Raw genomic sequence first — 49574 nt, 5'->3', positions numbered from 1 at the left:
TAAACCGGTATGCTTAAGGACAAGAAGAGACGATCGTATTGCGAGTGGCTCAAGGCCATTGACACCTTAGTCTCTTCTTCCTGCCCTTAAGTATACACTATTATCCCTATCTCCTTTATATGACAATTGTTACATTGCTTCATCACTCAAGTTATAGTTCGAGTGAGGACAGAAGTCCGAATCGAGAACCGCTTCGAAAGAACTTCTCGACTCTCCCGAGTACTCGGGATCGCTCGAAGAATAATGCGCTTTTGTTTAAGTCCAGATTAATTTTAATTCACCGTGTAATCAAAATCCCTCTAGCTCCCTTTTTTAAAGGGAGAACTTATATTTCGCTTTAATACCCATAACTCGTCCCTCCTTTATCAAAGCCTGTCCGCCGAAGGAGGAGAGGCTAGGTGGATTTGAATACATCCGTCTGTAATTTTATGTTCTGGATATTGTGTTTTGTTTGCGATTTGTCCAATGTAATTTGTGTTTTTCTCTGTGGTAAAACAAAAAACCTGCAAGGTGCAGGAATATGATTCTATAGTATTAAGCGTATCTATAACAACACACCTCTTAATCTCCTCTCAAGAGGAGACTTTTTGGATCATTAAAAAAACCTGCGGATGCAGGAGTTATCAATGTGTATCGACGAGTCAAAGTGTGGGATTCTATCGCCTGCCGGCTCCAGAATGACAAGCACGTGAGTGCTGCGCACAGTCCTTTTTCGCATAAAGCTTCGAAGGGCACTCTTTCGCAACCTGTTTGCATGAGTGCTGCGCACTGCGAATCCGCCAGTGGGCGGAGAAAGAGTGGGCCATCCTGGACTCGAACCAGGGACATCGACCTTATAAGGATCGCGCTCTAACCAGCTGAGCTAATGGCCCAAGACAACAAAAAACTGATAACTAATAACTTAAAACAGAAAGGTGTCGGTTTTAGTTATTTTTGAGGCAAACACAAAACAATAATATTCTACTCAAGAAATACTATTTGGTCAAGATTGGAAATTTATTCCCATCTTGTTTTCGTTCTGCTCCTTCACTTTTGCCGGTTTTATCACATCAAAAGCGAAAGCGATGGAAAGGATAATATGCCCGATGGAAGTGAAAACATCGGGGAATTCCGTCCAGTTCCGGCCATACATGATAGGCAGGTGGACGAAAAGGAAAGCGATAAAAACAAGATATCCGAAGACATGTTTTTTTCCGCAATATATATAGCCCATGCCCCAGAAAAAGAAGTTCAGGAGCGAAGCGGTGAAAGGATTCTTGTTCTGCATATATTGAATAAATTGATTGTTGAGCTGATCTGTTGTCACGTTCCCTATTTGAAGTTGCCTTTTCAGCGATAAAGCGAAATAATTTTTAATTTCAAATTTTGAATTTTAATTGAATGATCAAATGATTCAATTTTAAAACTGAATTAAAATTTCACAAACCATCGTTCCTGTGTATCACTTGTCGCAAACAACGAACCATTTGCCTCCCATCGGATCGAGATAGCCCCAGACTGCGAACAAGAAATCCACGATAAGCCAGGCAAGGAACACAATGACGAATCCCACGAGGACCCATTTCAGCCTGTTCTTTGCATCCTTCCTTTTTTGCGGATCGCCGGCCGAGGTTATGAAAAGATATCCCACAATGATCAGAGCTAAAACTGAAATTATGCCGACGAATGACATCAGATAGTTCATCACAAGATTGGCAAGATAGATGATGTGGCAAAGGTCGCAGGGGGCATCTTCTCTGATCGGAGTTTTCGGATCATCCCATTTTCTTCCGCAGGAAACGAGTCCTCCCGTGGTGACGGGATCCTCGGATCCATAGATGACCTGAAGGTTGCTCAATGTATATTCTCCGGATTGCATGGAGAAGATCTTCAGAGATATGTCGCATGTGTTCATGTAGTTCGGAATGCAAGTTGAGAGTATGGCCGACACGGGCGCGCATGGCCCCGGGTCCGTGCAGGTCCCTGTTCCATCGGTGCAGATGTCGAAAGTTCCGGTATCGGAAAGCGGGACCTTGAAACCTGCTAAACTGATCGATTTTGGCACGGTCCGAAGACCGGTCATGTCGGAATAGTTGTAGAGCAGATTGGGCGGATAAGGCCCAGGGCCTAGAAATAAGCTTGGTGCTGCCGGGGTTACTGTGCAAGGCGAACTGCCGCCATGAGTTAATTTCAACACATTGCCGTCATAGGGCACCGCCCAGACATTGTTATCGAAGTCGATAGCAACTCCCACTGTGTCATGTCCTGCGTTATAGAACGAACAATATGGGCCGCTTCCGTCAGATTTGAAAGAATAGATCGTTCCAAGTCCGGGACCATTATCGCTTCCGACCCAAATAGCTCCATTCAGATCTGCGGCTATTCCGCGGCCTCTTGTGGAAACTCCTCCTGCAAGAGCCGGGCTTGCTTTAATTGTTCCCGGGGATCCGCTTCCATATCCATTGATGATGTAGGCTCGGTCAGGAGTACCGCAGCAGCTCGCGACCAAAATGTCCCCATCATTGTTCATGCCAATGCCATATGGACCGGGAATCGCTGTGGATTGCGTTATAAGTCCTGTATTTATATTGACTGCCTGAACACTGCTGGTGCCCCTGTTCGAGACCCAGACATATCCGAACGGATCGGCGATGAGGCCGTAAGGATTACCGCCAACGTTGACAGTCTGATCAATGGCATATAAAGTTTTTGGCGGGTTAGTTGGTTTTAATTTAACAATATTGCCATCCGTATAATTGCCAACCCACACATCGCCATTCGTATCTCCTGTCACGCCTCTCGGGCCGCCGCCGGTTGCATAACTTCCCACGACCTGATAAAGCCGGCAGTCGATTGTTCCCAGAGGTCCGCATTTGAGGCCGGTGCAATCGGTTTTGCATGAATATAAAGTTTCATCCGTGCCGCAACTTCCATCTCCGCAGGTTCCGTTCGCAGTAGCATCCGGACCATTTCCGGTCAGCGGGGACAGTTTTGTGACATCGTTGCTATCCCTGTTCGCGACCCAGGTGTCTCCTCCCGGGATGACGAATGTCCTGGATGGATTTGTCCCGACAGCGTATCTTTGTACCTCGGTGGCAGTTTTCGTATCTATCTGTGCAATTTCATTGCTTCCGCTCATAGGCACCCAGATATATGGTGTGCCGATCTCAAGAGCGGGATCCGTGAGAGCCATGTCCACTTTGATCGAATACACAGTGCCTTTGACCGGGAGGCTTATTTTCGGGCAGCTCGCAATGTTGTCGCAAGTTGTTCCGCCTCCGGGAGGGAATTTGATCTGGAATGACGTTGATCCGGTGGAAAACCTGTTCAGTGGCGGCTGACAGGCGCTTCTTGTCGAAAAAGCGCAGGCAAGATCAGGATGCGAATATATATAGGAGGCCAAAAAAAACAAAGGAATTGCGGCTAGCAATAATATTTTCTTTTTCATGTTGTCGGCTTATTGTTTAACGCTGACCCGGTCGATCTTCCACTTGCCGTCTATTTTCGATAATACAAGTTCGATCGTTTTTTGTTCTTTGAAATATATAAGGTCAAACTCATTTCCTTTGAATTCTTTTCCGGAAGTGTCCACCCAGACCATCGTGTCTCTTTGCACCAGCGCCCCGGCATAATATGACGTTTCAAGTTTAACATCCACAGTCGCCTTTTCTTTGTCATATGAAACGATCTCGGAGCTGAGTGCGGCGCTTCTCTGCGTCTGATATTGGACAGGCTGGTTTTTGATCCCGTTTTTCAGCGATTCAACTTTTGACCGTTCTTTTTCCCTGAGCGGATCGGTCATTTCGCCATAGAGCGATTCTATGTTTGAGAATTTTCCCCAGGAAAAGGAATAATAGATCCACGAAAATTGCTCCGCCTGCTTTTGGAGGTTTTCTTTCTCGATCTTTTCGAGATCCGGTTTCACAACAACGGGATCTTCGATCACAGGAACATCCGGGGGCGTGCTGTCTTTCGGTTTTTCCTTTCTGAAAAAAGTGAAACCGATCAACACAAAAACCAGCATTGCAATAATTGCTATTTTCCTGAGATTTTTTGCGTCCATATGCGGATACTAGATATTACGTAGAGCATTCGATGGAGTACCACTTTCCGCCCACAGGATCGATATATCCTGCCGTTGTGAGTATACTGTCAACAATGGCCCAGGCGATGAAAACGATGACGAATCCCAGCAGCGTATATTTTATCATCGACTTGGCTTTTTCGATCGAAGATGAATTTCCTGCGGCAAATACATATAGGAAACCTCCGATGGCGATCGCAATGACTGCCGCCGCGCCGGACATTTTCACCATGAATTCAATAAGAAGCTGTCCCATCAGGAACAGTGAGCAGAGATTGCATGTCTTGGTCTCGATCCATGCCGTGTCGGGATCGTCGCAGCTTTTTCCGCAGGGAATAAGCCCTCCGGAGCCGGCGATGCTGCAGGTTGAAGGGTCGCAATCGGGATCAAGGCCAAATGGTGGTGGTCCTCCGCATACTGCAATAGCCACACATCCGTCCCCTCCTGCGCAGGTCGGAGGAGGGCCAAAGGCCGCATGGGTGTTTGTGGCATCAAAAAATGAATATGCCAATGAAAGCATTAAAACAATGCATAAAACAAATATGTTTTTCTTTGATATATTCATCATTATTATTATACTATGAATTATTCAGTATTCAATGGAGCTCCGTCATAAACCCTTTACATGTTGAGAATCTTCAGAATGACCTGCAGGAATCCATAGGCAAGAAGGGCAATGGCGACGCCTATGATGGCGCCTGTCAGCATCTTTTTTGATGATGCGATCCTTTCCTCGTTGCCGGCAGAGGTCATATACATCATTCCTGCAATTACGATGAAAAGGAGTGCGATCGATCCGATCAGTCCCAGGACATAGCCGATCAATTTTTGTCCGCCCTGAACTACGTCTGAAACTGTTCCTCTGAGCGGATTGCAATAGAAGCCGGTTTTTGGATCACAAGCGGAAGTGCAGATGCCTCCAACCCAGTTCAGGCCTGCGCAGCATAGGCTTGCGCTGGCAGACGGAGCACCGTCTTCTGTGCAGGGAATGCATGTTCCGGCATTGCAGACTTCGCCGGATGAACAATCGCTATTAATAACACATTCGACGCAGGATCCGCCGTTACAAAAGTTTGATCCTCCACAACTTGTTCCATTGGGACAAGAAGGGTCAGCGCAATCTGCGCCATTCGCGCAATCTTCATCTCCCGGAGTGGCGCAATTTTCCGGACCGGAAGGAACGCAGCCTGGGCAATCTGGATCGGGCGGGTTAGTACATCCGCCGGGACAACTGCCGTCGGCAGGTCCGCAAACTGCGGCTGGTCCGCACGTGCATCCGCAAGACAGCTGCGGACTATCAGTGACGGTTGTACAGCTTGCAAAGGTGTTGTCATATGTCGGATCGTCGCAATTACCGGAACAATTCCAGACATTGGGTCCTCCGCAAGGATCTCCATCAAAGCTTGAGCAGGTTCCTCCAGAGGCAAATGTATTGCAGTCAATTGTGTCACCTGAAGAGCAATTCCATTCTCCGCAGTCGCCATCAGTTGCTATTGTACATCCGGGCGGACAAATGCCATCCAGTGGGGCGAGCAGACAAGCGCTGCATCCGCTGGTGTCAAAAGTACAGGTTCCCGTGCAAGCCAGAACTCCTCCTCCGGGAAAGCCCTGCGTGATACATGTTTCACCGGCGAGATCGCCCCCGTCGCAAGCTTCCGTAGCCTCTTTTACGCCGTCATTATCGCATATTGGCGCAACGCACTGTCCGTTGGCATCGCAGGTTCCCCCGACTGGAGGATTGCAGGCGGCGCCTTCAATTTTATCGTCACAAACTGAAGCAACTCCCGCATCGCATGCGGTATCGAATGAATTATCGCTGGCATTGCAGTTTCCTGTTACATTGCTGAGCTTTATGGACGATCCATCAGCGCAAACTGTCGATTCTTTTTTGCCTGAGCATTCTATACACTTTCCCTGGCTCAAGTCCCATTTCCCGTTTTTTGTGCTTGAAGCAAGGCATATGAAAATCGGAACTTGCTGAGATTTTCCCATTGTAACGACGCAATTTGCGCCATTAGCTCCGACGAGGCCGCCACAATTGCTTTCCTTGCATTTCATGTTGGCGTCATTGCACGAGGCATTATAAATGGTAATAGGGTTGCAGAGCCTGAGGCCTGTTCCGGCGATCGAGCAGGCGCCGTCATCCGAAGGTCCCGGGTCGGCATGACTTGCATCGCTATAAAAACATCCGGAATTTCCTCCGCAGTTCAGTATGCCGGCAGCATCCCACCAGGCAACGTCATTGCAAGAAGTCCTGCAGGTGGCGGCTTGCGATGCCGGAACATTTTGCGAGAATAAATAAAGTGAAAATATTACGGATATCGCTACGAATAAAACATTTTTTATTTTCATATTTTTGTCTATTTTGTTATATATTTGTCTCTGTCTCGTATAATATTATTATAATACATTTCGAAAATAATAAAAAGAGATTGACAGTTTGATCCTGTTCCGCATGGCCTTCGGCATGAGCATATAGCGCGGTTACGGCTGATCAAGTTTAGGCCGGTATCTGGTCGCATAAATAAAAAAAATAGCCTAGTGAGAGACTCCTTTCCTGTTTTTGGGAGTTATCACAGAAGCTATTGTGTTCATGACATATTCGATCTTAAATCCTGCGAAAACTATGACCGTGTAAGCAGAAACCGTTAAAATCCAAACACTGAATTCATATTCGCTTATCTTTGCCATGACTGTGGGGATCGTTAAGCCCACAAAGACTATTATTGACATTTGCAGCAAGAGTTTCTTTATTTTGATGTCGCTGGCCATATTATTCCTCCTGATTAATTTATAATCCAAGTGGCATCAAATGTCAACCGATGCAAGCGATATGTTTTCAACATTTCTCAGGAAAGCAGACAGGTGTCAGGCAGACAACTCTCCTGGCTATGAATTCAATATTCCCTGTATGATATCCAGAATGCCGTATGCAAGAAGGGCGATGACCAGTCCAAGCGCTGCGGAAGAAAACGCTTCTTTGGCGGAAGTGGCTTTCTGTTCGTTTCCGGCGGAGGTCGTATATTTCATCCCCGCAATGACAATAAATATGAGGCAGACAATGCCTATTATGGAGAACAGATATTTGATGATGATCAATATGGCGTCTCTCAGGCTCGGGGTTGTTGTGGGATTGCAATATATTCCAAGTGCGGTTCCGCAGGTCGCTGCGGCCTCGGCAAGCTGGGTTTGAAAAAAGATAGAGATCGCCAGAGATAACATGAAAAGAATCGAATTTCTTTTTGCGGGAAATGTTTGTTTCATTGTTAATGTTGAATAATTAAAACATTTGAACACTAAAACTTATTCTCAAAAATTATTTTCAACCCAAAACCAGTCCACTCCTGGCGGAGAAATTATATATTGGAAATAGCTTTAGCGCAGCGATGAAGGTGATCTGGCAATGGAATAATAGAACAATGTTTATTCTATTTCATCATTTCTTCGAATTCTTCTTTTTCGATGGTTTCAACTTCGATCAATCGGTTGGCGATCTTGTCCAATTTTACTTTGTTCTCCTCGAGAACCTTTTTTGCCGTTTTCAGAGCGTTTTCGATGAAAAGTGCAACTTCATGGTCGATCTCGGCAGCTTTCTCCTCGCTGTAGTTCCTCTGATCGTGTATCTCACGGCCGAGGAAAACCATGTCGCTTTGCTGTCCGAATGCGATGGGGCCGAGTTTGTCGCTCATGCCATATTTTGTCACGAGCTCGCGCGCAAGAGTGCTTGCTTTCATCAGGTCGTTCGAAGCGCCGGTCGTGATATCCTTGAATGTTATTTTTTCAGCTGCGAATCCTCCGAGAAGCATTGCAAGATTATCGACAAATTCGGATTTGGCGTGAAGATGCTTGTCTTCCGTCGGAAGGTTCAATGTATATCCCGCGGCTCTTCCTCTTGAGATTATGGAGATCTTGTGGATCGGATCGGTGTTCGGCAGTATGTGCCCGATCAGGGCATGTCCCGCTTCGTGATAGGCTGCGATCTTCTTTTCCCTGTCGAGAAGGATATTGCTTTTTCTTTCCGGGCCAAGAATGACCTTTTCGATCGATTCCAGGACTTCCGTGTTTTCGATCACTTTTTTGTTCCTTCTTGCGGCCAGGATGGCGGCTTCATTCAGGAGATTGAAAAGTTCCGCTCCCGAAAAGCCGGGTGTTCTCTGTGCTATTTTCTGGAGATCAACGTCTTTTGAAAGAGGTTTTCCGACAGAGTGGACCTTGAGTATTTCTATCCTGTCTTTGATGTCGGGAAGATCAAGGACGACGCGCCTGTCGAATCTTCCGGGCCTGAGGAGTGCCGGGTCGAGGACGTCCGGCCTGTTGGTTGCGGCCATGACGATCACGTTTGTGCCGGTGTCGAAACCGTCCATTTCGACTAGGATCTGGTTCAGAGTCTGTTCTCTTTCATCGTGTCCCCCGCCGAGCCCCGCTCCGCGGTGGCGGCCAACTGCGTCTATTTCATCTATAAAAAGGATGCTCGGAGCATTTTTCTTTGCGGTCTTGAAAAGGTCGCGCACTCTTGAAGCGCCGACTCCGACGAACATTTCAACGAATTCAGAGCCTGAAATATTGAAAAAAGGCACTTCCGCTTCTCCTGCGACCGCTTTTGCCAGCAGCGTCTTTCCTGTTCCGGGAGCTCCGAGAAGGAGCACGCCCCTCGGGATCCTCGCGCCGAGGTCAAGGAATTTTTTCGGATTTTTGAGGAATTCTACGATCTCAAGAAGCTCTTCTTTCGCCTCTTTCACGCCAGCTACGTCTTTGAATGTGGTTCTTTTCTTCTTTTCTCCGGGCTTCTGGAACCGGGCGGTCGATCTTCCGAACGACATCGCCTGCACATTGGATTTTTGCGCTTGTCCCAGCATAAACCAAAGCAGCGCTCCGATAATGATTATGGGAAGAAGCGATGGGATCAGAGCTTTCGCCCAAAATTCGGTTCCTGACTCGCCCTTTGTGGATATGCCCGCTTTTTGCGCTTTCTCTTTTGTTACTCCATAGAAAGAAAGCTGTTCTTCGAGTGACGAATTGGCGTCCTTCAACGCTGTTTCTTTGGAGTTGTCGGTCAGAACGATCTCAAGATTATTCTCTTTTATGACAATGCTCTTGACTTTGTCATCATTTATCTGTGAAGCCAGTTCGGGAACGGAAACTTCCCTGGGTTTTTTCTCGGAAATGTCAGTCAGCGCGAAGATGCTGGTGAACATAATAAAGATCAGGATTATGGTGAGAAGATTTTTTGTGAAACTGCTGCTTTCGTTGAAAGGATTCTTCGGTGTTTTACTGTTTTTCATGTATATGTCAGATGATAAAAATTAGTTGTTGAATTATATCATGCAAAAAACGTTTTGCATAGACAGTAATACAAACGGTATGGAAATATATTTCCGCGGGCTATACGGCAATGATAGCAGATTTTCAGATAATAATAAATGTTTCTGATGCAATTCTCCCTTTGTTGTATTGCCCTATCGCTGATTTTTTTCGTTCTGATTCATAATAGGCCTGCTTAAGAAGCAGGTCCTGCGATATGATGATTATATTCCGTTCAGCGCGCCGACATAGGAGTTCAGAAACATCGGTATGACGATGATGAGCCCCAAAAGAGGCAGGACGAACATCAGGATGGTGATTATGAGGGAATAAAGGAAATATTTCCGGGTTTTTTCGACGGAAATATAGACTTGTTCCATCACTGCCTGGTTATGCTTAAGCATTTCCAGGATCTGTTCTTCATTGGACATAGTAATAAATTAAAAATTTAAAAATAAAAATGAAAAATGACGGATTAAAATATCAAATTTTGAATAAATGAATTAATGATTTTTTCAATCAATTTTAAATATAAAGATTTGGAATAAAAATTGAATAATTGAAAATTAATTGATAATTGGCTATTGAAAATTGAAAATTCAAGATACCGAATTTTGTAACGCCTGTATTTATTTTGTGATCGCCTTATCCCACGCTGCTCTTTTGCCTGTATTGCAGGGCTTCGGCGACATGTGGCATTTCGATGGCGCTCTTTCCTTCAAGGTCGGCGATGGTGCGGGCAAGCTTCAGGATCTTGAAATACGATCTGGCGCTCAGCTGGAATTTGTTGACCGCAGTTTTCAGGAGCTCGATCGTTTCCGGACTGACGTCGCAGAATTCTTTTACGGCTACTGAGTTCATTTCCGAGTTGCAGACCGTCTTTCTTCCCTTGAACCTCTCCCGCTGGATCTTTCTCGCGCTTTCAACCCTCTCTCTGATGGACTTTGATGATTCGGAAAGGGTTTCGCTCGCAAGCTTTTCGAACTTTATTCTGGGAACTTCGATGTTCAGATCGATCCTGTCCAGGAGTGGTCCGGAGATCTTTTTCTGGTATTTTATGATCTGAGAAGGCGAGCAGACGCAATCCCGCTCAGGGTCGTTATAGTATCCGCAAGGACATGGGTTCATGCTGGCAACGAGCGAGAACTTTGCCGGGAATGTGAGTGTTCCTTGCGCGCGGCTGATCGTGACAACGCCGTCTTCAAGAGGCTGGCGCAGGTTTTCGAGCGTGGACCTTGGGAACTCAGGAAGTTCGTCGAGGAAGAGCACTCCCCTGTGAGCAAGACTGATCTCGCCAGGCTTGGGAAATTGGCCTCCGCCGACAAGAGCGATCGCGCTTGCGCTGTGGTGCGGGGAGCGGAACGGTCTTGATACGATCAGGGGCTTGTTGCTCGGAAGAAGTCCCGCGATGCTGTATATTTTTGTGACCTCCAAAGCTTCTTCTTTGCTCATTTGCGGGAGGATCGTCGGGATCGCTCTGGCAAGAAGGGTCTTTCCGGTTCCGGGAGGCCCGCTCATGAGGATGTTGTGTCCCCCGCTTGCAGCGATCTCTATCGCCCGCTTGATATGCTCCTGTCCTTTGATATAGGCAAAATCTATCGAGAAATCATTGTCGCATTCTTCAAATTTTATTCCATGGACCTTGGCCGGTTCGATCGGTTTTTCGCCCATCAGGTGCTCTGCCAGTTGAAGCAGGTTTTCGACCGGCATGATATCTATCCCTTCCACAAGCGTGGCTTCATATTCATTGACCTTCGGAACATAGAGTTTCGAGAATCCTTTTTGTCTGGCATAGATCGCGATCGGGAGAATGCCGTTGGTGTGGCGGAGCTTTCCGTCAAGCGCAAGTTCTCCGACAAAAATACTGTCAGTGAGATCGGCGTTCAGCTGTTTTGAAGCGATCAGCATTCCGACAGCGATCGGTAGGTCATAGGCCGGACCCTCTTTTTTTATGTCCGCCGGCGCGAGGTTGATGGTGATGCGCGTCGTCGGATATTTGAATCCGGAGTTCTTTATCGCGGAACGGACGCGTTCCTTGGATTCCTGCACGGCAGTGTCGGGGAGCCCCACAACAGTTATGCCGGCAAGCCCTGCGCTTATATCGAGTTCAACCTCGACTGGCTCGCAGTCAAGTCCGATGACCGCGCAGGAGTTTATTTTGGAGATCATAAAATAGACTTAAGAATAAGAAATCAAGATTTGTAAATAACGATTTTAATATAAATATAATTGGAATTTCAGACAGTCCGAGAATGTTGAAAACTTAGATTTTGTCATGCTTGGCTTGTCGAAGCATCCCGTCAAATAGGCTATATCTTTCTTTCGCGGGACTCTTGTGCCACCGCTGAAGTTTTAGGTGGCACTCGGTCGACGGGCTCAGGGTGACATTCTCAAACAGTCTGCTGCGCATTGCAGGATCTCATCTGACAAAAGCAAAACTTTCCGTTATTTTCTTGTATATGTCGAAATATTTCCAATCGTCTTTCGGGATATTTATGCCATTTGCGCCAAGCTCCAGATAGTGAAACCGGATGAATTCTTTTTTTTCTTTTCCCGCGAGGTTGATCATATGTGAGAATGTCGTTTCATAGGCATAGACCGTTCCGTCGCCGGCGGTATCATAGTTCATGTATTTGACGGTGTTGACCTCATCTTCGCTCAGCGCTTCGATCCTGATCTCGCCTGAGGTTTCGGATGCATAGGTTTTGTTTGTCGCGGTAAGGATAAAACTTTTCGAAAAAAGATCTTTGGTTATCCTCCAGTCCTCCGGATGCCGGAATGAGAATCCATAGTTGTCGTTCGCATAGGTTGTCCATTTGGCTTCGGCAGGAATTTCCGGACTCTTTGGTTCAGTACCGGCCTCAGTGCTTTCAACGGCAGCCTTGGCATCATATTCCGGATAGTTTATGGCCGAAAAATATCGGGACGAAAGAAAACTTACCGCTCCAAAGAGAGTTCCGATAAGCGTCAGCATGATCACTGCAAAAATCGACAGCGGTCCGAACGAGGAAGTGTTTTTGTTTTTATCCGACATAAATTGTGTTTTATGGAATTACTATGTTTGAAGCTGTCCAGCTTTCGGGATTATGGTCATAGCACTCATCGATATGGGCGTTCAGCAGGGCATATTTGCAATTTTTTTGAGTTTGGAATGTTTCTGTGATGGAGGACCCGGCTTTGATCTTTCCCGAGTCTTTCTCATCCTTGACCTTCCTTTTGTCTTCGCATTTATCGAGATAGATCCGGACGTTTTCTATATTTTCAGTTCCGGTATTTTTGATCTCGACCGAAAGAAGACCTTTATCGTCATATTGGGCTTTTGATATTTCGATCTTTTTATTCTTGCATGACGAATCCTCGCTTATTCTGATGTTCCTTGCGTCGGAAAACGCTTTTGGTCCTGTGTAGTTTTCGGCTTGCGAAACTTTGCAGCTCGCTATAACGGAATAGTCATCGGGAATGGCGGGAGCGGGGATTTTTCCGTTTTCGCACGAGAGCTGGTTCCATTCGACGGACTTTGCCCTTGAACCGTCCATGTCGAAAATAAACCCGGATCTGTATTCTTTGCATTCATCTGAACTTTCATCAAGAACATATTTCTCTTCGAGTCCGGCTGTTACGATCTCCTTGCCGTCCCTGCTCTGGGTTCTTTTTATGGTGATCTCGCAATAGGCAAAAGGCGGGATGTTCTTCGAGCCAGGAGCAAGAACGGAAATTTTCACGTTTTCTCCGTATTCATAGGATGTTTTGTCCGTCGCGACCGAAAGCGGAGGCATTGCGGATGGCGGAACGAATGTCGGTTTTATATCTTGGGGATTTGAAGTGTCGGAGGGTCTATTCGTATTTGCAAGAATCACAAAATAGAGGATCGCGCCTGCCAGGACCAGAACAAGTATCGAAAGGATTATTTTCTTTTTTTTCATTTATGCATATAATAATTAGCCGTATATGTGCAGTTAATCGATTTGTATTTTTGTTGTGGCAACTCAGAATGTATTCCCCTCTTGAGATGTGTCGGGGGTCTTGCTGTAAGCAACTCAGAATGTATTCCCCTCTTGAGATGTGTCGGGGGTCTTGCTGTAAGCAACTCAGAATGTATTCCCCTCTTGAGATGTGTCGGGGGTCTTGCTGTAAGCAACTCAGAATGTATTCCCCTCTTGAGAGGGGTTAGGGGTGTGTTTTAAATCATGCCCCTCGATCCATTTCTCAATTTCCAATAATACCCCTCCAATATTTCTTTTTACATCAAGGTCATTGAATCTAATAAATCTGATTCCTAGACCTTCTAATTGTTTTTGTCTCTTTGTGTCTTCACTGATCTTTTCATCATGGCTTGTGCCGTCAATTTCGATTGCAAGCGCCAAATCGCTGCAGAAAAAGTCAACGATATAATTGCCAAGAGGTTTTTGCCTGTGAAAATCATATCCTTTCATTTTTTTGCTTTTCAAATGCTGCCACAATAATACTTCAGACATGGTGCTATTATTTCTCAGATTCTTTGCTATCTGTTTAAGTTTCGGGTCATATGGTATTATTTTACGCATATTTTATTTTAACACACCCCTTCGTCCCCTCTCAAGAGGGGAATTAATTAAATCGTTCCATGGTAACTGATAGGATCGTTATTAAAAACAATTCAGGAGGATCGGGGATTTTGTTAAAAAAATTTGTAAAGCATTGTTTCCGGAGATGAGCTGGGGGGCGTGTATCAAGTGTCATTTTCCGCTTATCTTTATATCGATAATATTCATCTGGAGTTCGCGGTTGCCGTTCCATTGATTGATCTCAAGCTGGAAAGCCACATCCACAATGTCGCCCCAGCGGATGCCGGGAAGATCGCCGGGCATCGAGTCCATGAATTTACCGAGTCTGAATCCGATCGCGCTGAAATATTTCACGCTTCCGTCTTTCAGGATCGTCTTGAGGGAGAGTTTCAGGTGGTTGTTTCCGCTGCCGACCGACCTCACTTCGTGCACTTCGAGTTTTTTTGCGACAAAGACCGGTTTCTTGTTCGCCTGCCCGAAAGGCTTGAACTTTTCCACTTCATCCACCAACTGCCAATTTATTTCATCAGTCATGATTTCGCAGTCGATGTCTATGGATGGGACAAGATCCTCTTCTTTTAATATTTTGTCGGCGATGGAATTCAGCTTCTCTTTCAGTTTTTTCACGTTTGAGTTCTTTATTTTCAATCCTGCCGCCTGCGAATGGCCGCCATATCCCAAAAGGAAATCTTTACATGTCTCGATGGATTCGATAAGATTGAATTCCGGTATGCTCCGTCCGGATCCCGCGCAATCTTTTTCTCCCTTGCATAAAATGAGGAACGGTCTTGAAAATTCATCAACAAGTTTTCCCGCCACGAGCCCTACGATCCCGATCTTCCATTCTTTGCCGGTTTCCACGATCACTTTCGGCATTGATCTGTATTTCCCGATCTTCGCTTTGATCTCTTCTATCATTTTTTCGGTCAGCCTCTGTCTCGATTGGTTGTTCTTTTCAAGCTTTTCTGAATATTGCTTCGCTTCTTTTTCGTCATCTGTAATGAGCAGCCCATAGGATGTATTTGCGTGGTCCATTCTTCCTGCGGCATTCAGGCGGGGAGCAAGCATAAAGCTTATCGAAATGGAGTCGATGGATTTTTTCTGGATGACATTTCCGTTTTCCCGGACGATAGCGCCTGCGGAGCTGATGAGCTGTTTCAATCCTGTGCGCCGGGTTTTGTTGATGACGAGAAGTCCATAGGATGTGAGCGTTCTGTTTTCGCCGACAAGTTCAACGCAGTCCGCAACCGTTCCGAGTGCCACGAGATCAAGAAGCCATTTTTCGAAACCTTTCTGCAGTTCCCGTCCGGTCTTTCTCGCTTCGAACTCTTTGATGAGGCCCTGTGCAAGCTTGAACGCGACACCGGCTCCGGCAAGTTCTTTGAAAGGATATTTGCAGTCTTTTTGTTTGGGATTGATTATCGCATAGGCCTTGGGGATCTTTTCGGGGACATGATGATGGTCGGTTATGATTATGTCCATTTCCAGTTCATTCACAAGGTTCACGTTGTCGAAACTCGAAACTCCGCAATCGACAGTGACGATCAGGTCCGTTTTTCTTTTCTTTATCTCATTGATCGCTTTTTCGTTGAGGCCGTATCCTTCGAGCTCCCTGTCCGGAATATATATGCCGATGAATTTTTCCGCTTCTTTTTTGTCGATTTTCTTCAGGGCCGATTTCAGCTCGACGAGTGTGCTGACCATGATGACGGAAGAAGTCACCCCGTCCACGTCATAGTCGCCATAGACCGTTATGATTTGTTCGCTCTCCAGCGCTTCGAATATTCTTGCGACCGCCCGATCCATGTCCTTCAGAAGTTTCGGGTCGTGAATATCCGCCGCATAATCAGGATTGAAAAATTCATCTATGAGGTTTTGATTGCAGATCTTTCTGTCCCAAAGGAGCTGCAGGACGATCCCGGAAAGTTCCGGAAATTCTTTTGCAAAACTTTCGGGAGGCCTGTCATTTATCAGCCAGCGCTTTTGCATATTAAAATAGAGTGATTTAACATCAGTTTTATTATATCAATTATTTCGAAATGCCGAAAGCGGATCTGTTTATGTGAATTAATCGGCAATAGTCTGTATAAAAAAGATCCGGCGAATTTTGCCAGATCAGAGCAGGTCTTTATGGGATATTTCCTTTCCTTCCAGGATGGTCAGCAGAAGTTTCTCCTTGTTTCCCATAAGCGGGGATTTGAACGGGTGTGCCATCATTCCGGATATTTGAGTGTTCCCATTCAGCAGCGGAATGTTTTTTTCCAGCAGTTTCCGGTCATTATCCCGGCTAAATTCGGACGAAAATACTTTTTTTTCAAAGTCTCTTATTCGGGCGTACAGTTCGCCTGAGACATCGCCCTTCACTGCTTCCTCGTCGGCTTTTTCCTTCAGGATTTCGACGGTTTGCTTCAATAGCTCGATCCGGATATTATAAAGCTTGATGTTCTCCATGAGTTCCATGCACAGGGCATATCCATAGAGTTTAGCTTTCAATTCATCGGGCAACAGTTCCAGATCCGTCTTTTTTCCGTTTGGATCTTTACCGGCTATGGGAGAGAAAAGGATATCCCATCTTCTTGATCTGAGCTTATAGCCCATATTTTCGGGAGTCCATTCCCCTTTTTCTGTGCGGATCTTCTGGCCCGTAATTACACAGGCTCCCTTCGTTACAGTGACTTCAAGTGTTATGGTGTTCTTGTTTTTTATTTCAAAACCCATATTTTCCAGCGCGGCGATAAGTCCTTCCTGATTTGTTTTGATCTCATCCGCCATTTTCTCAGCTCCTCTTTTTGAATTCCGAAATCTTTTCGGTTAGCTTTTTCACGTTTTCCTCAGCTGTTTTGATCCGTCCGGGGTCGTTCGGGCCTTCTTTCCAGAAATTAAGCGAAACTTTTTCCCAGGCAAGGGCAAGTTCGAGCTGTTCAAGAGGGCTTTCGGAATTTTCGGACCCGGACATTTTTTCATTTATCTCAGAAAGTCTGTGATATGCGGCCGCAAGGTCGCCCGCGGCTTGCGCTCTGGTGTATCTTGGAATAACTTCGTCGTAAAGTTCATTCTTTGCTTCAATCAGTCTTCCCATGGGAATATAGACCAGGGTAGCAAGATTGTAGCCGTTCTTGCCTCTTTGATGCGATGCTCTTGCCGCTAATTCAGGATCGCTTGAGGTTTCAAGAATTTCGTTCAGCTTCGCGATCCTCCGGAGAAGTTTTTCGGCTCTTTCCAATTCGCTCAGTTTTGCCAGGCTGATGGCGCAGGCATTCAGGTTCATTATGTGGCTCATTCCGGCGCTTTCGGGAGTCAATTCTTCTGATAGTCTTGCGTGATGCAAAGATTCCCGTTTTTTGCCCAGCTCGGCAAAATATATCCCGAGCCCTGCATGAGCGCCGGCTCTGGTTATGTCATCAGCCCCGGCAGCCAATGCGGCTTCCCACATTGTGAGTGCCATGGCTTTATCAGACATTTTCCAGAAGTTCCATCCAAGATGCATCAGGATCTCTCTTCTATCCTTTATACTAATCTTTGTTTTCAGAAGCGGTTTCAAAAGGTCCACCGCATCATGCCACTTTCCCTTATCATAGAGGGCCGTGGCCGCTTTGATTATTTTTCTTGTTCCATTTGCTGTCACTTTTTATCACCTTTTGTAGATCTTTTTAAAGTACATTTCGCTTATCTCGATAAGCGGAATCGCCCATTTATGGAATGCATAAAATACGTAGTTTTGCATTTCTTATGGACATTATAATGTAGCACGTATGCTTGATGTGTCAATATGAGATATTGACAAAACATTTTAACTATGCTATAATATGTTCATGGAAACTTACTCAATCGAGTTTGTAGAAATGAATGAAAGACAAAAGTTGGAGGTTTGAAAATGGTAAAAAAAGGAAAGAACATTAAATTTAGCGGAAATGAACTGGTCAATATTTTTGCGTTCATGCTTTGCGTTGTGCTGGCAGTAACATTTGTATTGTATCCATATTTTGATGTATCAATATCGATGTTATATCTGATAATATGCATGCTGATTGGTATGCATAGACACTCCAGTTCTCAAAATAAGATTGAACGGCGACTCGCTATTCCGTTATTAGCGGCTGCTGCCATATATGGTCTGATCGTGCTGATTTTTGGCATTTTCACTCCACGGGCTGTACTGCTGGTGATCGTGTTGATGGCGCTGTTGCTGACAAATGAAGCGACAATCCGTTTTAAGGGAGATCTGAAGCTAACAAGCTGATCTCTTCTTTTTTTATATTGACTATCTTTTGAAGCCATGATAAAGTGCGTTGTCTTGTGGCTCGCAGATCATTGATTTTTTCGCAGCTCAAGGCAAACCGGAGGAATATACTTGAACGATGAACAGGATCTACAAAAAAAGGAAGACTTAAAGTTCTTTGAAAGGTCTTTGGACATGATAAGGAAGAAAGTTTTGGAAAAAGAAGGTAATTTTGAGAACAAGGCCAGGTTCATGGCGCTAGTCGGAGCATCAAGCAAGAGGATCAGCGATTTTGACCTGATCTATGAAGTGCTGAACGGTTCCTGCAGGATCGAAACAAGAAGGCTGGCGTGCAGAAAATTTGCAGAGGCGGACTTTCTTGAGCAGGCGCGAGCTGTTTCGTATGGCATACCTCGCGCAGAGGAATCTTTTGATATTCTGTTGAACATCGCTTCGATCAGCAAAGACGAAAAAGATTTTCTCAGGGTTTCGGAAAAGATCGAGGATCTTAACCGTGAAATTCCGATTCTCAACGAGAACGACAGGAGAAGAGAACATCAGGTTCGCAAGGCAAAAGAGTATTTCGTAGAAGCGCTGGCAGAAGCGGGAAAGCTTGAATGGGCGCTTCGCGAGATCGAAAGATCCGATGAAAAAGGACGTCTTTTCGGGAGAGTTTCGAGTATTATAATAGAAAAAGCCTATGCGAAAAAAGAAGTTCCGGGATATGTCGTCAATGACACCAAAGACATTCCTTTCGCGTTCCGGTGCTCAATAAAGTCAGGCAATAAAGAGAATGCCATAATTGCAGTTATACTGCTCCTTGGTGAAAACAAGATCGAATCGGCGAGGGAGCTTGTCGAAAGCATAGATGACGGCGTTTTTCTTGCAAATTATATCAAGGCCAGATGCTATATCAACATTGCTATAACGTCAAAAAGCGCCGGTGATATCGAAAAAGCTTTCGAGTATGCCATCAGATCCAAAAGCACGGATCCAAAAGGCGAAAGTTCCAGAATACTCATAGAAACGGGAATATTGCTGAGAAGCTTGTATTATTTGGGACTTGCCTTGGACATGGCGCTCCAGAGCGGAAACGAACAATATGAAATTGAATATACGCTGAGCCAGATTTCAAGGCTCAAGCATTGAGTTGAATTAAGATAATTCAACTTTTTTATTTATGCTTCAGATCGGAATCGGCCGATCGGGGATGAACGGGAGATGGGCGGCATATTGTCATATAAAAAAAGAAAAGTATATTACTTCTCTTCTGCGTTGTTGGTTTTCCATTCTGGAATTTTTGTTGTGATTCGATCTTTTATATGAAGGCCGCTCTCTAGCAGTGTCGTTATGCCATATCCTATGCCAATGGCAGAAGTCAGCATAAGTATGAATACGAATATGGCCATATAAGCATCGTTCATGCGATTACCTCCTCGTCTTTCTGTTATATCGGATCCGATTTGGATCACACAATATCTTACATTCTTTCATGATAATGTCAATAGCGTGTATTGAAAAGGATCATGTTTCGGGCAAGTTTCGTCCCCATTGCTGTATGGTGAATATATCGGCTTTTCGTGGAAGTTGATGACTTTACACATTACATCCTTAGTGCTGTCTGATTGCCGGAGGATGTAAACTTTGACATAGTTCTTGAACCTTATATATAATGGTAGGGTTCGAGAAAAAATAGCCATGATCATGATGATGGCTTGAAAGCTCGTTAAAAACAAGACAAATACAGAAGGTGAAACAATGAACATTGGAATAGTCTCCTATGGAGCATATATACCGCAATATAGGATAAAAACTGAAGAGATCGCCAAAGTATGGGGCGCAAACGCAAAAAGCATAATCGATGGACTGATGGTTTTTGAAAAATCCGTTCCGGATATGGACGAAGATACGATAACCATTTCCGTCGAGGCTGCCCGAAGTGCCATATCACGTGCGAAGATCGATCCCAAGGATATCGGGGCCATATACGTCGGATCCGAAAGCCATCCCTATGCGGTGAAGCCTTCGGGAACGATCGTAGGCGAAGCGATTGGCGCAGGTCCCGAAAATCTTACGGTCGCAGATTTTGAATTTGCCTGTAAGGCCGGAACCGCCGCGATTCAAGCGTGCATGGGCCTGGTGAGATCGGGAATGATCAAGCTCGGAGTTGCGATCGGTTCGGACGTATCTCAGGGTGCGCCCGGAGACGCGCTGGAATACACGGCGGCCGCGGGCGGAGTCGCTTATGTGATCGGAAGCAAGGACCTTGCGGCCGAGATCGAAGATACTTACTCCTATACGACAGACACTCCGGATTTCTGGAGGCGTGAAGGAATGCCCTATCCGGAGCATGGAGGAAGGTTTACCGGAGAACCGGGATATTTCAAGCATATCACATCTGCGGCCAACGGTCTGATGCAAAAGCTTGGAACGAAGCCGGAGGATTATGACTATGCGATTTTCCATCAGCCCAACGGGAAGTTTCCCACCAAAGTTGCGAAAACCCTCGGATTCACTCCCTTGCAGATCAAACCGGGGCTTGTGGTTCCGCGTCTAGGAAACACTTATTCGGGTTCGTGCATGATGGGACTTGCCGCAACGCTTGATATTGCAAAGCCGGGTGATCGGATCTTTATGACGGCTTTCGGTTCGGGAGCCGGGTCTGATGCGTTCAGCATAACCGTAAAAGACGGGATCGATGAGATCCGTTGTGGCGCGCCAAGCGTGGAAGAGCTGCTTGCTGATCCTATATATGTGGATTATGCCACATATGCAAGACATAAGAACAAGATAAAACTGTAAGGTGATCGATCATGAGAAAAGTTGCTATTGTAGGCGTCGGATGCACGGAATTCGGCGAATTGTGGGACAAGTCCTTCAGGGACCTGTTCGTCAAAGCCGGAGCCGATGCTGTTTTCGATGCCGGTATTCAAGCGAAAGAAATTGAAGCAATGTACATAGGAAACATGAGCGGAGGAAGGTTTATCGGCCAGGAGCACATTGGAGCTCTGGTTGCCGATTATTCAGGTCTTGCGAACCGCCACATTCCCTCAACGCATGTCGAAGCGGCGTGCGCATCGGGAGGTCTGGCTCTCCGGCAGGCGATCATTGCGGTCGGTTCCGGATGCCACGATATCGTGATAGCGGGCGGCGTGGAGAAAATGACCGATGTAAGCGTAGATGAGACGACAGATGTCCTTGCGGCGGCGGCGGACAGGGAAGGCGAAGGCATAATGGGTGCCACTTTTCCGGGTCTTTACGCTTTGATAGCGCAAAGGCATATGTTCGAGTTCGGAACAACGCGGGAACAATTGGCGTCTGTGGCGGTCAAGAACCATCACAATGCGACGATGAATCCCAAGGCCCAGTTCAGGAGCGAGATAACTGTGGATATGGTTCTCAAATCCGTCATGGTTGCAGACCCTCTGCATATCCTGGATTGTTCTCCGATCACTGACGGGGCCGCGGCGGTTGTCGTTGTTCCTGCGGATCAGGCGAAAAAATATACGGATACTCCGGTCTATGTGAAAGCTTTGTCTCAGGCAAGCGGTTCGCTTGCTCTTCATGACAGGCCGAGCGTAACGACGATCGACGCAACGGTTGCTGCCGCGAAGGGAGCATATAAGATGGCCGGCCTCGGTCCCAAGGATATAAGTTTCGCAGAAGTGCATGATTGTTTCACGATTGCGGAAATATGCGCGATCGAGGATCTCGGATTCACTCCGAAAGGCATAGGAGGAAAATTCACGGAAGAGGGATGTACTGCGATCGGAGGAAAAATTCCGATCAATACGTCGGGCGGACTGAAAGCCAAGGGCCATCCTGTCGGAGCGACCGGCATTGCGCAGGCCATTGAGGCGGTTCTTCAGTTCCGGGGCGAAGCGGGAAAAAGGCAGCTCGATGATCCCAAATATGCGCTGACGCAGAATGTCGGAGGCTCGGGCGCGACTGTCGCCGTCCATATCTTCGGGAGGGATAAATAATGTCCGTCCCAAGGTTTTGGCGCAGGCTGAAGAACATCTATAATCTCATCGGCACGCAGTGCACGAGATGTAAGAGCTTTTACTATCCGCCGAGGAGCCTTTGCCCCGAATGCAGAAGGGAGAGCAAGATCGTTCCGTTCAGATTCAGCGGAAGCGGAGAGGTCTTCAGCTACACCATAGTGCATACCGGAGCAAAAGACTTCGAAAAACTTACGCCATACGTATTGGCACTGATAAGGCTGGACGAAGGGCCGATGATGACCTCGCAAGTGATATGTCCTTCCGAAAAAGTTCATATAGGGATGAAAGTGAGGATGGTCTTCAGGAAGCTTGGAGAAGAGAGCGAGAAAGGTATGATCTATTATGGAACGAAATTCGTTCCGGAAAGGATCAAAAAGAGCGCAGGAGGCGAAAAAATAATAAATGGATGATAGAACAACTATCTCCTTTTTTTATTCCGGTAGAACGTCCTAAATCTAAGTTTTAGGATACAATGCTCCAATAAAAAAGCGGGCTATGAATTTCATAACTCGCAGGTTTATCACATGCCGAAATTCCGATTGCATTCCAGCATGCAGTGCGAACAGCAATCTCTCCCAAGCTGGGATGAAAAGCAGAAAAAGGTTTCGTTCGGTGGAAACTGACTCTCGTTTTTTATTCTGTAATGAGAACAGTCGCCATCGGAAAAATCCGGAGCGTCCGTGAGGTCGATTTCAATGAATGTCGGGAAGTTCTTTTGTTTTTTTTCCTTGTCTTTCAAAATATCATCCTCCTGTCTTTAATTTATATGTTTATGGAAAGTTGTCAAATCAAAAGGAGCTAAGCTCCTTATTATGCGGGAAGACCGGTCTATTGCACACCCTTGAAAAGCGGCAGGCCATTGTCTGGGTTTGTCGGGACATAGATCGTTCCCTGCCTGTCTTTCAATTCTTTGATGTAGAGATAATTTATATATTCGGGAGTAAGGCTCTCGCTGATGGTTTTTTGCGCATCTCTTATGCCTTCTGCCTCAATCCTCTTTCTGTCCGCTTCTTTCTTTTCCTTGTCCAGTACGAAGTTATATCTCTGGCTTTCCTGTTCGGCTTGGAGCTTTTCCTGGATGCTCTGGTCGAGTTTGACGGGGAGGATCACATTTCGGAGAAGTATCTGCTCGACTATGATGCCCCTCGGGTCTATGTTGCTTGCAAGCTTATCTTTGATGGAGGTTATCATTTCATCTCTTTTGTCGGAATATATCGATTTGGAATCATAGTTCGCGACGACCTCGCGGATGGCGCTTCTGATTTCGGGGCGGATTATTTTTTCTTCATAATCTGCGCCAAGGTCCTTGAAAACATCTGAGGCCCGACTTTCCAGCAGGTGATAGAAAACCGTAATATCCAGTTTAACGGTGAGCCCTTCATTCGTGAGAGCGTCGATAGAGTCGTCGCCCGTGTTCTGTCCTTCTTCGCGAGCGATGCTCATTGTGTATTGTTCGGTCCGGACGGTCATTTTTGTCACGTTGGCGAGAGGATTCACGAAGTGGAGGCCGGATGAAAGTTCATTCTCGCTTACTTTTCCGAAGAGATGATAAACGCCCGTTTCTCCAGCCGGGATTATCACGATCATTTTTGGAATGATGATTATCGCAAGGAGTACGAGTAAGATCATAACCCCGCTATTTTTGTTTATATTCGGCATTGTTTTGCAGTTAATATTTTTAAATATATTCAAAGGGTCGTTTGGCGTGAAATATTGCTTTCCGTCTTTGAATCCGGAAAACTTCAAATTGAGATTATTTCTTTTGTATGAAGCATATATGATAAGGACGATCGGAAGGAGGAAAAGAAGAAATATGATCAGGTCTATGAGAAATGACGGCTTAAGGAAGATAATAAGGATTATTATCCAAGTTATCCATTTTGTGATCTGTTCAGTGTTTTTCATTTTGAATATATGAAAGTTAAATCACAAATTACAAGAGACAAATCACAAACAAATAGCAATTTTCAAAACACAAACTGTTTGAAAGCTGTGCTTTTGCGTTTTGTCTGTCTTTCGTAATTTGTATTTTATGCTTTCTGCTTGTTTATGCTTATCCGAATGTCTTTAGGACTTCTATCCATTCTGAGGTTGCGCAGCAGGTGTGATCTCCTTGCAATCCTCCGCTCTTTTCTTGATGCGAGCAAACTCCTTGTCGACATGCTCCTGGATCTCGCCAACAAGTTTTTCATTCGCTTGAGAGAGAAGGTGCTTGAATCTTTTCTGAGATTTCAGCCACTCGATAACGGGCTTCCGGTCTTTCGGGTCTATGTTCAATATGAACTTGCCATGATCAACTTCGTAAAGAGGCCAGATGTTCGACTGCACGGCAAGATCGCAGATCCGAACGGTGAGAGACGGGTCATGACCCCAGCTTCTTTGGCACGGACTGATGACATTGATGAACGACGGACCTTCAACTTCGACTGCGCGTTGCACTTTTCTTGTGAGGTCTGCAAAATGCGAGATCGAGGCTTGGGCGACATAATTTATGTGATGTCCCTCAATGATGGCAGTCAGGTCTTTCTTGAATTCCTTTTTTCCCTGCTGGGCCTTTCCAACGGGAGACGTGGTCGTACTGGACCCTCTCGGCGTCGCTCCCGATCTCTGGTTCCCGGTATTCATATATGCTTCGTTGTCATAGCAGACATAAAGGAATTGGTGGCCACGCTCGAGCGCTCCGGAAAGACTTTGAAGCCCGATGTCATATGTTCCTCCGTCTCCTCCGACCACGACGAATTTTATATCCGCCGGAATATCTTTCGCCCAATCCGGCCGGTCTTCGGGTTTTTTCTTCAGGATCGCATGATATGCTTCGATAACTCCGCTTGCGGTTGCCGATGCATTCTCAAAAGCATTGTGTATCCATGGGATGTTCCACGCGGTATAAGGATAGATGGTCGTTGCAACTTCAAGGCAGCTTGTGGCGTTGATCACGACGACCGGATATTTGATGGATGCCAGAACAAGTTTCATATTGATCGGTTCGGCGCACCCCGCACAAAGCCTGTGGCCGGAAGTTAACCGTTCTTCTTTTTGGGATAATTCGATTAGATTCATATGAATAAATTACATTTATGGATATATTATAGCATATTTAATGTGAAATAAATATATGCGAAATACATGCAATAAATATGACCAGAAGTCGGATCAAGATCTGTGCGAAAAATCGTCTGCAAGTCCGTTCGTATTCTATATGCAATATATGACAAGAGCATAATTATCTAGTAATATATATTCAAGCTTAATAAATTGATCAATTATTATGAAAATCGCGATAATTTATAACAAAAAAAAGAAAAGAGAAGTGGTAAAGCCGGTCAGCCAGGTTTTTGACTGGCTGAGGTCTAAAGAGCACACTGTATATGTCAATCCTGAAGAAAATATCCTGAAAAAGCGCATGGACTTTGCCATTGCCTTCGGGGGCGACGGATCGTTCCTTTTCGCCGCTGACAGGATCGCTGAATATCAGATACCTCTGGTCGGGGTCAACTTCGGGAACAGGGGCTATCTTTGCGAGATCCGGAAAGAGAATATGTTCGCCGAAATCGAGAAGATCATTGCCGGCAGATATAAAATACAGGAAAGGACAAGGATCCAGGCGGAGATCTTCCACGACGGTAAGAATATCGGCGCGATAAGCGGCCTTAATGAGATCTATATCGGAGGTATAAACAGAACAGTGTCGATTCTCATCGAAACGATCGGCAAAGACAAGTCTTTCAGGGCAAGCGTGACGGGCGACGGAGCGATCTTTTCAACGAAAACGGGTTCGACGGCATATAATATGAACGCGGGCGGGCCGGTGCTTATTGTTGACGGATTCAGCGTGGTGGCGAACAATGCCCTGTTTGAATCGGATATTCTGCTTCCGAACGCAAAATCTTTTGTGACATCGTCGGGAGCGGCATTCAGAGTTACGCTTCTGAATGACAAAAAACAAAATTTACCCTATCTTGTCGCGGACGGCCAGAGGAACTATAGGTTCAGGCCGGGAGATCATGTCATAATCAAGAGAGCGCCCAAGAGCAGCTATTTTGTGAAACTGCAGGCGGCTGTACAATAAAAAAAACCGGCATGTTGCCAGTTCTATCTTTGGTTTAATCTCATTTTTGCCAGGAATTCATCGATTTTATCCTGATCCGGTATTTTGTTGTTGTCTTTTGCGTCTAGTGTGAAGACGCGCGGAGAAAACTTTTCAAGAATATCTTTTGCCTGCAGATGTTTCTTGAATAATATTTTTGCTTCAAATTTCTTTTTATAGAATGAAATGATCAGGCTCGCGTTCCTGCGGGTCATCAGGATCTCATCAGAGAAATCGAAGCTTCTGTGGCCCTTCTCCATAAATAGAGTTTTTTCCGTAAGCATGAAATGCTTCTTGAATCTTTTCCTGGTAAAATATAGGTCTATTTTACCGCTTGAGACAAGCTTTAGAATTTCGATGCTATTCAGGTCTATTTCCGGTCCACAGAGGATCTTTATGTGTTTTGCTTTTGTATTGGTGATCGCCTTCACGATCTGGCTGCTGTTCCAGATGTTTGAACTCAGTTCTCCGCTGATGACATAAACGAAATCTTCAGCTTCCATGATCTCCTTGGCCAGCGCGCTTATATATACGCTGCGGAATGTCGTAACTGTCGAAGTTTTCATTTCAAGGATCAGAAAGTTCATTTTATCCATAAAGCTATGATACATCTTATTCAGATATATCTTCGATTTATCACATCGCCGGAACGTCGCGACATATTGTTCTTTATTTTCCATTGTTTTCACCTTCATCATGTCAATGAGCTTTTTATTTTTCACTAGTATTAATTTTATACTTGCGGTTGATTATGTCAAATGGAATAGATGAAAATGATGAGATCTGAGCCTTTTGTGGGAATTTCATGCCTATTTTGATTTCCGTTACGCAGTCTGTTCGCTGCATATATTCTTTTGTAAGCCATGGGGTATGTTGACATGAGATGTGTGATATGATACAATGCTATGTTTGTTTAGCACATCCTCAATGTCAAAGTGAAGGTTGGCGGGCTGGGCAAATATATAGAATTTATATGAACGAAGCGTCGGGAGGCAGACGAAAATGAATTCTAAAGAGCAAATTGAAAAAGATGAGAAAGCCGTTGCGCGGTATATGTATGCCAAAGGCGCAATGTCGATCGCATGCATTATAACGGGCATGTGTATGGTGATAATATCGCTCTTCGCGATGATCAGCGGCATGTATTTTCTTGTGAAGATGAACCTTGTTCTGGCCTTATTCCTTGTTGTTGAAATTCTGATACAGGGTCAGATGGAGCGCAAGATAATGAAGATCATGAAACCATACATGGAAAAATACAAAGACCAGCTTCCGCCGGAGCTGAGAATATAATCAACATTGGGAATTCTTGTTCTGGATAACGGACAAAGGTCCCTCTTTTTTTGTTTGTGAAGATGGACTATTGACAGAAAAATGATCGTATGATAGTATGTGTAAACATAACACTAAGTAGAGAAATAAGGATTGAATGCAATTTGAATCCGGACGAGAGAGAAGCCAATCCGTTTCTTTCCCACCCGAGCTCAAAAGCTTCGGACAGTTCGTTAAAAACCGGTGAAATAAGGTGACAAACATGGGAATATAGATGAGAATGATCAGGAATGAAAAGGAATAAATCGTAATTGTATCGGAAAAAGAAAAGATGATTTACTTGGGATGAAATGAGAAATGGAGGAAAATAAAATGAGTATGAGAGATTTAGCGGCGGACGTCACAAGATCGGAAGAAGCTATCAAACAGGCGAACAGCGCGAGAGAATTGTCGCTGTCGAGGCTTGAAGGCCAGTTAAGTGAATCAATAGAAGCATTCAACGGAAACAAAAGAAATGAATTTATCATAACCGATTGGAATGCGAAAGTAATATATGGCACTTCGAATGTCGTTATAAACATAGAATGCTTGAAAAACAGAAAAAATAACGAATTTCTGAACGAGGAAAGCTACTCCGATGAAGATTTCGAATCAATGAACCGGAAGCTGAAGAGGATCATAAAGGAAAAGACAGGGCAAAGCGTTGAGATCATCGTAAGTCCGTCATATTATGGAAAGTAGGTTAGCCTATTCGGCTGACTTTTTTTTGGCCAAGATCCGGATAATTGACAAAATCCGGTGTTTCGATTAAGATATGACGTTGCGATGTTAATTTTATGCAGAATGCCATGGTGCCGGGAATAATGGCGGCTCTTCTGTATTATGAGGAGAGGCGTCATTTGACCGATACTGTAAATCAAAGAGGAGGAAGATAAAATGGCAAGAAATAGCCGAATAAGTGGAGAAGAATTATATCGCGAATGCGTCGGAAAGATCGATGAACTCTGGGTCAGGGTTGGAAAATTCAATATGTGGGAGGATCGGAGCCTTTTGAACGATAAATTGATCGCTTCACTGGATGTGAGCCGTGGAATGGACCGTGTCGAGACGATCCCCGGCGAGATTAGAAAATGCCTCATGGCCATAATGATCCTTCGTCTCAAGAAAATAGCGGATGAAAAAGGCATACCTTCAGTCATATTCAGAGATGTGGGCAAATACGCTGATTTATTGGAAGCGCAAAGATGCAATTTGCGGACAATTGCCTATGACAACAAGAATCCGCAGGTTTCAATCGCCGGAATGTTTTTGATCGCATCGGGCTTTGGAGAGGTTGGTGGTATTCCGAAAAAGGAGAAGAACAAAATACAGATCGCATTGCTTTTCGAGATATTCGATATCATCGATGCCCAGTGGGCAAAAGAAAGAGAAGCAATGAAGAACGAACTTATTTCGGGACTTGATGAATGCCTGATCCCCGCAAAATATAAGGGAAGCTCAGAGGAAGTCTATGATGCTATATTGACCGAAAAAGGATTCGATACTCCAGAGAAAAGGGTGAACCTGATCCTTGAGGCTATTGCGTAATAGGCGATCTATAAGATCCGAAACCTATACCCATAGAAATACTATGAGGTATTTTTTTATGAATTTTGCGATGTTCCTCGTGTGTTTTGGCGATATGTGATTTAGATTGTAGCCAATGAAAGACTTGACAAAAAGTATAAAAGTGATATAATGTGTAGTCAAGATGCGCTTAAATAAGCGATCTTGCGGAAATATAATACGTTATATTGGAGGAAGTATGTCGAATGAAATGAGTTTAAGGTTCAGCGGTCCTTTACCGGCTGGCAAGTTTGAATATGTATGCCCGTGCGGAAAGATGCATTTTGAAAAGATAGAGAAAGGAACGAAAGAAAAAGAATTCAAGTGTGACCAGTGCGGTAGGACAGTTATGGTAAAGGATCAGATGGATCATTATCATGTATTCATAACATTGGTTCAGTAAAAACTGTTCGTTGAAATTGATTTTACTGAGCACACGGAGGCTACATGCAAAAAGCAGAATATAACATAAGGTTTGGTTCACCCAACTGGATCGAGGACATTCTAAGCAATTTAAAGCATAAGATGTTTATTGTTTTTGGAACGACCTTCTTCAGCGTTGAGGGACCGATGCAGGCTGTGAAATTTGATCCGATGGATGCGAGAAGATTGGTTGGTCTTGGACTTTCGGGCATAGCTGCCAAAAGAATAGGAAAAGACGCCGAAAAGCTGTATGTCTGGCTTCTCGACGGAAAGCGGTATGATTATCGCTCGCCTGAGCATATGGCTTTCACTGAGATCCTGATAAGAGAAAAGATCTACCAGAATGATGATGTATTTTTCGCTCTGCTAATGACCGGAGATATGGACATTATTCATGATCTTGGACATTCCGACAGTCCGACAACATCTCTTCGCAGGGAGGAATTTGTCGGGATCCTGACTGGTGTACGAGGGGAGCTAAAGGAGATTCGAAAAGAATATCTTGCAATCATTCAAAATGATTATAGCGATAATGTTCAGTCGACTTCCCTGAAGCTTGAAAAAATCAGAATTGCTCAAGCTGAAAAAGCCAGAAAGAAATATATATTAAAAGTAGGTTAGTCCATTGCGGCTAACCCTATTTTTTATTCAAGATATTTGACCCTATTGACATTATTTTTCGGTGTGATACTATGTGTATATAAGACACTAAGTATGCATATATGAATAATCCGGTGAACATCGAATCCCCTTTTGTGGCAGTTGATGCCGTGATCTTCACTGTTATCAGGCATGAATTGAACGTTCTTCTCATCAAGATCAAATATGGTCCATTTGCGGGATCATGGGGCGTGCCGGGAGGTAGGGTCAGGATGGATGAATCTTTGGATGAAGCGGCAAAGCGGGAGCTCTTTGAAAAGACCGGACTCAAGAATGTCTATCTTGAACAGCTATATTCTTTCGGGAGAACAGATCGCGATCCAAGGGCGAGGATCATAAGCGTTGCATATTTCGCTCTTGTGGACAGCGGGAAAGTGAAACTGAAAGCGACCGGGAAATATGAAGATATAAAGTGGTCGCCATTGAAGGAAGTCGGAAAACTTGCTTATGACCACAATGAGATAGCTGATTATGCCTTGTCCAGGCTCAAGAACAAGATGAAGTATACGAACGTGATCTATAGTCTGCTCCCGGATAAATTCACGCTGAGCGAACTTCAGAAAATGTATGAGATCGCGCTTGCGAATAAAATGGACAAAAGGAATTTCAGAAAGAAGATGCTTTCGAGCGGGCTCATCAAGGAAGCGGGAGTGAAGATCGGAATGCCCCATAGGCCGTCAAAGATGTATTCATTCAGAAGCAAAAAGCCGGTTTTTATAGAGATGTTTTAATTGTTTATGTTTATTTTTTTGTCGACACTTAGTGTATAAAGTACAATAAAGATTTAGGCGAAAAATGTTGCGGGATTTACAATGTTCATTTCTCAATTGAAAATTCAGAAATTGATTATTGATTGAAAATTGTAAATTGATAATTGAAAATTTGAAACTCACTTTGAATTATGAAATGTCATCCTGAGCAAAGCGATAGGATCCCGTAGTCAAAATCGATGAGTTAAAATCCGGGATTCTATCGCCTGCTGGCTCCAGAATGACAGATATGTTTACATTTCGTAATTCAAAGGAGTTTAGTTAAATTAATATATAACCATATGAATAAGAAAGAAATATTTAAATACGATGTTTTGGTCATAGGCGCGGGGATCGCGGGATGCACCGCTGCGCTGAAGCTATCCCGCGATAAGACTATCCGGATATTGCTTGTGACAAAAGATACGGATGTGAAAAAATCATCCACTTCCTTGGCGCAGGGTGGAATAATAGAAAAGGGCGTGCGCGATACGAAAGAAAAGCTCGTTCGTGACATTTTGATCGCCGGGGACGGACTGTGTAACAGGGCGGCCGTTGAAACGCTTGCGAACGATGGTCCGCGTCTCGTGAGGGAATTTCTGGCCGGAGAGGTCGGCGTAGAGTTCACGATAAAGGATGGGAAATATGACTACACAAAAGAGGCGGCTCACAGTGTAAACAGGATATTATACAAGAACGATCACACGGGAAGGGAGATCGAGGATAAGTTGACCTTGCAGCTGAAGAACAGAAAGAATATCAAAATTCTTTTGGACCACACTCTGATCGATCTTATCACTATCCCCCATCACAGCACGGATGCCGGTTCTATATATGAGGACAAAAAATGCGTCGGAGGATATTTCCTTGATAATAAAAGAAAAGAGGTTATCGCGGTCCTTTCGAAGAAAGTCATCCTTGCGACGGGAGGTGTCGGACAGGTCTATCAGAGAACGACAAATCCGGACGTTGCGACGGGAGACGGGCTGGCTGCAGCTTCGAGAGCCGGTGTGGAAATAATAAATGCTGAATACGTGCAGTTCCATCCGACCTCCCTGTTCCACCGCGATCTCGACAATTTTCTCATTTCCGAATCCGTGCGCGGCGAGGGCGGAAGGCTGAAAAACCATAAAGGAGAATCGTTCATGGAAAAATACGACAGGCGCGGGAGCCTTGCTCCACGCGACATAGTCGCAAGAGGAATATATGAAGAGATGGCGGCGGGCAAGCGCGATTTCGTATATCTGGACCTCGCATCGCACATGGAGCCCCGGCATATCATTGAAAGATTCCCTCTCATATACAGGACTTGCCTCGATCTTGATCTGGACATCACAAAAAAAATGATACCGGTCGCTCCGACCGCGCATTATTTCTGCGGAGGGATCAAAGTTGATATAAACGGACAAAGTTCATTGGAAAATCTTTATGCGATCGGAGAAGTGTCATGCACCGGAGTCCATGGCGCGAACCGGCTGGCCAGCACTTCCCTTCTTGAGGGGCTGGTGTGGGGTGCGAGGTGCGCGAAGAAGATCGGTGAAAAGATCCGGAATGCGGAATTGATAAAAGAAAACAAGATAAAAAAGTGGGTGTATCTCGGAAAGGAAAGAGCGGATGCCGCGCTCGTGAGGCAGGATTGGAACTCGATCAAATCGATCATGTGGAACTATGTCGGCATTGTGCGGACGCCGGAAGGAATGGACCGTGCGGTGCTCGACCTTGCATATCTGAAGCAGAGGATCGAGAAATTCTACCGGGACGTTGAATTGACGAGAGACATTCTGGAGCTCCGGAGCGGAGTCCAGGCGGCGCTTGTCATTGCGGAATCGGCGCGAAAGAACAAGGTTAGCCGAGGGTGCCACTATGTAAAAAACCAAATACCAAAAACCAAATATCAAAAGCATAAAGTATAATAATCTAACGATAAATTTATGAATAATTTACAGGAAAAGATAACGGCACTGAAAAAGAAAAGAAATGCCGTGATATTGGCGCACAATTATCAGCTGCCGGAAGTCCAGGACGTTGCGGACTTCGTAGGTGATTCTTTGGAACTCGCGCAGATGGCGGCAAAGACCGATGCGGAAGTGATCGTTCTTTGCGGAGTATATTTCATGGCGGAGACGGCGGCAATTGTGAATCCGGATAAAAAAGTCCTGATACCGGATATTTCAGCGGGATGTCCGATGGCGGATATGATAGACGCAAAAAAGGTCAGGGAGCTCAAGGCGAAACATCCGGATGCTGCGGTGGTGTGCTATATAAACACGACGGCGGCGGTGAAAGCTGAAAGCGACATATGCTGCACATCGAGCAATGCTGAGAAGATCGTAAGATCGCTTGCGGACCGCAAGAAGATCATTTTTGTTCCCGATAAATATCTCGGAAGCTTTCTGTCGCTCACATCGGACAAAGAGTTTATATTGGCGGACGGATATTGCCCGACGCATGCGAAGATATCCCCGAAATTGATTAACGAACTGAAAGAGAAATATAAAGATGCAAAAGTGATCGTTCATGGCGAATGCGCGCCAATGGTGAAAGAAACGGCCCATAAGATCTTGAGCACTGGAAAGATGTGCAGCTATGTGAAGAATTCAGACGCAAAGACCTTCATAGTGGGAACCGAGAGGGAGATCATGCACAGGATGAAAAAAGAAAATCCCGATAAGGAATTCATTCATGCGAGCGCCCTTGCAGTCTGCCCGAACATGAAAAAAAACGATCTGGAAAAAATATATTATGTTCTGGAAAATATGGTGAATGTCGTGGATGTCGATCCGGACATAAGGCGAAGGGCCGCGGTGTGCATTGAAAGGATGCTCCAGGTGAGATAGGCATGCTGCGCACTTCGGATCAGGAGGTCATAATTTAGAATTATATATAATATATGTCAAAGAATAAGCAAAAATTGGGTTTGGTGGTCGGAAGATTCCAGCCTCTCCATTCGGGCCACAAGTTCCTCATCGAAAAAGCTATTGCCGAGAATGATATCATTGTGATCTGCATCGGTTCGGCGAGAAAAAGCGATCCCTTGACTCTGGAAGAAAGGAAGAAGAGATTAGGCGAATTCCTTAAAAGGGCCGATATCGGCAGCAAGACGGTCAAAATCGTCCATGTGGAAGATGTCGAATCCGATGAAACGTGGGTTATGGATCTTGTCGCGAAGAGCGGCATGATGTGCGGAACTGCGAATAAATTCTATTCTGCCGATAAAAAGATCCCAAAAACATACCTCGATGCGCTGAAAAAACACGGGATCGGGGGAAAGATCGTCAAAAGGATAAGCTTTGATTATCAGACTCCGGACGGAAAAAGCCATAAAGTGAATTCGGCTACCCAGATCAGAAGGCTGCATGACGATCTAGACATTCCATTGTGATCGATAGTGCAATATTTACGCTAACTTAAGGTAAAAAAGGGGAAATTGTAAACTTGACAATTGATATGGTTTGTGTATAATGTAAGGTCCATATTGTGCCTGTAAATGGCTTAAACAAGCCAAAATAGTACATAATATGTGAAGAAAATCAAGAAAGGAGTCTCAAAACGGCACGCGAAAGGATTGAAAAGGCATTGAACGATGCGAAAAAAGGAGCCAATCCCGAAGGTATTAAATCTTTTACTATCAGTGTGGGAGATTTGACCTTAAGCTATGAGTCGAAGGAGCTGATAAGAGAGGAATATACCAAAATCGGTTGGACAAGCGTGGAGTTTCCATATGAATTTGATCGTGGTGAAAGCGATGAATGGATCGTTTTGAAATAACATCGCAAAAGCTTCAGGCTGACTGAAAACAGCCAGCCTGAAAAAACTTTTTAAACTCGGATTTTAGTTCTTCCAAGATGGATTAGAACTCGGGCTTAATGTTAAGTCCGCAGATACATTACAGCAATGTATAGAACTGTTCTTTATAACAGAAGAAGAATCCATAAAGCGCTTTATCGTTGCTTTATGAAGTGCAAACAGTAAAAAGCGGAGACAATGATCAATGAACGAATTTGTTTCATAAAGAGAGGTGAATTATATGGGAAATACAGAAGATCTTAGGATCGCGGTGTGCCAGATGAAAGTTGTTCCTGGCCGGCCGGACCTAAACACTGAATACATGATCGGCGAGATAATTTCTGCCGGAAACAGGGGAATGGATATTATCGTGTTCCCCGAGATGTGCGTACCCGGGTATCTCATCGCAGATATGTGGGAGGACGACTGTTTCATCTGGGATGTCCAAGCATTCAACGAGCAGATCTGGCAAGCGACGAAAAACGGCGTAATAGCCATCTTCGGAAGCGTGGCGATCGAGGAAGGCGCAAAGGGAAGAGACGGCAGGCTCAGAAAATTTAACGCAGCTTTTGTTGCGCAAAATGGAAAATTGGTCGGAGTGGCCATAAAGTCGCTTCTGCCGAATTACAGATTTTTTGATGACAGCCGGCATTTCTATTCAGTGCCCGATATCCGCGATGAAGATGCGGAAAAATTCCGATTGTCAGGCGACTATCGGCACGCGGAACAATTCCTGGGTATTGACGGTTATCTTATGCCGTTTGAAGTTGAAACCAGGATCGGAAGAATACCGATCGGAGTGATCTTGTGCGAAGATATGTGGCACGAAGATTACCCCTATAATCCGACCGAAAGCTTGGTTCAAAACGGAGCTGAGATCGTTTTCAATCTTTCAGCTTCTCCCTGGACGTGGCAGAAGAACCGCAAGAGGCATCAGGTCGTAAAGGATCTGATATCAAAGTGCGGGGTTCCATTCGTATATACGAACAATACCGGCCCTCAGAACATCGGAAAGAATATCGTCATTTTTGACGGCGCGTCAACTGTCTATAACAAAAAAGGAGACAGGGTTTTGGAAATAGAGCCGTATGCCGATGGGGCTTTTGATCTCATATTGAAGGATGACATGCCGGTCTTGCCGCCTCGCGATCAGAATGATCAAAAGGAATTGTTTTCGGCATTGGAGTGCGCAGTCAGGGAATATTTCGCGGTGTTGCCTCCTGCAATGAGAAGGGTTGTGATCGGCCTCAGTGGAGGAATCGATTCTGCGGTCGTCGCAGCTTTCTTCGCCCACATACTGGGGCCTGAGAATGTGATAGGCATAAATATGCCCTCAAAGTTCAATAGTCAGGCGACAAAAGACATAGCTTACGAGATCGCGATGAACCTCGGGATACACTATGAAGTAATACCGATCCAGGGAATAGTCGATAAGATCGCAGAGGCTACGGGTACGCCGGAAGATTCTCTTGCCTATGAGAACGAACAGGCAAGAGCGAGAATGGAAGTTCTGGCGGCACGGGCGCAACTTCTGGGATGTCTCTTCAGCTGCAACGGAAATAAAATTGAATTGACATTCGGCTACTATACGACAGATGGTGACGGGGCCGGATTTATGACATTGCTCGGAGATATGGTGAAGCGCGAAGTTTATCAGCTCGGCGATTATCTGAATCGAGTTGTATATGGACGCGAAGTCATACCCAGAAGCTGTTTTGAGATTAAACCGTCGGCCGAACTCAAAAAGAACCAAACCGATCCGTTCTTTTACGGGAACCTCGATCACAGAGGATATCATGACGAAATGGTTCGTGCATTCATTGATTTCCGCAAGAACCCGGAATGGTTCTTGGAGAAATATAAGGAAAGCAGTCTCGAAACGGAGCTGAAGCTCGAACCTGGAACGCTAGCCTCGCATTTTCCGGATCCGTATGATTTTGTCAGGGACCTGGAAGAAAAATGGAAAAGGTTTATCGGTACATATTTCAAGAGGGTTAAAGCCTCTCAAATACCTGCACTGAGCAAGCGTGCGCTCGGAAGCGATTTCCGGGAGTCTATGCTGTCCGCACATTTCACGCAGAGATACTTGAAGTTGAAAGAAGAAATACTCGGAAGATCCGAATGAAGGTGCGGCCTGATAAACAGAGAGAAATAAACACATAGCGATCTATATAAATAAATAAGCTTAAATTAACTGCTTGGATAAATATAAAAAATATTCAAGCAGTTAATATCTTTTTCAAAAAATGTATTCGTATTCAGATTTTAGTCCGCCAAAAGGGACGGATCAAAACCTGAATTCCGGCGAATTGGCTTGGATTTAGGGCTCTTTGACAATTAAATAGTAAGAGAAAAATAAAATATTATCAGTTCTATAAGTTAGAAAAAATTGGATCGGACGATCCCGGGGAAATAAAACTTCTCGGGTGGAAATATATTCACGTTGAGGTGAAATAATGAGAATAGGAATAGTTTTCGACAGGAAAAAGCCCGACGCGGTCAAAAGCGTTTTAGCGGCTGAAGCCTGGCTCAAAGAAAGAAAACATAAAGTCTATCGCATTTTTGGTGATAAGATATTGAAACAGCTCGATTTTGTGATCACATTCGGCGGGGACGGACTTGTCCTTCATACTGCAAATAAGATCAAGAAATACAACATACCGATATTAAGAGTAAATTTCGGTTATGCAGGAGCGTTGACTAATATTAAGCCTGATGTGATGCTCGAGAAGCTGTCAGAAGTATTCGAACACGATAACTATATCATAGTTGAAAGAACGAGGATGGAAGTTGCTGTTCTGGATGAATTATGCGATGTAATCCTTCTGAAGGATGCATTGAATGATGTAGTTATTGAAAGAAGGGATTCAAGGACGATCGTCATTTCTGTAGAGATTGACGGAATTAAGTATGAATACAGGGGCGACGGCGTTATCTTTGCAACAAAAACAGGCGCTACTGCTTATGTGGAGAGTGCCGGCGGACCGACCTTGATAAGCGATGAAAAGTTTATTTTAAGAGTCGTGTCGCCCAGCAGCCGGGAGCTTCTGCCTTATATCATCAGGCCAAGCAGCGCTGTATTCCAAGTCAGAGAAATAATCGGCAAAGCACGACTGACAGTTGATGGGTCAAAGATCTTGAATCTAAATAAAGGACAATTAATTGTTATGCAGAAAGCAAGAATGACGACATTGTTCGTAGAAATTGGTGATGTCAAAAGGAAAAATAGGTGAAAAAATGCAACAACCGAAAGTAATTCGAAGAGAGCTGATATATATCGGAAAATTCCTTCAGATGGTGAGAACGATTTATTCTGACCATGAAGGAAGGGAAAGGATTTGGGAATCTGCGGAGAGGAAGAACAGGGATATAGTGTCCATTGTTCTATATGACCGGGACAAAGACGAGTTCATTCTTATTGAACAATTCAGGCCTCCTATCGCCCGAGAACCCATACGATCAGCGCTTTACAGTTTTTCTGAAGCGATCAAAGCTTTACAGAAAAAAGTTCCTAAGTTAGCGCAATTATCGATCTTTGGTCCCATGCTCGAAAGATTTTCCTCAAGGATAGAACAGCTTTCGAAAGAAGATGAATCTATTCCCGCGAATGACGGGATGGTAATTGAACTGGTCGCCGGAGTCTGCGATGTCGAGGGAGAGGCGAAGATAGCCGCTGCCATAAGGGAGGCGATCGAGGAATCAGGATGGAAGCCGCAAAAAGTTTTCATTATCAGCCTGGACGAGTCTGTTTCAGCTGGAATGCAAAACGAGCTTCTTTCTGCCATTTTAGGCACAGATCTGATCTATGTCGGAAAGAAAAAAGGATGGGAAGAGGATGGCATAATTGTCCATTCGGTTTCCAGAAAAGTTATCTTTGAGTGGCTGGATGAGCAAAGGAGGCAAGGGAAAACAATAGATGCGAAAGTCAGAGGCAATATTGCCCTGGCGATCCGCAGAATCGAAGAAGAAGGACTGCACAAAGAATAAATGAACATAGAGGTGAAGAAAGTGATAAGGAAAAAAAATAGATATTACAACATCAGAGAAAGGTCGGGAAGTCCTTTTCGAGAGGATTTCTATCATGAGGTCATGTTTCTTGGGCTTGTGAACCTGGGCATGGCAAAAAATAGGGCAGGTTATTATCACAATATCAGAAGCATTCCTGTTGAAATGGAAGGCGGCTATCTCCTGACATCCGGTACGAATTTTATGCTTTCTCATTTGGCTAATCTCAGCTTTGAGAAGAATGAAATTAATGCCGCGGTGAAATTTGCACGGAAGCAAAACCTGAAAGTGACTGATGATTTCATCAATTACATGAAAGATTTTACTTTTAATGCAGATGTTTACGTTGTGCCCGAAGGACAGATTGTCGGTCCCGGAGAGCCGATCGTAAAAGTGACAGGAAGCGCTATTGAAGCTTTGATGGTAGAAACGTCAATTATTTCTACAATCACATATGCAACTTTGGTGGCGACAAGAGCTTCCAGGGTTGTAATGGCCGCAGATGGAAAACTTGTATTCGAGTATGGATATAGAAGATCTCCAAATCCGTTGATATCCACTTGGGCAAGCATGGTCGGAGGCTGTGCAGGAACTTCAAATGTATTGGCCGGAAAGCTATTCAACATTCCGCTTAGCGGAACGATGGCTCACGCATGGGTTATGATGTTTAAAAACGAATATGAAGCTTTTCTGAAGTTTTATGAAGCGACAGGGAGCAATATATTCCTGATTGACACATATGACCCGATTCGTGGCGCGCAAATTGCGATCGAGGTGGCGAAAAAGATCGGAAAGAAAGTCAAGGTACGTCTCGATAGTGGAGATCCTGTCGTATTGGTTCCGATGATCATGCAGCTTAACACAGAGGGCTGGATCGAAGGAATCATTATATCCGATGACATGAATGTTCAAAAGATCAACAGGATCAGGAAATCGGGAATACCCGTTATGGCTTTCGGTGTCGGAACATATATCGTTGTGGTGCCGTCGGCAAGCAGCGTTTATAAACTGACAAGAATAAAGGATGAAGGCATGAAGGAATATCTTCCTACGATCAAAGTTTCGTCATCCAATCCTGCAAAGTCAACATTACCCGGAGATTTCATTGTATGGAGACGGGAAGTCGATGGAAAGATACTTGGCGATATCGTCGCACTTAGCGATGAAGAAAGACCCGGAAAGGAATATACGGAGGTAATGGTTCGGGCAATGAAAGGCGGGAGGCTTACGCACAAACTTCCAAAGCTGTCGGAGATCATGGAATTTGCAAAGATGAACTTGGCAAAGCTTACAGAACCACACGCTAGAATAGAAAAATATGAGCAATATCCTGTCAGGATAAGCGATAAGCTCATGCAATTGAAACAAGAATTGATCGCAAATCGGATGACGATCTGAACAGACTATGAACAAAAAATGGACCGTCCTTTTCAAAAGGACAGCCCTCAAAATATATAAACAAAAATAACAAAACAAAAGAGGTAAGAAAATGGCAAAAGATAAAATATTATGTTTGAGACACGAAGTGGCTGTGATAGGTATTGACCTGCTAAACGGTTTTTTTAAGGCCGGAAAGCTGGCTGATCCGAATATGAAATGGATAATCCCAAATTTTGCGGCTATGGTGGAGAGGTTGGAAGGCTGCAATGTCATATATACCGCAGATAACCACAGTGCGGACGATGCCGAGCTGAAAACATTCCCTCCGCATTGTATGAGAGGGACATTTCAGGCGGAAGTTGTCCGCGAATTGAAAGGTCTGAATACCGAGCTTATTGTAAAAAAGAAAACCACAAACAGCTTTATCGGGACTGAACTCGAGGAGATACTGACACGGTTACGACCTCGGGTTGCGGTGTTCGGCGGTGTTTGTTCCGACATATGCGTAATCCAGGCAGTGATAACCCTGTCAAGCAAGGCCGAGATGTTCGGACTGGAAAGGATCATTGTGCCGAAAGATTGCATGACGACATTTGGCGGTCCGGGAAGGAATGTTGAGGAAATAGACAGGAATATTTTCAACACTTTGGGTTTTGTTCCCGGGGTTGAAGTGATAGATTCTCAGAAAGACCTGAAAACTGTAATAGGTCCCCAATTCATTTGGGAAAATCTCCATAAATAACAGACATATCCGGAGGTCAGGGAATAAATTTAATAAAAGCTATCTGAAAGCACAGATAGCTATTTTTTTATGCAAAATGTTATTTGGCGCCTGTTATTTTCTTCTCCAGAGCTTCCAGTATATTTTTCATTGTCGATAGCGATGATCCGTCGCCATTTATTCTCCCGATGTTTCTCACGAGGAAGTCTTTGTACGATTTTTCTTCCTTAACAGTCTTTTCAATATCGGGCGGCCTTTGCAGATCCCGGATCAGTTCGTCGAGCTTCCGTATGAGCTCGCGGCTGGCTTTCTCCGCCTCATTGGCATAGAAAGACAATGGCTTCTGGGGTTCATCTTGCTCATCTTCAGGCTCTTCCTTTTTCATGTCCGCACCGGAACCGGTTGTGCCTGATATTTTTGTTTCCAAATCGCCCAAGCACTTTTCCATATCCGATATCAGAGATCTTTCGCCGATCAGATCCCTGATATTCCTGATCAGCATGTCTTTATATGACTTCTCGTCCCTGACAGTCTTTTCAATATCGGGCGGCCTTTCCAGGTCCCGGATAAGCCCCTGAAGTTTCTGAGAAAGCTTGTTGTAGTTTTCAGTTGTCCGTTCTATATAGAATGGCAGTGTTTCGGGCAATTCATTCACCTCCTTTTTGCTGTTTATTTTGATATTTTCATATGAATTCATAACATTATTCTGTTATTGAAGCCGATCCCCTATTAATAATAGTACTTATACAGAAACAGTAAATAGTGGGAGCCTGAGGTATGCAAGTGACAAATCGAATTCGGCGATAAAAAAAAGAAGTTAAGCTTTCAGTTTTTTGCTGATCGCCTGACTTCCATATTATTTTTGAAGTTCTTTCAGTTTGTTCTTGAGATCTTCCTGCTCATCCCAGTTCCCTACCTTTTGCGCGGTAGTGTTGGCTGTGTCCCGGTCAAGCGCTATCTGTTCTTTGCTGACTCTGGCATTGATGTATTTGTTGTCGAATTTATTGGCGACAACACGCACGTCTCCGGTATCGGCATAGCTTATATTTACTTCATCGCCGATAGAAGTTTCAACAACTTCCGGCCAAAGCATGGGATTAACGGCGTATATTATGTCCGAATTGTTCAGCCATAACCAGTAATCAGAGTGTCCTCCGATGACGACGCTTCCCATTCTTACGACAATGCTTACGATGGTTTTCAGGTTTGTGCTTGCTGTGAGAGCCACCTGGACGCCTTTTGTAGCGAGATATGACTTATAGTTTTCCGCCGCTACGTCTTTTGTCTCCCCGATAACTGCATGGGAATCCAAGGCATCGATGAAGGCCACTCTTTGGAATATATTTCCACTCTTGTCCGTATGAGACGAGATCGGCATGATGTAGGTCAGAGTGCCGAAAACATTGTATGGGACAGGCGCGGAACCGTACCAGTTTGTATACTGGGAAACCGCTGAATTAGCCGCATCCAATGCGACCTGCTCATTGCCTCCGGTCATCTTGAATTTGTACATTATTCCGTCTCTTGCTCCTATCAGCACTATGCTGGTCAATGACTGGTCCGAAGATGACGGACTTGTCATTCCACCGAACCAATAAGGCTTGTTGTCTGATCCATAGACAAAGAATAATTCCACCTTGTCTCCGTCTTTTGTGGTTATGGTCGTCGGTTCATTGACATCCTTGTTTGCTACATACCATAGCCCCCTAGAGTTCCACCAGCCATGCGGATATGCTCCGTACCAGGATATGTAGTCAGTTGCGATCCTTTCGGGAACAACTCTGTCTATCCATTCCGGAACATTACCGATTGCGTATTCTTCTATTTTCCCATCTACCGGGTCAACTACAATCACCGATTTGGTTATATAGCCGTCATTGTTGATGGTCGGTCTTGTTTTGCTGATGGTCCATTTCGGCTTAAGGTTGTCGGTAACTTCGAAGGTCAAGTCCTCAAGTACATAATCCGAATAGCCCTGGCTATAGGTATATCTGTATAGTTCAGTTCCCCAGAAGGAACTTGTGAGATATTTCATTTGGTATCCCGTTTTCAGGAGAGGTTCTGCGAAAGGATCTTCCGCGTCAACCATGATGAATCCGGGCGATGTTCCGATAGAGTTCCATTGCGTAAAGCCCTGGAATTGCAGCGGTGCTACCCACCACAAATGGCCTGCGACTTCCTGGATATGGAAATCCTTTTTGATGACCTCATATTGACTTCCGAGATTTGCTTCCTTGCCAATGATCTTGCTTCCCAGCGAGTAGGCCATGTCTTGGTCCACCAGACGGATATGCTTCAGATCTATCGGATCCAATATGCCATTTGGAACGGAAATATTTTCAATTTCTGTTACTTGCGGTATGCTGTAAAGCTGGTTTGCGTGAAATACCGGAGTAAATAGAATTATTAATCCGGTGACTATCACTGCAAGTAATTTAATTATCTGGATTGCCGTTCCCTTGCCGTCACTCTCGATGCTTATGAATATGCAGGCGACAGCGCCGATTATCATTGGAGCAGCAACAACTCTATACCATCCGCCCCACATGCCGACAAATGCAGGCGGGTCGAGCCAGAATAATATTGCGAAAATTATTCCACCTACAATTGTTCCCAACAAGTTTACTGTCAGCGTTCTTCCAACGCTGAATCTGTCATTCTCCCATCCCAAGTAGAAAAAACTCAGGAAGGCGATGACAAATCCGTACAGTATTGATTCCATTTCTAATACCATTTTATCACCTTTTGTATTTTTGTTCTGTTCGTGGTCAGAGAAATTCTATGAATTCCTCAGCCAAAATAACGCAAAATATGTGTTGCGCTATTTTTACTGAAGAATTGTTTGTTAATGTTCCCTTCCGTTATTGCAGAACTGTGCAATAAACATGTAAAACTAGCACAATATTGTTCATCTGTCAATAGTATTTTGAGAATAAAAAAAAGAGCTTTCAGTTTTGCTGATCACTCACTTCTGTTGTTTTGGCTAATTTTCCAGTCGTATAATTTGATTACGAGATCCGTGTGGCTGATCCCATGGAATTCCTTAGAGCTTTCTGTATCGATCACGACGAATTCCCTTATGGTTCCGGCCCGGTTTCTATAGTGATAGCCTCGGTGTTGTTCCCAATATATCAACGTTTGATTGTTGATCTTCCTGAATGATAATTCCGGCGTATCGGTGAAATCGTCATCTATGCTGAGCAACTGAGGTTGCCTGATGTATTTCGTTTCAGGCGGGTATTTTTTGCCGTTCTCTGCCCATGATAGATATCTGTACAGTGCCTCTCTGACGCTGTCTCCGTGAAATTCAACATATGACTGCATGTCCAATACCAAATAGTCTTTCTTGCCCTTACCGATCACTGATTCAGGACCGAAAACATATACAATTCTTTCATTGCGGTGATCGATCGAATCGAGCAGCCAATTAAAGTTCTTTGGCGGCCACCTGTCGGGTTTTCCGGATTCTATCCAGTTGGCATAGTCATCAATAGCATCTCTTGCCGTTCTGGCGTTGAATATCTGGAAATCTTCATTATCGAACAATACATATTCTTCGTCGGCTTCCGGTGAAAATGTCCTGCCGATTTCGATAACTGCGGGGTGATAATTCTTCAGGATCTTCTGCTCGTTATAGAAATCGACTGCATAATATGCTGCAATTACGATTATTATGCTTACGATCAATATACCTATAATTCGTGTTCTATTCATGTGTCATCTCTCCTATATACTTTTGTCTGATTGTCAATTTTCAATGGCAAAATGAATGATGCAAAATCATTCGGCCAAAATAATTCTTAACGCGATAAGCGCTATTTTGGCATAATAAGTTTATTGTTTTTGTATGTCGCTTCTATCCCGCAACGCATAATAGTATCACAAAACACGTCAATTGTCAATAGGTTCGTATCCGTTGAGTTCTTTATTGAGTTATTAATATCGTGAATATTAAAAAAAGGAGTTTTTAGGCTCCCCTACTCAGGCTTATCCGATTGTTATGGACTGGCCTTTGTAGATTGTTATATTTTCCATTATGTTTCCATTTTCGTCTCTTACGACGATCGTTGCTATTTTCTCATTGCTTACTTTTTGTGTTGTTCCTCCAGTTGATGGGATAACCGATATTCCCTGATTTTTTGCCGCTGTTGGCAACCTGTTTCCTGATATCGCCTGATATAACGCTTCATTCAGCGTGTCGCCGATCGCTAATCTGTCGTTATATACTACAATGATCTTTTTCAGCTCCGGCAGGGGTTTTGTTGCTGCCGATATATATATCGGCTTAATGTACAGTATACTGCCCTCGATCGGAAGGACTATCAGATTGCCCCTGATAACCTTTGATCCGGCTTGGCTCCAAAGCGTCATCAGTGCGGACATGTCCTCGTCCTGGTCTATCTTCGCTTCTATGTTCATCGGTCCATATGGCAATGCGCCGACCGGGAACTTGTACAGAATTATTTTTCCATACACTCCTATATCCTGGCGGACTGCATACCATCCGATCATGTTCTCTCTGCCGATAGGAGTTACCGGTTCCATCAAGACGAACTCCATGCCATTTCCCATATCAAGCTGTATGTTGTATGGCTCCACTGGCACTTCTTCCTCATGGTATTTTTCCTTTGCTCTCACCCACTGAGTCGATTTTTTGAAGAACTCTTCCGGGTCCTTCATATGGTACAGATTATCCTTTTCGATCTGCGTGACAAAGAAATCTTCCGGATATTTCAGATGGCTTCTGTATTTATCCGGCAATTCTGAGATGTCTTTGAACAGACCGGGATAGATCTTTGCATAGGTCTGGATCATAGGATTCCAGTCTATTACGTAATAGGTTACCGTTCCGTTCAGGTTGTCTACGGTTATTTTCAGACTGTCTCTGACGTAGTTCATTTTTGTATTTCCGATATATGATGGCTTTGAATAAGGAAGCTTATCGGTATATACAACGCCTCCCAAGATCCAGTCGTTTCCCGTCGTCGTCTGATAGGGATCGTCATCGAGATACACGAATGGCGTGATCCTCTGAACCCTCTCCTTTATGTTTCTGTGCAAGTGTAGTCGGCTTTCGGTTGTTAGATATTCCGAAAACCATATATTCATCAGTCCGAGGTTGTATGCCGCAACAAATCTTTTGAGCTGTGAGTCGATCACGATTCCGCCCGTTCCTTCATATGTGACTGCGACTGTCGTGTTCTCTGAAGGATAGTCAAACTCAGGCTGCCTTGTATTTGTTATTGCATAGTCTTCCTCGCGGAACGACTCTCCATAATAGATTCTAGGCTGCGAAATATCAATATCGATATCGCTTGAGACTTGAGGAATACCCTTTGCTATCAAAACCGGCATGCCTTCGCTGTCTACTTTGTTAACAAGCGACACTATCTTTCCGTAACCGTGCGTGTAGGTTAACTTTTGATTGACCCAGTTTTTTGCACTGTCGGATAATCTGTCTGAGAAAAGCTCGCGTTGAGTTATGATGACCTGTTTTCCATCGAAGCGATCTGCGTCAATGTCAGTGAAGTCATAGTACTTCTGCGATCTTTCCTTCTGGCCGATCGCTTCCCATGAAGCGCGATAATCCACGATCCGGATATTCTCCACTGACGGTGAGTTCAAGATATCCGTAGTGAGAGCTGCAGTGCCTGCATACTCCTTTTCTGTGATCTTGTCCAGGTCAAAGCCATATCTTGTTGAATTGATATGGTCCGCTATGAAGGGCAATTCCTTCTGCAGTTGGTTGGGCCCGACCTGCGTTTCATATATCGCAAATGCAGCAACAGATGCAATTAGAGAAGGCAGGATCATTACTGCTGCTATTAGTATCGGTAGGCCATACTTCCGCACTTTTGCAAGACTTCCTGTTTGATTTTTCCATATCAGACATGCTATGGCCGCAAGAACAAATAAAATTGCTTTAACGGATGCAAACGGTATCCAGAAATTAACATCCATATAGTTAGCGCCATATAGAATATCAGTTTCATTATACATAGACGAATATCGTCCAAAGTATGCAGATGCTGCAAATACCAGTGCAAGTATTGTCCATGTCGCCCGCCATTCATACGTAAAGTCTGTTGAATCGCGTACTTCACTTTCGTTCCTGTCAAATACGTTCTCGATCGCGATTTTAATTCCGCAATTGATCAGTACAAAAAACAGGCCTGCCGTCAGAAAGCTTTCGATTACCGGTATCGTAAAGACATATAAAGCTATATCGTTTCCAAATATCGGATCGAAAACACCGAATGGCGTTTGGTTTATATACTTTAATATATCGAACCACATGAAATCGCTTGCGATTGTTGCATATAAATACGACAGAAGTACCGGTATCCCGATCGATGCCGAGTCCAGTATTGTCATTGTTCTAAGCTCGCTGATGACATCGCTAGATTCCCAGTTCGACCTATATTGACTGGCCCTGATCCTGCCAAGTTTTTCGTTTAGCAATTTTCTTTTAGCAGCGATTCTGGCCCTTAATATTTTTGACTGTCGCCAAAGATATGTGAACATTGCTGTGAATAATATCGCAAATATTACAAACTTCACTACGAAGTTTGTTGTAAATACTTGCGAATATGACAGTGTTGAATACCACCAATATTCCAATATCGCTTCTATTGTATTTGATGCCAGTATTGATGCTACGAGCAACAACGTAAGTGCCGTAAATACTTGTTTTGCTTTCATTATCTCAACTCCATTTGATTTTTGTCTGCCTATTGTTTCTGTTAATAAGCATGAAACAGGAATTCACGTGATCCTATTTCATGCTTATTAATTCCATAAATTGTCAAAGTTCAACCGGACATTATATCATATTAGCGGTTATATGTCAATATCGGATATAAAATAATTGCATTAAATTTCAAATAATTTATAATATAGATATGTGAAATAAAATGAGAATATAATGATGTGTCGTATGGCGAAGAAAATAGAAATAAATGATGTATTATATCTTGTGTTCTGCGTGTTACTATTTTTTATTCCATTCAATACCAGAAAGATCTTTCCAACTCAGTTTACATATTTTAACGGCTTCTTTAGTGAATATATGACATATTCGCTTAGCCTTGTCGACATTCTGGCTGTCATACTGATCGTTCTGTGTATAATTCGAGCAAGGCATGATTTTAAGTCTTTATTGATCCAAGAATCCCGATCAAGAATTAATCGAATCATTTGTTTGCTGACTCTGTGGATCCTGTTCGGTGTTATGTTGAATGCAAAGTATGTTGATATAAGTTTCTATCAAGCAGCTCGATTTTCGGGATATATTGGCATGGCTATTATGATTAAACACATTGTAAATACAGATAAAAGGCTTATCCAAAGCCTTCTTATTTTCTCACTTACGGGTGTTATTCAAAGTTTTATAGCTATAATGCAATTCATAGGGCAATCTTCTATTTTTGGTGATGGATTGCTTCACAAGTTATCTGGCGAGTCGTTGATCTCAAGGGATGTTATTGGAACTTCAAATATTGTCTATTTCGGAAATAAGGTCATTCGAGCATATGGCACGCTCCCCCATCCGAATATTTTAGCCGGTTATTTAGTATTTACTATCTTAATCTCTATTTATTTGTATATTACAGTAACACAAACGGCATTCAAAGTCAAGGTGCTTGGTAAATCTGACAGCCTTACTTGTCGTTTGTATTCGCATCGTACTTTGTTTGCCAGTCTGATTTGCTTGCAGTTTATTGGCTTATTGCTCACATTTTCGCGTTCAGGGATTGTCGCGCTATTTACTGTTATTTTTTTTAACATCGTCATTTTCAAAAATGTTTCACGTGGAACATTTGTAAGTCATTTGGGACAATTTCGTCGCTTGAGTCCATTAAGAAGCCATTTGTTGGGTTTTGCTACTACCCTCTTTTTTCTATCTCTTTGTATATCGTTTTCATATGTATTTATTCTGCGGATGCAAAATGAATTCATAGGACATCAGTCTACGCAAGACCGCGTTTTGCTGGAAAATGTTTCACGTGGAACAATTTTAATGAATCCATTAATTGGTACAGGTATAGGTACTTATGTTATTTATCTGTATGATAATTATTCTGGCAAAATTACTAACTATTGGCAATTTCAGCCCAATCATAATTCATATTTATTAATTGCTTCTGAAATTGGCATTCCGGGTGTGATTATGTATTTGTATTTAATATATCTAATCTATTCAATTGTTAACAAAAGTGCTAACATGGGAATAGATAATGCTAATTGCACTAAAAATGAGATTTGCTTGTTTCGGACAATGATTATTGCTTTTCTGGTCATCGGTTTCTTCGATCATTACTTCTGGACGTCTAATCAAATGAGAACCCTTTTGTGGGTACTGCTTGGTATGTTTGTTAGTTCACAAGTTATGAAACAATATGTTCCACGTGAAACATTTTGAGGAGAGCATGTAAATTACGTCTGTAGCCAGAAACACAAATCGTATTATAGGTTTTGCATATGTATTCTGATGTTGAGATGTGTGTTATTAATAATGTTCCACGTGGAACATTATTTTAAATGCGAAGCTTTCAACTAAGCGACCTGAATAAGTTTTCAGATTTAATTGAGGCGAGTATGCTGGAAAACCTACGAGTTAAGAATATGTTCCACGTGGAACATGCGAATCGTTTGAATATTTTATGTTTGGTAAATTTACTTAAGCCACTGTCTTTAATGTGAACATAGTTGTTTGCGATTTAAAATGTGTTATATAATGTTCCACGTGAAACAT

The 49574-nt window shown here is 44.0% G+C and carries 47 protein-coding genes and 1 tRNA gene; 22 read left to right on the top strand and 26 right to left on the bottom strand.

Features of this window, described 5'->3' with window-relative positions; genetic code table 11:
- Positions 1-798 precede the first annotated feature (798 nt).
- From WC788_05665 to WC788_05585, 17 genes are all read right to left on the bottom strand, one after another.
- Positions 799-872, bottom strand: a tRNA-Ile gene (locus WC788_05665).
- A gap of 110 nt (positions 873-982) precedes the next feature.
- A complete protein-coding gene (locus WC788_05660; GenBank protein MFA6097087.1) occupies positions 983-1267 on the bottom strand; it encodes a hypothetical protein in 285 nt (94 codons plus the stop codon).
- 174 nt (positions 1268-1441) lie between these two features.
- The gene (locus WC788_05655) at positions 1442-3427 is read right to left on the bottom strand and encodes a hypothetical protein (protein MFA6097086.1); all 1986 of its coding nucleotides are present in this window, start codon (positions 3425-3427) and stop codon (positions 1442-1444) included.
- Between the two features lie 9 nt (positions 3428-3436).
- Positions 3437-4042 carry a hypothetical protein gene (locus tag WC788_05650; GenBank protein MFA6097085.1) on the bottom strand — a complete coding sequence of 202 codons (606 nt, stop codon included), beginning with the start codon at positions 4040-4042 and terminating at the stop codon, positions 3437-3439.
- A 16-nt stretch (positions 4043-4058) separates the two neighbouring features.
- Complete coding sequence (locus tag WC788_05645; GenBank protein MFA6097084.1) at positions 4059-4631, bottom strand: hypothetical protein; 573 nt, start codon at positions 4629-4631, stop codon at positions 4059-4061.
- A gap of 53 nt (positions 4632-4684) precedes the next feature.
- On the bottom strand, positions 4685-6415 hold the full coding sequence (locus tag WC788_05640; protein MFA6097083.1) for a pilin: 1731 nt from the start codon (positions 6413-6415) through the stop codon (positions 4685-4687).
- Between the two features lie 186 nt (positions 6416-6601).
- Positions 6602-6835 carry a hypothetical protein gene (locus WC788_05635; GenBank protein MFA6097082.1) on the bottom strand — a complete coding sequence of 78 codons (234 nt, stop codon included), beginning with the start codon at positions 6833-6835 and terminating at the stop codon, positions 6602-6604.
- A 117-nt stretch (positions 6836-6952) separates the two neighbouring features.
- Positions 6953-7327 (bottom strand): pilin, encoded by a 375-nt coding sequence (locus WC788_05630; protein ID MFA6097081.1) that lies wholly within the window; start codon positions 7325-7327, stop codon positions 6953-6955.
- Between the two features lie 164 nt (positions 7328-7491).
- Complete coding sequence (gene ftsH, locus WC788_05625; GenBank protein ID MFA6097080.1) at positions 7492-9345, bottom strand: ATP-dependent zinc metalloprotease FtsH; 1854 nt, start codon at positions 9343-9345, stop codon at positions 7492-7494.
- A gap of 243 nt (positions 9346-9588) precedes the next feature.
- Positions 9589-9795, bottom strand: coding sequence for a hypothetical protein (locus WC788_05620; protein MFA6097079.1), 207 nt, complete (start codon positions 9793-9795; stop codon positions 9589-9591).
- A gap of 214 nt (positions 9796-10009) precedes the next feature.
- Positions 10010-11533 (bottom strand): YifB family Mg chelatase-like AAA ATPase, encoded by a 1524-nt coding sequence (locus tag WC788_05615; GenBank protein ID MFA6097078.1) that lies wholly within the window; start codon positions 11531-11533, stop codon positions 10010-10012.
- Between the two features lie 250 nt (positions 11534-11783).
- Positions 11784-12398, bottom strand: a complete 615-nt coding sequence (locus tag WC788_05610) for a hypothetical protein (protein ID MFA6097077.1) — start codon at positions 12396-12398, stop codon at positions 11784-11786.
- A gap of 10 nt (positions 12399-12408) precedes the next feature.
- On the bottom strand, positions 12409-13287 hold the full coding sequence (locus WC788_05605; protein MFA6097076.1) for a hypothetical protein: 879 nt from the start codon (positions 13285-13287) through the stop codon (positions 12409-12411).
- Positions 13288-13503: 216 nt separating this feature from the next.
- Positions 13504-13908, bottom strand: a complete 405-nt coding sequence (locus tag WC788_05600; protein MFA6097075.1) for a DUF559 domain-containing protein — start codon at positions 13906-13908, stop codon at positions 13504-13506.
- A gap of 171 nt (positions 13909-14079) precedes the next feature.
- Positions 14080-15897 (bottom strand): single-stranded-DNA-specific exonuclease RecJ, encoded by a 1818-nt coding sequence (gene recJ / locus WC788_05595; GenBank protein ID MFA6097074.1) that lies wholly within the window; start codon positions 15895-15897, stop codon positions 14080-14082.
- 126 nt (positions 15898-16023) lie between these two features.
- Positions 16024-16680, bottom strand: a complete 657-nt coding sequence (locus WC788_05590) for a hypothetical protein (GenBank protein MFA6097073.1) — start codon at positions 16678-16680, stop codon at positions 16024-16026.
- Between the two features lie 4 nt (positions 16681-16684).
- Positions 16685-17533 (bottom strand): hypothetical protein, encoded by an 849-nt coding sequence (locus tag WC788_05585; protein MFA6097072.1) that lies wholly within the window; start codon positions 17531-17533, stop codon positions 16685-16687.
- 249 nt (positions 17534-17782) lie between these two features.
- Here WC788_05585 and WC788_05580 point away from each other — a divergent pair, with 249 nt between their 5' ends.
- Together WC788_05580 and WC788_05575 are read left to right on the top strand one after the other, a co-directional pair.
- On the top strand, positions 17783-18148 hold the full coding sequence (locus tag WC788_05580; protein ID MFA6097071.1) for a hypothetical protein: 366 nt from the start codon (positions 17783-17785) through the stop codon (positions 18146-18148).
- A 111-nt stretch (positions 18149-18259) separates the two neighbouring features.
- Entirely contained in the window at positions 18260-19276 is a 1017-nt protein-coding gene (locus tag WC788_05575; protein MFA6097070.1) for a hypothetical protein, read from the top strand.
- Positions 19277-19386: 110 nt separating this feature from the next.
- On the opposite strand, the gene WC788_05570 is transcribed toward WC788_05575, so the two are convergent.
- Entirely contained in the window at positions 19387-19551 is a 165-nt protein-coding gene (locus WC788_05570) for a hypothetical protein (protein ID MFA6097069.1), read from the bottom strand.
- Positions 19552-19885: 334 nt separating this feature from the next.
- Here WC788_05570 and WC788_05565 point away from each other — a divergent pair, with 334 nt between their 5' ends.
- From WC788_05565 to WC788_05555, 3 genes are read left to right on the top strand one after another with little or no spacing between them, the layout of a single operon-like run.
- Positions 19886-20929 (top strand): hydroxymethylglutaryl-CoA synthase, encoded by a 1044-nt coding sequence (locus WC788_05565; GenBank protein ID MFA6097068.1) that lies wholly within the window; start codon positions 19886-19888, stop codon positions 20927-20929.
- A gap of 11 nt (positions 20930-20940) precedes the next feature.
- Complete coding sequence (locus WC788_05560; GenBank protein ID MFA6097067.1) at positions 20941-22110, top strand: thiolase domain-containing protein; 1170 nt, start codon at positions 20941-20943, stop codon at positions 22108-22110.
- Complete coding sequence (locus WC788_05555; protein ID MFA6097066.1) at positions 22110-22541, top strand: Zn-ribbon domain-containing OB-fold protein; 432 nt, start codon at positions 22110-22112, stop codon at positions 22539-22541. Before WC788_05560 ends, WC788_05555 begins: the two co-directional genes overlap by 1 nt.
- Positions 22542-22651: 110 nt before the next feature.
- Here WC788_05555 and WC788_05550 read toward each other — a convergent pair whose 3' ends face one another.
- From WC788_05550 to WC788_05540, 3 genes are all read right to left on the bottom strand, one after another.
- The gene (locus tag WC788_05550; protein MFA6097065.1) at positions 22652-22870 is read right to left on the bottom strand and encodes a hypothetical protein; all 219 of its coding nucleotides are present in this window, start codon (positions 22868-22870) and stop codon (positions 22652-22654) included.
- Between the two features lie 89 nt (positions 22871-22959).
- Positions 22960-24036, bottom strand: coding sequence for a prohibitin family protein (locus tag WC788_05545; GenBank protein ID MFA6097064.1), 1077 nt, complete (start codon positions 24034-24036; stop codon positions 22960-22962).
- A 171-nt stretch (positions 24037-24207) separates the two neighbouring features.
- A complete protein-coding gene (locus tag WC788_05540; GenBank protein MFA6097063.1) occupies positions 24208-25191 on the bottom strand; it encodes a thiamine pyrophosphate-dependent enzyme in 984 nt (327 codons plus the stop codon).
- Between the two features lie 208 nt (positions 25192-25399).
- On the opposite strand from WC788_05540, the gene WC788_05535 reads away from it, so the two are divergent.
- On the top strand, positions 25400-26200 hold the full coding sequence (locus tag WC788_05535; protein ID MFA6097062.1) for an NAD(+)/NADH kinase: 801 nt from the start codon (positions 25400-25402) through the stop codon (positions 26198-26200).
- Positions 26201-26223: 23 nt separating this feature from the next.
- Here the strand turns inward: WC788_05535 and WC788_05530 are convergent, their stop codons facing one another.
- Entirely contained in the window at positions 26224-26898 is a 675-nt protein-coding gene (locus tag WC788_05530; protein ID MFA6097061.1) for a hypothetical protein, read from the bottom strand.
- A 322-nt stretch (positions 26899-27220) separates the two neighbouring features.
- Here WC788_05530 and WC788_05525 point away from each other — a divergent pair, with 322 nt between their 5' ends.
- The 15 genes from WC788_05525 (at position 27221) to WC788_05455 (ending at position 40840) form a co-directional block, all read left to right on the top strand.
- Complete coding sequence (locus WC788_05525; protein ID MFA6097060.1) at positions 27221-27511, top strand: hypothetical protein; 291 nt, start codon at positions 27221-27223, stop codon at positions 27509-27511.
- A gap of 351 nt (positions 27512-27862) precedes the next feature.
- A complete protein-coding gene (locus WC788_05520) occupies positions 27863-28231 on the top strand; it encodes a hypothetical protein (protein ID MFA6097059.1) in 369 nt (122 codons plus the stop codon).
- Positions 28232-28426: 195 nt separating this feature from the next.
- Positions 28427-29077, top strand: coding sequence for a hypothetical protein (locus WC788_05515; GenBank protein MFA6097058.1), 651 nt, complete (start codon positions 28427-28429; stop codon positions 29075-29077).
- Between the two features lie 217 nt (positions 29078-29294).
- Positions 29295-29498 carry a hypothetical protein gene (locus tag WC788_05510; protein ID MFA6097057.1) on the top strand — a complete coding sequence of 68 codons (204 nt, stop codon included), beginning with the start codon at positions 29295-29297 and terminating at the stop codon, positions 29496-29498.
- A 44-nt stretch (positions 29499-29542) separates the two neighbouring features.
- Positions 29543-30139: a hypothetical protein gene (locus WC788_05505; protein ID MFA6097056.1), complete on the top strand. Its 597-nt coding sequence runs from the start codon at positions 29543-29545 to the stop codon at positions 30137-30139.
- Positions 30140-30240: 101 nt separating this feature from the next.
- Entirely contained in the window at positions 30241-30909 is a 669-nt protein-coding gene (locus WC788_05500; GenBank protein ID MFA6097055.1) for an NUDIX domain-containing protein, read from the top strand.
- Between the two features lie 320 nt (positions 30910-31229).
- Positions 31230-32840 (top strand): L-aspartate oxidase, encoded by a 1611-nt coding sequence (gene nadB, locus WC788_05495; GenBank protein ID MFA6097054.1) that lies wholly within the window; start codon positions 31230-31232, stop codon positions 32838-32840.
- An 18-nt stretch (positions 32841-32858) separates the two neighbouring features.
- The gene (gene nadA, locus WC788_05490; GenBank protein ID MFA6097053.1) at positions 32859-33764 is read left to right on the top strand and encodes a quinolinate synthase NadA; all 906 of its coding nucleotides are present in this window, start codon (positions 32859-32861) and stop codon (positions 33762-33764) included.
- Between the two features lie 53 nt (positions 33765-33817).
- On the top strand, positions 33818-34309 hold the full coding sequence (locus WC788_05485) for an adenylyltransferase/cytidyltransferase family protein (protein ID MFA6097052.1): 492 nt from the start codon (positions 33818-33820) through the stop codon (positions 34307-34309).
- Between the two features lie 194 nt (positions 34310-34503).
- Positions 34504-34695: a hypothetical protein gene (locus WC788_05480; GenBank protein MFA6097051.1), complete on the top strand. Its 192-nt coding sequence runs from the start codon at positions 34504-34506 to the stop codon at positions 34693-34695.
- A gap of 259 nt (positions 34696-34954) precedes the next feature.
- A complete protein-coding gene (gene nadE / locus WC788_05475; protein ID MFA6097050.1) occupies positions 34955-36838 on the top strand; it encodes an NAD(+) synthase in 1884 nt (627 codons plus the stop codon).
- A gap of 331 nt (positions 36839-37169) precedes the next feature.
- The gene (locus tag WC788_05470) at positions 37170-37946 is read left to right on the top strand and encodes an NAD(+)/NADH kinase (GenBank protein MFA6097049.1); all 777 of its coding nucleotides are present in this window, start codon (positions 37170-37172) and stop codon (positions 37944-37946) included.
- Positions 37924-38700, top strand: coding sequence for a hypothetical protein (locus WC788_05465; GenBank protein MFA6097048.1), 777 nt, complete (start codon positions 37924-37926; stop codon positions 38698-38700). Before WC788_05470 ends, WC788_05465 begins: the two co-directional genes overlap by 23 nt.
- A 21-nt stretch (positions 38701-38721) precedes the next feature.
- Positions 38722-40116 (top strand): nicotinate phosphoribosyltransferase, encoded by a 1395-nt coding sequence (pncB, locus tag WC788_05460; protein ID MFA6097047.1) that lies wholly within the window; start codon positions 38722-38724, stop codon positions 40114-40116.
- 91 nt (positions 40117-40207) lie between these two features.
- Positions 40208-40840, top strand: a complete 633-nt coding sequence (locus WC788_05455) for an isochorismatase family cysteine hydrolase (protein ID MFA6097046.1) — start codon at positions 40208-40210, stop codon at positions 40838-40840.
- A gap of 79 nt (positions 40841-40919) precedes the next feature.
- On the opposite strand, the gene WC788_05450 is transcribed toward WC788_05455, so the two are convergent.
- The 4 genes from WC788_05450 to WC788_05435 all read right to left on the bottom strand — a co-directional run bounded on the left by WC788_05450 (position 40920) and on the right by WC788_05435 (position 47521).
- A complete protein-coding gene (locus WC788_05450) occupies positions 40920-41516 on the bottom strand; it encodes a hypothetical protein (GenBank protein MFA6097045.1) in 597 nt (198 codons plus the stop codon).
- Positions 41517-41675: 159 nt separating this feature from the next.
- Positions 41676-43553 (bottom strand): hypothetical protein, encoded by a 1878-nt coding sequence (locus WC788_05445; GenBank protein MFA6097044.1) that lies wholly within the window; start codon positions 43551-43553, stop codon positions 41676-41678.
- 227 nt (positions 43554-43780) lie between these two features.
- Positions 43781-44533, bottom strand: coding sequence for a hypothetical protein (locus WC788_05440; GenBank protein MFA6097043.1), 753 nt, complete (start codon positions 44531-44533; stop codon positions 43781-43783).
- Positions 44534-44806: 273 nt separating this feature from the next.
- Positions 44807-47521, bottom strand: a complete 2715-nt coding sequence (locus WC788_05435; GenBank protein ID MFA6097042.1) for a UPF0182 family protein — start codon at positions 47519-47521, stop codon at positions 44807-44809.
- A 529-nt stretch (positions 47522-48050) separates the two neighbouring features.
- On the opposite strand from WC788_05435, the gene WC788_05430 reads away from it, so the two are divergent.
- Positions 48051-49241, top strand: a complete 1191-nt coding sequence (locus tag WC788_05430; GenBank protein ID MFA6097041.1) for an O-antigen ligase family protein — start codon at positions 48051-48053, stop codon at positions 49239-49241.
- Positions 49242-49574: the final 333 nt, after the last annotated feature.

The organism is Candidatus Paceibacterota bacterium (assembly GCA_041661265.1).
In the GTDB taxonomy this organism is placed as follows: domain Bacteria; phylum Patescibacteriota; class Minisyncoccia; order JAHIHE01; family JAGLIN01; genus JBAZUT01.
Note: the sequence above shows the minus strand (reverse complement) of the source record. Positions and strands in the feature narration are given on the sequence as shown.

Bases quoted from the DNA above. Each gene is read 5' to 3' on its own strand.
- WC788_05660 (MFA6097087.1), bottom strand. From the start codon at position 1,267: ATGCAGAACAAGAATCCTTTCACCGCTTCGCTCCTGAACTTCTTTTTC.
- WC788_05655 (MFA6097086.1), bottom strand. From the start codon at position 3,427: ATGAAAAAGAAAATATTATTGCTAGCCGCAATTCCTTTGTTTTTTTTG.
- WC788_05650 (MFA6097085.1), bottom strand. From the start codon at position 4,042: ATGGACGCAAAAAATCTCAGGAAAATAGCAATTATTGCAATGCTGGTT.
- WC788_05645 (MFA6097084.1), bottom strand. From the start codon at position 4,631: ATGATGAATATATCAAAGAAAAACATATTTGTTTTATGCATTGTTTTA.
- WC788_05640 (MFA6097083.1), bottom strand. From the start codon at position 6,415: ATGAAAATAAAAAATGTTTTATTCGTAGCGATATCCGTAATATTTTCA.
- WC788_05635 (MFA6097082.1), bottom strand. From the start codon at position 6,835: ATGGCCAGCGACATCAAAATAAAGAAACTCTTGCTGCAAATGTCAATA.
- WC788_05630 (MFA6097081.1), bottom strand. From the start codon at position 7,327: ATGAAACAAACATTTCCCGCAAAAAGAAATTCGATTCTTTTCATGTTA.
- ftsH (MFA6097080.1), bottom strand. From the start codon at position 9,345: ATGAAAAACAGTAAAACACCGAAGAATCCTTTCAACGAAAGCAGCAGT.
- WC788_05620 (MFA6097079.1), bottom strand. From the start codon at position 9,795: ATGTCCAATGAAGAACAGATCCTGGAAATGCTTAAGCATAACCAGGCA.
- WC788_05615 (MFA6097078.1), bottom strand. From the start codon at position 11,533: ATGATCTCCAAAATAAACTCCTGCGCGGTCATCGGACTTGACTGCGAG.
- WC788_05610 (MFA6097077.1), bottom strand. From the start codon at position 12,398: ATGTCGGATAAAAACAAAAACACTTCCTCGTTCGGACCGCTGTCGATT.
- WC788_05605 (MFA6097076.1), bottom strand. From the start codon at position 13,287: ATGAAAAAAAAGAAAATAATCCTTTCGATACTTGTTCTGGTCCTGGCA.
- WC788_05600 (MFA6097075.1), bottom strand. From the start codon at position 13,908: ATGCGTAAAATAATACCATATGACCCGAAACTTAAACAGATAGCAAAG.
- recJ (MFA6097074.1), bottom strand. From the start codon at position 15,897: ATGCAAAAGCGCTGGCTGATAAATGACAGGCCTCCCGAAAGTTTTGCA.
- WC788_05590 (MFA6097073.1), bottom strand. From the start codon at position 16,680: ATGGCGGATGAGATCAAAACAAATCAGGAAGGACTTATCGCCGCGCTG.
- WC788_05580 (MFA6097071.1), top strand. From the start codon at position 17,783: ATGGTAAAAAAAGGAAAGAACATTAAATTTAGCGGAAATGAACTGGTC.
- WC788_05570 (MFA6097069.1), bottom strand. From the start codon at position 19,551: ATGAACGATGCTTATATGGCCATATTCGTATTCATACTTATGCTGACT.
- WC788_05565 (MFA6097068.1), top strand. From the start codon at position 19,886: ATGAACATTGGAATAGTCTCCTATGGAGCATATATACCGCAATATAGG.
- WC788_05560 (MFA6097067.1), top strand. From the start codon at position 20,941: ATGAGAAAAGTTGCTATTGTAGGCGTCGGATGCACGGAATTCGGCGAA.
- WC788_05555 (MFA6097066.1), top strand. From the start codon at position 22,110: ATGTCCGTCCCAAGGTTTTGGCGCAGGCTGAAGAACATCTATAATCTC.
- WC788_05545 (MFA6097064.1), bottom strand. From the start codon at position 24,036: ATGAAAAACACTGAACAGATCACAAAATGGATAACTTGGATAATAATC.
- WC788_05540 (MFA6097063.1), bottom strand. From the start codon at position 25,191: ATGAATCTAATCGAATTATCCCAAAAAGAAGAACGGTTAACTTCCGGC.
- WC788_05535 (MFA6097062.1), top strand. From the start codon at position 25,400: ATGAAAATCGCGATAATTTATAACAAAAAAAAGAAAAGAGAAGTGGTA.
- WC788_05530 (MFA6097061.1), bottom strand. From the start codon at position 26,898: ATGGAAAATAAAGAACAATATGTCGCGACGTTCCGGCGATGTGATAAA.
- WC788_05525 (MFA6097060.1), top strand. From the start codon at position 27,221: ATGAATTCTAAAGAGCAAATTGAAAAAGATGAGAAAGCCGTTGCGCGG.
- WC788_05520 (MFA6097059.1), top strand. From the start codon at position 27,863: ATGAGTATGAGAGATTTAGCGGCGGACGTCACAAGATCGGAAGAAGCT.
- WC788_05515 (MFA6097058.1), top strand. From the start codon at position 28,427: ATGGCAAGAAATAGCCGAATAAGTGGAGAAGAATTATATCGCGAATGC.
- WC788_05510 (MFA6097057.1), top strand. From the start codon at position 29,295: ATGTCGAATGAAATGAGTTTAAGGTTCAGCGGTCCTTTACCGGCTGGC.
- WC788_05505 (MFA6097056.1), top strand. From the start codon at position 29,543: ATGCAAAAAGCAGAATATAACATAAGGTTTGGTTCACCCAACTGGATC.
- WC788_05500 (MFA6097055.1), top strand. From the start codon at position 30,241: ATGAATAATCCGGTGAACATCGAATCCCCTTTTGTGGCAGTTGATGCC.
- nadB (MFA6097054.1), top strand. From the start codon at position 31,230: ATGAATAAGAAAGAAATATTTAAATACGATGTTTTGGTCATAGGCGCG.
- nadA (MFA6097053.1), top strand. From the start codon at position 32,859: ATGAATAATTTACAGGAAAAGATAACGGCACTGAAAAAGAAAAGAAAT.
- WC788_05485 (MFA6097052.1), top strand. From the start codon at position 33,818: ATGTCAAAGAATAAGCAAAAATTGGGTTTGGTGGTCGGAAGATTCCAG.
- nadE (MFA6097050.1), top strand. From the start codon at position 34,955: ATGGGAAATACAGAAGATCTTAGGATCGCGGTGTGCCAGATGAAAGTT.
- WC788_05470 (MFA6097049.1), top strand. From the start codon at position 37,170: ATGAGAATAGGAATAGTTTTCGACAGGAAAAAGCCCGACGCGGTCAAA.
- WC788_05465 (MFA6097048.1), top strand. From the start codon at position 37,924: ATGTCAAAAGGAAAAATAGGTGAAAAAATGCAACAACCGAAAGTAATT.
- WC788_05455 (MFA6097046.1), top strand. From the start codon at position 40,208: ATGGCAAAAGATAAAATATTATGTTTGAGACACGAAGTGGCTGTGATA.
- WC788_05450 (MFA6097045.1), bottom strand. From the start codon at position 41,516: ATGAATTCATATGAAAATATCAAAATAAACAGCAAAAAGGAGGTGAAT.
- WC788_05445 (MFA6097044.1), bottom strand. From the start codon at position 43,553: ATGGTATTAGAAATGGAATCAATACTGTACGGATTTGTCATCGCCTTC.
- WC788_05440 (MFA6097043.1), bottom strand. From the start codon at position 44,533: ATGAATAGAACACGAATTATAGGTATATTGATCGTAAGCATAATAATC.
- WC788_05435 (MFA6097042.1), bottom strand. From the start codon at position 47,521: ATGAAAGCAAAACAAGTATTTACGGCACTTACGTTGTTGCTCGTAGCA.
- WC788_05430 (MFA6097041.1), top strand. From the start codon at position 48,051: ATGTTGAATGCAAAGTATGTTGATATAAGTTTCTATCAAGCAGCTCGA.